Annotated in this window: 46 protein-coding genes, 1 tRNA gene and 13 pseudogenes (2 of these 60 running past the window's edge); 19 read left to right on the top strand and 41 right to left on the bottom strand. The window is 53.5% G+C overall.

The genetic code is table 11. The annotated features are described in order from the left end of the window. The 4 genes from O3W44_RS18175 to pdxB form a co-directional block, all read right to left on the bottom strand. Positions 1 to 580: the 5' portion of a DedA family protein gene (locus O3W44_RS18175; RefSeq protein WP_269294145.1), read on the bottom strand. 74 nt of this gene lie to the left of the window's left edge; the window shows 580 of its 654 coding nt (coding positions 1-580); the start codon lies at positions 578 to 580; its stop codon lies off the left edge, out of view. 32 nt (positions 581 to 612) lie between these two features. After that, positions 613 to 1,416 carry a tRNA pseudouridine(38-40) synthase TruA gene (gene truA, locus O3W44_RS18170; protein WP_269294144.1) on the bottom strand — a complete coding sequence of 268 codons (804 nt, stop codon included), beginning with the start codon at positions 1,414 to 1,416 and terminating at the stop codon, positions 613 to 615. Then, positions 1,416 to 2,426 (bottom strand): aspartate-semialdehyde dehydrogenase, encoded by a 1,011-nt coding sequence (locus O3W44_RS18165; RefSeq protein ID WP_269294143.1) that lies wholly within the window; start codon positions 2,424 to 2,426, stop codon positions 1,416 to 1,418. The genes truA and O3W44_RS18165 overlap by 1 nt, the downstream gene beginning before the upstream one ends. Before the next feature lie 183 nt (positions 2,427 to 2,609). Continuing rightward, the gene (pdxB, locus tag O3W44_RS18160; RefSeq protein WP_269294141.1) at positions 2,610 to 3,743 is read right to left on the bottom strand and encodes a 4-phosphoerythronate dehydrogenase PdxB; all 1,134 of its coding nucleotides are present in this window, start codon (positions 3,741 to 3,743) and stop codon (positions 2,610 to 2,612) included. Positions 3,744 to 3,958: 215 nt separating this feature from the next. Between pdxB and O3W44_RS18155 the strand changes: the two genes are divergently transcribed. Next, positions 3,959 to 4,858 carry a DMT family transporter gene (locus O3W44_RS18155; protein ID WP_269294140.1) on the top strand — a complete coding sequence of 300 codons (900 nt, stop codon included), beginning with the start codon at positions 3,959 to 3,961 and terminating at the stop codon, positions 4,856 to 4,858. Here the strand turns inward: O3W44_RS18155 and O3W44_RS18150 are convergent. After that, positions 4,839 to 6,226, bottom strand: a pseudogene (locus O3W44_RS18150) (sensor histidine kinase). The gene O3W44_RS18155 and the pseudogene O3W44_RS18150 sit on opposite strands and share 20 nt — an antisense overlap. Continuing rightward, on the bottom strand, positions 6,223 to 6,888 hold the full coding sequence (tctD, locus tag O3W44_RS18145) for a transcriptional regulator TctD (protein ID WP_269294139.1): 666 nt from the start codon (positions 6,886 to 6,888) through the stop codon (positions 6,223 to 6,225). Before tctD ends, O3W44_RS18150 begins: the two are co-directional and overlap by 4 nt. Before the next feature lie 108 nt (positions 6,889 to 6,996). Between tctD and O3W44_RS18140 the strand changes: the two genes are divergently transcribed. The 13 genes and pseudogenes from O3W44_RS18140 (at position 6,997) to O3W44_RS18080 (ending at position 16,966) form a co-directional block, all read left to right on the top strand. Then, complete coding sequence (locus O3W44_RS18140; RefSeq protein WP_269294138.1) at positions 6,997 to 7,983, top strand: Bug family tripartite tricarboxylate transporter substrate binding protein; 987 nt, start codon at positions 6,997 to 6,999, stop codon at positions 7,981 to 7,983. A 12-nt stretch (positions 7,984 to 7,995) separates the two neighbouring features. Then, positions 7,996 to 8,427: a tripartite tricarboxylate transporter TctB family protein gene (locus tag O3W44_RS18135; RefSeq protein ID WP_269294137.1), complete on the top strand. Its 432-nt coding sequence runs from the start codon at positions 7,996 to 7,998 to the stop codon at positions 8,425 to 8,427. Positions 8,428 to 8,437: 10 nt separating this feature from the next. Beyond that, positions 8,438 to 9,943, top strand: a complete 1,506-nt coding sequence (locus tag O3W44_RS18130) for a tripartite tricarboxylate transporter permease (RefSeq protein ID WP_269294136.1) — start codon at positions 8,438 to 8,440, stop codon at positions 9,941 to 9,943. Positions 9,944 to 10,053: 110 nt separating this feature from the next. Next, positions 10,054 to 11,088 carry a flagella biosynthesis regulator Flk gene (gene flk / locus O3W44_RS18125; RefSeq protein WP_269294135.1) on the top strand — a complete coding sequence of 345 codons (1,035 nt, stop codon included), beginning with the start codon at positions 10,054 to 10,056 and terminating at the stop codon, positions 11,086 to 11,088. Positions 11,089 to 11,496: 408 nt separating this feature from the next. Then, on the top strand, positions 11,497 to 11,877 hold the full coding sequence (locus tag O3W44_RS18120; RefSeq protein ID WP_269294134.1) for a hypothetical protein: 381 nt from the start codon (positions 11,497 to 11,499) through the stop codon (positions 11,875 to 11,877). After that, entirely contained in the window at positions 11,874 to 12,104 is a 231-nt protein-coding gene (locus O3W44_RS18115; RefSeq protein ID WP_269294133.1) for a hypothetical protein, read from the top strand. The genes O3W44_RS18120 and O3W44_RS18115 overlap by 4 nt, the downstream gene beginning before the upstream one ends. Further along, entirely contained in the window at positions 12,089 to 12,808 is a 720-nt protein-coding gene (locus tag O3W44_RS18110; protein WP_269294132.1) for a PTS sugar transporter subunit IIC, read from the top strand. The genes O3W44_RS18115 and O3W44_RS18110 overlap by 16 nt, the downstream gene beginning before the upstream one ends. Positions 12,809 to 12,820: 12 nt before the next feature. Beyond that, complete coding sequence (locus tag O3W44_RS18105; protein WP_269294130.1) at positions 12,821 to 14,365, top strand: DUF4127 family protein; 1,545 nt, start codon at positions 12,821 to 12,823, stop codon at positions 14,363 to 14,365. Positions 14,366 to 14,368: 3 nt separating this feature from the next. Next, positions 14,369 to 14,673, top strand: a pseudogene (locus tag O3W44_RS18100) (PTS sugar transporter subunit IIB). Between the two features lie 125 nt (positions 14,674 to 14,798). After that, positions 14,799 to 15,005: a PTS lactose/cellobiose transporter subunit IIA gene (locus tag O3W44_RS24690; protein WP_331283440.1), complete on the top strand. Its 207-nt coding sequence runs from the start codon at positions 14,799 to 14,801 to the stop codon at positions 15,003 to 15,005. A gap of 9 nt (positions 15,006 to 15,014) precedes the next feature. Further along, positions 15,015 to 15,860, top strand: coding sequence for a MurR/RpiR family transcriptional regulator (locus tag O3W44_RS18090; protein ID WP_269294128.1), 846 nt, complete (start codon positions 15,015 to 15,017; stop codon positions 15,858 to 15,860). 105 nt (positions 15,861 to 15,965) lie between these two features. After that, on the top strand, positions 15,966 to 16,811 hold the full coding sequence (locus O3W44_RS18085; protein ID WP_269294127.1) for a porin: 846 nt from the start codon (positions 15,966 to 15,968) through the stop codon (positions 16,809 to 16,811). A gap of 2 nt (positions 16,812 to 16,813) precedes the next feature. Further along, entirely contained in the window at positions 16,814 to 16,966 is a 153-nt protein-coding gene (locus tag O3W44_RS18080) for a hypothetical protein (protein WP_269294126.1), read from the top strand. 359 nt (positions 16,967 to 17,325) lie between these two features. Here O3W44_RS18080 and fabB read toward each other — a convergent pair. Further along, positions 17,326 to 18,545, bottom strand: a pseudogene (fabB, locus tag O3W44_RS18075) (beta-ketoacyl-ACP synthase I). 154 nt (positions 18,546 to 18,699) lie between these two features. Here fabB and mnmC point away from each other — a divergent pair. Further along, positions 18,700 to 20,711: pseudogene (gene mnmC, locus O3W44_RS18070) on the top strand (bifunctional tRNA (5-methylaminomethyl-2-thiouridine)(34)-methyltransferase MnmD/FAD-dependent 5-carboxymethylaminomethyl-2-thiouridine(34) oxidoreductase MnmC). Positions 20,712 to 20,738: 27 nt separating this feature from the next. On the opposite strand, the gene O3W44_RS18065 reads toward mnmC, so the two are convergent. The 6 genes and pseudogenes from O3W44_RS18065 to prmB form a co-directional block, all read right to left on the bottom strand. Beyond that, entirely contained in the window at positions 20,739 to 21,020 is a 282-nt protein-coding gene (locus O3W44_RS18065) for a YfcL family protein (protein ID WP_269294125.1), read from the bottom strand. Between the two features lie 31 nt (positions 21,021 to 21,051). Further along, positions 21,052 to 21,597: an elongation factor P hydroxylase gene (locus O3W44_RS18060; protein WP_269294483.1), complete on the bottom strand. Its 546-nt coding sequence runs from the start codon at positions 21,595 to 21,597 to the stop codon at positions 21,052 to 21,054. A 25-nt stretch (positions 21,598 to 21,622) separates the two neighbouring features. Beyond that, positions 21,623 to 22,426, bottom strand: coding sequence for a sulfite exporter TauE/SafE family protein (locus tag O3W44_RS18055; RefSeq protein ID WP_269294123.1), 804 nt, complete (start codon positions 22,424 to 22,426; stop codon positions 21,623 to 21,625). Positions 22,427 to 22,434: 8 nt separating this feature from the next. Next, a pseudogene (mepA, locus tag O3W44_RS18050) lies at positions 22,435 to 23,253 on the bottom strand (penicillin-insensitive murein endopeptidase). Positions 23,254 to 23,257: 4 nt separating this feature from the next. Then, the gene (aroC, locus tag O3W44_RS18045) at positions 23,258 to 24,343 is read right to left on the bottom strand and encodes a chorismate synthase (RefSeq protein WP_269294121.1); all 1,086 of its coding nucleotides are present in this window, start codon (positions 24,341 to 24,343) and stop codon (positions 23,258 to 23,260) included. A gap of 50 nt (positions 24,344 to 24,393) precedes the next feature. Beyond that, positions 24,394 to 25,320 (bottom strand): annotated as a pseudogene (prmB, locus tag O3W44_RS18040) (50S ribosomal protein L3 N(5)-glutamine methyltransferase); the annotation flags it as partial. Between the two features lie 159 nt (positions 25,321 to 25,479). Here prmB and smrB point away from each other — a divergent pair. Further along, positions 25,480 to 26,084 (top strand): annotated as a pseudogene (gene smrB, locus O3W44_RS18035) (endonuclease SmrB). Here the strand turns inward: smrB and sixA are convergent. From sixA to O3W44_RS18015, 4 genes and pseudogenes are all read right to left on the bottom strand, one after another. Beyond that, the gene (gene sixA, locus O3W44_RS18030; protein WP_269294482.1) at positions 26,061 to 26,543 is read right to left on the bottom strand and encodes a phosphohistidine phosphatase SixA; all 483 of its coding nucleotides are present in this window, start codon (positions 26,541 to 26,543) and stop codon (positions 26,061 to 26,063) included. The pseudogene smrB and the gene sixA sit on opposite strands and share 24 nt — an antisense overlap. Before the next feature lie 201 nt (positions 26,544 to 26,744). Beyond that, positions 26,745 to 28,864, bottom strand: a pseudogene (gene fadJ / locus O3W44_RS18025) (fatty acid oxidation complex subunit alpha FadJ). Further along, positions 28,864 to 30,170 (bottom strand): annotated as a pseudogene (fadI, locus tag O3W44_RS18020) (acetyl-CoA C-acyltransferase FadI). Before fadI ends, fadJ begins: the two co-directional pseudogenes overlap by 1 nt. A 158-nt stretch (positions 30,171 to 30,328) precedes the next feature. Next, positions 30,329 to 30,625: a YfcZ/YiiS family protein gene (locus O3W44_RS18015; protein WP_269294120.1), complete on the bottom strand. Its 297-nt coding sequence runs from the start codon at positions 30,623 to 30,625 to the stop codon at positions 30,329 to 30,331. 358 nt (positions 30,626 to 30,983) lie between these two features. Here O3W44_RS18015 and fadL point away from each other — a divergent pair, with 358 nt between their 5' ends. Beyond that, a complete protein-coding gene (gene fadL / locus O3W44_RS18010; protein ID WP_269294119.1) occupies positions 30,984 to 32,267 on the top strand; it encodes a long-chain fatty acid transporter FadL in 1,284 nt (427 codons plus the stop codon). 50 nt (positions 32,268 to 32,317) lie between these two features. On the opposite strand, the pseudogene mlaA reads toward fadL, so the two are convergent. The 10 genes and pseudogenes from mlaA to ccmA form a co-directional block, all read right to left on the bottom strand. Beyond that, a pseudogene (mlaA, locus tag O3W44_RS18005) lies at positions 32,318 to 33,084 on the bottom strand (phospholipid-binding lipoprotein MlaA). 162 nt (positions 33,085 to 33,246) lie between these two features. Then, positions 33,247 to 34,458 carry a c-type cytochrome biogenesis protein CcmI gene (gene ccmI, locus O3W44_RS18000; RefSeq protein WP_269294118.1) on the bottom strand — a complete coding sequence of 404 codons (1,212 nt, stop codon included), beginning with the start codon at positions 34,456 to 34,458 and terminating at the stop codon, positions 33,247 to 33,249. Beyond that, complete coding sequence (locus O3W44_RS17995) at positions 34,455 to 34,913, bottom strand: cytochrome c-type biogenesis protein (RefSeq protein WP_269294117.1); 459 nt, start codon at positions 34,911 to 34,913, stop codon at positions 34,455 to 34,457. The genes ccmI and O3W44_RS17995 overlap by 4 nt, the downstream gene beginning before the upstream one ends. Next, positions 34,910 to 35,467, bottom strand: coding sequence for a DsbE family thiol:disulfide interchange protein (locus O3W44_RS17990; RefSeq protein WP_269294116.1), 558 nt, complete (start codon positions 35,465 to 35,467; stop codon positions 34,910 to 34,912). The genes O3W44_RS17995 and O3W44_RS17990 overlap by 4 nt, the downstream gene beginning before the upstream one ends. Beyond that, a complete protein-coding gene (locus O3W44_RS17985; RefSeq protein ID WP_269294115.1) occupies positions 35,464 to 37,422 on the bottom strand; it encodes a heme lyase CcmF/NrfE family subunit in 1,959 nt (652 codons plus the stop codon). Before O3W44_RS17985 ends, O3W44_RS17990 begins: the two co-directional genes overlap by 4 nt. Beyond that, on the bottom strand, positions 37,419 to 37,904 hold the full coding sequence (ccmE, locus tag O3W44_RS17980; protein ID WP_269294114.1) for a cytochrome c maturation protein CcmE: 486 nt from the start codon (positions 37,902 to 37,904) through the stop codon (positions 37,419 to 37,421). Before ccmE ends, O3W44_RS17985 begins: the two co-directional genes overlap by 4 nt. After that, complete coding sequence (ccmD, locus tag O3W44_RS17975; protein ID WP_269294113.1) at positions 37,901 to 38,134, bottom strand: heme exporter protein CcmD; 234 nt, start codon at positions 38,132 to 38,134, stop codon at positions 37,901 to 37,903. Before ccmD ends, ccmE begins: the two co-directional genes overlap by 4 nt. Beyond that, positions 38,131 to 38,871, bottom strand: a complete 741-nt coding sequence (locus O3W44_RS17970; RefSeq protein ID WP_269294112.1) for a heme ABC transporter permease — start codon at positions 38,869 to 38,871, stop codon at positions 38,131 to 38,133. Before O3W44_RS17970 ends, ccmD begins: the two co-directional genes overlap by 4 nt. Positions 38,872 to 38,929: 58 nt before the next feature. Next, on the bottom strand, positions 38,930 to 39,589 hold the full coding sequence (gene ccmB, locus O3W44_RS17965; RefSeq protein ID WP_269294111.1) for a heme exporter protein CcmB: 660 nt from the start codon (positions 39,587 to 39,589) through the stop codon (positions 38,930 to 38,932). Next, positions 39,589 to 40,205, bottom strand: a pseudogene (gene ccmA / locus O3W44_RS17960) (cytochrome c biogenesis heme-transporting ATPase CcmA). The gene ccmB and the pseudogene ccmA overlap by 1 nt, the downstream one beginning before the upstream one ends. 242 nt (positions 40,206 to 40,447) lie before the next feature. Between ccmA and O3W44_RS17955 the strand changes: the two are divergent. After that, positions 40,448 to 41,377: a formate/nitrite transporter family protein gene (locus O3W44_RS17955; RefSeq protein ID WP_269294110.1), complete on the top strand. Its 930-nt coding sequence runs from the start codon at positions 40,448 to 40,450 to the stop codon at positions 41,375 to 41,377. A gap of 74 nt (positions 41,378 to 41,451) precedes the next feature. Next, positions 41,452 to 41,526, top strand: a tRNA-Arg gene (locus O3W44_RS17950). 291 nt (positions 41,527 to 41,817) lie between these two features. Here the strand turns inward: O3W44_RS17950 and O3W44_RS17945 are convergent. The 14 genes and pseudogenes from O3W44_RS17945 to O3W44_RS17880 form a co-directional block, all read right to left on the bottom strand. Then, a complete protein-coding gene (locus O3W44_RS17945; protein ID WP_269294109.1) occupies positions 41,818 to 43,242 on the bottom strand; it encodes a VasL domain-containing protein in 1,425 nt (474 codons plus the stop codon). Between the two features lie 203 nt (positions 43,243 to 43,445). Then, complete coding sequence (locus O3W44_RS17940) at positions 43,446 to 43,808, bottom strand: hypothetical protein (protein WP_269294108.1); 363 nt, start codon at positions 43,806 to 43,808, stop codon at positions 43,446 to 43,448. Positions 43,809 to 43,822: 14 nt separating this feature from the next. Next, complete coding sequence (tssE, locus tag O3W44_RS17935) at positions 43,823 to 44,278, bottom strand: type VI secretion system baseplate subunit TssE (RefSeq protein WP_269294107.1); 456 nt, start codon at positions 44,276 to 44,278, stop codon at positions 43,823 to 43,825. Next, positions 44,278 to 44,823: a type VI secretion system lipoprotein TssJ gene (gene tssJ / locus O3W44_RS17930; RefSeq protein WP_269294106.1), complete on the bottom strand. Its 546-nt coding sequence runs from the start codon at positions 44,821 to 44,823 to the stop codon at positions 44,278 to 44,280. The genes tssE and tssJ overlap by 1 nt, the downstream gene beginning before the upstream one ends. Further along, a complete protein-coding gene (gene tssG, locus O3W44_RS17925; RefSeq protein WP_269294105.1) occupies positions 44,801 to 45,886 on the bottom strand; it encodes a type VI secretion system baseplate subunit TssG in 1,086 nt (361 codons plus the stop codon). The genes tssJ and tssG overlap by 23 nt, the downstream gene beginning before the upstream one ends. Continuing rightward, positions 45,850 to 47,604: a type VI secretion system baseplate subunit TssF gene (tssF, locus tag O3W44_RS17920; RefSeq protein WP_269294104.1), complete on the bottom strand. Its 1,755-nt coding sequence runs from the start codon at positions 47,602 to 47,604 to the stop codon at positions 45,850 to 45,852. The genes tssG and tssF overlap by 37 nt, the downstream gene beginning before the upstream one ends. A 90-nt stretch (positions 47,605 to 47,694) precedes the next feature. Further along, on the bottom strand, positions 47,695 to 47,973 hold the full coding sequence (locus tag O3W44_RS17915; RefSeq protein ID WP_269294103.1) for a hypothetical protein: 279 nt from the start codon (positions 47,971 to 47,973) through the stop codon (positions 47,695 to 47,697). A gap of 150 nt (positions 47,974 to 48,123) precedes the next feature. Then, positions 48,124 to 48,423, bottom strand: coding sequence for a hypothetical protein (locus O3W44_RS17910; protein WP_269294102.1), 300 nt, complete (start codon positions 48,421 to 48,423; stop codon positions 48,124 to 48,126). An 856-nt stretch (positions 48,424 to 49,279) separates the two neighbouring features. Continuing rightward, positions 49,280 to 49,528: a DUF1240 domain-containing protein gene (locus O3W44_RS17905; RefSeq protein WP_269294481.1), complete on the bottom strand. Its 249-nt coding sequence runs from the start codon at positions 49,526 to 49,528 to the stop codon at positions 49,280 to 49,282. 185 nt (positions 49,529 to 49,713) lie between these two features. Beyond that, entirely contained in the window at positions 49,714 to 50,988 is a 1,275-nt protein-coding gene (locus O3W44_RS17900; RefSeq protein WP_269294101.1) for a PAAR domain-containing protein, read from the bottom strand. 31 nt (positions 50,989 to 51,019) lie between these two features. Beyond that, a pseudogene (tssA, locus tag O3W44_RS17895) lies at positions 51,020 to 52,620 on the bottom strand (type VI secretion system protein TssA). After that, positions 52,620 to 56,101, bottom strand: a pseudogene (locus O3W44_RS17890) (ImcF-related family protein). Before O3W44_RS17890 ends, tssA begins: the two co-directional pseudogenes overlap by 1 nt. Further along, a complete protein-coding gene (locus O3W44_RS17885) occupies positions 56,098 to 57,306 on the bottom strand; it encodes a hypothetical protein (RefSeq protein ID WP_269294100.1) in 1,209 nt (402 codons plus the stop codon). The pseudogene O3W44_RS17890 and the gene O3W44_RS17885 overlap by 4 nt, the downstream one beginning before the upstream one ends. Positions 57,307 to 57,382: 76 nt before the next feature. After that, positions 57,383 to 57,671, bottom strand: partial view of a hypothetical protein gene (locus tag O3W44_RS17880; protein ID WP_269294099.1) — the 3' portion only. The gene runs 65 nt beyond the window's last position; 289 of the gene's 354 nt are visible here — the last part of the coding sequence; the start codon falls outside the window, past its right edge; it ends in the stop codon at positions 57,383 to 57,385.

Below are 57,671 nucleotides of genomic sequence, written 5' to 3'. Positions count from 1 at the left end.
CGACAATCAGCAGTTTGAGGTTTTCCTGCACCACAGGCAAGTCACCAAACAGGTAACCCGCATAGGAGAACAGCAGCACCCATGCTAATGCGCCGGTAACGTTGAACAGCGCAAAATGACGATAGGACATGTGCCCCATTCCGGCAACAAAGGGGGCGAACGTGCGCACAATTGGCACGAAACGCGCAAGAATAATGGTTTTTCCGCCGTGACGAGCGTAAAACGCATGCGTTTTATCGAGATAGCTACGGCGAAAAATTTTGGAGTTCGGGTTACTGAACAGACGCTCGCCAAACAGACGACCAATAGTGTAGTTGACGGCATCGCCCAGAATCGCCGCAATCACCAGCAGCGTGACCATCAGATGAACGTTGAGATCGTTACCTGGCAATGCCGCCAGCGCACCCGCAACGAACAGCAGTGAATCACCCGGTAAAAATGGCGTGACCACTAACCCCGTTTCGCAGAACAGGATCAGGAACAAAATGGCGTAAATCCAGATACCGTACTGCGCCACCAGCTCGGCTAAATGCACATCAATGTGCAAAATAAAATCGACCAAAAAATGGATAAACTCCATAACGCTCCCTTATCCGTCATGCTTTAAGTGAATTAATCCGCGAGGAACAAGGGTCCCATCGACGGCTGTGGTAACGCAAAGTGGGATGGATAATCCACCGCCACCAGATACAGCCCTTCAGCTTTCGCCGTTGCCGCTGCCAGCGTGCGATCTTTCGCAGCCAGTAAGGTTGCCATCCACGTTTCGGGCTGATTGCCGCAACCAATTTCCATCAGGCTACCCACAATATTGCGCACCATATGATGTACAAAGGCGTTAGCCTTGATATCAACAATCACATATGGCCCCTGGCGCGTCACATTCACATGCATGACGTTACGCCATGGCGTTCGTGACTGGCACTGCACGGCACGGAACGACGTGAAGTCGTTTTCGCCTAACAAACACTGAGCTGCGCGCTGCATTTTTTCCGCATCCAGGGGATGATAAAAATGCGTCACGCCGCTGCCTAAAATCGCCGGGCGCAGGCGCTGGTTGTAAATCACATAGCGATAGCGTCGTGCCGTGGCGCTAAAGCGCGCATGGAATTCATCGGGCACGGCTTTAACCCAGCGCACAGCAATATCAGCGGGCAAATTGGCATTTACACCCAGTGTCCAGGCACCGTCAGCGCGGCGTGAGGTGGTTTCAAAATGCACCACCTGTCCGGTACCGTGTACGCCTGCATCGGTACGTCCGGCACAAAAGACACTCACCGGATGATCCGCGACTTTTGACAGCGCCCGCTCCAGCTTTTCCTGTACGCTGCGCACTTCCTGCTGACGCTGCCAGCCGTAATAGCGGCTGCCGTCATACTCAATGCCGAGCGCCAGTTTCTGCATCTGACTATCGGACATTAATAGAAGTACTCCTGAACCAGTTTTTCAGCTGTTTTCACTGCCATCAGCGCGCCACCGAAGCGGACGTTATCGGCTACAGACCAGAATTGCAGCAATTCCGGCATACCGTAGTCATTACGCACGCCACCAATACTCAGCTCGCCATGACCAGAGGCATCCGTCACGGGCGTCGGGACATCACTCTCTTCGCTCAGGTTAATATCCGCGGTCAGGGCCAGTTCTGCACGCGCCTCTTCTGCCGACAGCGGACGCAAATTCTCAACGTGAACAATTTGCGCATTACCGTAAAACACAGGTGCCTGCACGCTGGTGACCGCGATGGGCAAACCGTCGTCCTGTAGCACTTTACGCACCTGATCAACCAGGCGACGCTCGCTCTCAACGCTGCCTTCCGCATCAGCCTGCTGTGGCAGCAGGTTAAACGCCAGCTGGCGGCCATAGAAATGCTCATCCGCAGGCACGCCGTTGAGTAAACGTGCGCTCTCACCCGCCAGCGCATCAACTGCGCGTTTGCCGTGATTAGAGACGGCAATCAGGTTGGTGACCTGTAAACGCCCTAAACCTGCCGCATCGGTGAGAGGTTTGAGTGCAGTGAGCAGTTGACTGACCAGGCTGTCAGCCACGCTGATGATATTGCGATTACGGTAATCTGCCAGTACATGTGCGTTAACGTCCGGCACCACCAGCGGTACATCCGGCGACAGAGCAAACAGTTCGCTGCTGTCGATCACCAGACAACCTGAATTAGCGGCTTCTTCAGCATAACGGGCCGATGCGTCACGTCCGGCAACAAAAAATGCCAGCTGCGCGTGTGACCAGTCAAACTCCGCTGCGTTTTGTACCTGAACGGAACGTCCCTCATAACGCTTGGTTTCACCGGCGCTGTTTTCACTCGCCAGCAAATACAACTCACCAACCGGGAACTGGCGTTCAGCCAGCAGCTCCAGTACAGCGTTCCCTACTGCGCCTGTCGCGCCAAGTAGCGCAATATTCCAGCCGTCAGACATGTTGGTTTACTCCAGACAATGACATAAAAACAGAAGGCGGTGATGTCACCGCCCAGGAATTCAGATTTATTCCCCCTTTATACCCCACGCCGCAGAGGCGTTTGCTGCGTGTGTTCACCGCCGGTCACTTACTGAAGTAAGCGCCTGGAGATTCACACGCTTGCCGCCCTGCTGCAACGCGGATTATTTTGGGGAAAATATTGCGTTAAAACCAAGTTGATTCAGCAAATCAGCCGTTGCGCGCTCATCACAAACCACCTGTAATGAGGACCATTCGCGTCGCTCTTCATACTGCTTACGCAGGCGATCAAATTCACCGGGAATGGCAGCCACTTTTCGCAAGGGGGCATCATCGCGGCGCACATCATACACCAGATGCGCCAGTCGTTTCAGTGTTGGCTGATCGAGTGGGCCATGCAGGGTAATGTGGCTAAATTCCGGTGTAGGTAGCAGCTCACTTAGCGGCACCTGCTGCGGCTGTCCGATAAAGGCACTCCAGGCTTCAAACACCTGCGTTGTGCCGCGCGCCTTGCCTTCCAGCGTGTAGCCCGCAATGTGCGCAGTCGCGATATCAACGCTGTCGAGCAGTTCCAGCGACAGCTCCGGTTCTGGCTCCCAGACATCCAGCACTACGCTGAGATCTGAACGCATTTTCAACACTTCCAGCAGCGCGGCATTATCAACCACCGGGCCGCGACAGGCGTTAATTAAAATGGTGTTGGGCTTCAGCGCCATTAACAGCGCCGCGTCAGCCAGATGCCAGCTTTTATAGGGGCCATCTTTAAACAGTGGCGTATGGAAGGTGAGAATATCCGCTTGTTTAACCAACTCTTCCAGCGAATGAAAATCCTCTTCGTCCCCGCGATCGGCACGTGGCGGATCGCATAACAACGTTTTCACGCCCCAGGCTTCAAGGCGCTTTTGCAAGCGGCCACCCACATTGCCAACGCCCACAATGCCCACGGTACGATCGCGAAGTTCGAAGCTATCGCGCTCCGCCAGTAAAAGCAGAGCAGAAAATACGTATTCCACTACGGCGATGGCGTTACAGCCCGGCGCGGCAGAAAAAGCAATGCCCGCCTGTTGCAGCCAGGCTTCGTCAATATGATCGGTACCCGCCGTTGCGGTGCCGACAAATTTAACCGGCTTACCGGCTAATAACGCTTCGTTTACCTGGGTTACTGACCGCACCATCAGGCCATCAGTATCAGCCAGTTCGGCTTCCGGTAACGGACGTCCCGGCACCGCCAGTACATCGCCGGTACGGCTGAACAGTTCACGGGCATAGGGCATATTTTCATCGACGAGAATCTTCACCACGGCTTTCCTGTCTGTTGCTTTTGAGGCGGTTATTTTGGCACAAAGCCATGCGTTAGCCTAACCGTGCACGATATCCATCGAGGCGATGCCTTGCGCTGGTGTCGTTCACCGGTTAGCGACGGTTCAGGGAAGATAAGTGACATGAAAAAGTTATCGAAGAATAAAACCTGACAGGCGTACACTGCGCGCATATTACTGTCTGGAGAACACTTATGGTTTTTTATTTTCCGCTGGTTGCCGTGTTGATCTGGTCGATCAACTCAATTGTCAGCAAATTATCAGCAGGGGCCATTGATCCAGCGGCGATCTCTTTTTATCGCTGGCTGCTGGCGTTGCTGGTGCTGACACCATTTGTGCTGCCCGGCGTATGGCGCCAACGTCAACAAATCACGCCGCATCTGTGGCGCTTACTGCTTCTCGGCCTGCTGGGAATGGTGCTTTATCAAAGCCTGGCCTATTACGCCGCACACAGCGTAAGCGCCCTGTTTATGGGGATTATTGGCGCGTTAATTCCGCTGCTTACCGTGTTGCTGAGCGTCCTGATCCTGCGCCTCGCGCCTACTGTCGGCATCCTGCTGGGCAGCATTATCTCTTTCGCCGGGCTGGTGTGGCTGGTCAGTGAGGGAGATCTGCCGCAGTTGCTGAGTCACGGCCTCGGCAAAGGTGAGCTGATGATGTTTGCCGCTTCCGTTTCTTATGCGCTGTATGGCGTGCTGACGAAACGCTGGTCGATTCCATTGCCCACCTGGCGCAGCCTGTATGTGCAGATTTTATTTGGCGTGCTGCTGTTGCTGCCCGGCTTTCTGTCTGCGCCCGACGTCTCGCTAAACCTGCACAATCTGCCGCTAGTGGCCTTTGCTGGCTTGTTTGCCTCCATTATTGCGCCCTTTTTGTGGATCCAGGGCGTACAGCGTTTGGGAGCCAGCACTACCAGCATTTTCATGAATCTGACGCCCCTCTTTACCGCAGTTATCGCGGTGCTGTTCCTGCATGAACATCTGCACAGTTATCACTGGATTGGCGGGGGCCTGACCCTGGCTGGCGTCATCCTGGCGCAGCGATTAAAAACACCACTGACAAGCCGCAAACCGGTTAGCGTTGATCGGGTTTGAAATTGATCGTTACCCGTAGTCCGCCGAGCAGCGGGCTGCGATCCAGCGTCATCGTCGCACTGTGCCAGACGCAGATATCCTGCACTAATGCCAGACCAATTCCCGCGCCAGGCTGCAAACTACCGTGATCGAGTCGGGAAAAAGGCTGTAACGCTTTTTCCTGATCCCTGTCTGAAATGCCTGGCCCGCTGTCTTCTATCTCAACGATCCCCGCCTGTAACCGGGCCGTCACGGTTCCGTTTACAGGCGTATATTTAATGGCGTTATCCAGCAAATTAGCGCATAGCTCGCCGAGCAATACGCCATCGCCATAAACGTCTCCCTTTTCATCACCCTCGTAACCGAGATCGATATGTTTGTTTCTTGCTGCCGTATAGCTGCTGAAGCAGGCATCGCGCAAAATAGCCGCCAAATCGACGCGCGCCAGCGGCTCTTCTTCACCGTGTCGCGCTTTGATACGCGCTAACTGCAATAAGCGATCCGTCAGTAAAATCGTGTCATCTAACGTGTGACGCATACCCAGCAGGCTCTCCTGCCACTGTTCAGGACGGGGCTGCTCAGCGCCACGCCTACCTGCGTTTTCAGGATCGCCAGCGGCGTGCGCAGCTGATGCGCCGCATCCGCACTGAAGCGATCTTGTCGCGCCAGCAATCCGCGCAGTCGCTCAAGATAACGATTAAAAGCAATAATAAGCGGCTGCAGTTCAGACCAGGGCAGCGAAGGAAGCGGTGTTAATTCACTGCCGTCTCGTTTTAGCACAATGCGGGATAAACGGCGCAGCGGCCGCAGAACGCGACGCAGCATCAACCCTGCCAGCAGCAGCGTGATTAACACCAGAAAGCTTTGACTGAGCAGCGCCGTGCGCAGTAACCCTTCGGCAAAGGCCTGACGTGAATTGAGGGTTTCCGCGACCAGCACCAGCGCCATGCCGTTCACTCCCGCCTCACTCACTGGCTGCCACAGCGCGGCGACGCGAATACGTTGCTGGTGGTAGCGGGCATCATAAAAATGCACCAGCGCGGGATAAATATCAGAAAGCTGGCTGGCGGGCGGAATGGGCGGCAGATCATCATAGCCGGAAAGTGTTTTACCTTCTGGCGAAAGCACCTGATAAAAAAGCTGGTCGTTCATGTTGCGCTCAAAGCTGTCGAGCACCACCCACGGCACATCAACTTCAAGCTGCTGATGACGCACGACCAGCCGCTCGGCAACGGTACGCGCCGACGCCAGCAGCGAGCGATCGTAAGCCTGATTGGCGGCATGGAGTGCGCTTTGATAATGGGTATAAACCGATAATCCCCACAGCAACATCAGCGGGATGCCAAGCCAGACCAGCAGTTCGCCGCGTAACGAGTGGATAAACCTCACGCGAGCGTTTCCAGGCTATAGCCGAGGCCGCGCAGCGTCACAATGGCCACATCGCTTCCCGCCAGTTTTTTGCGTACCCGATGAATATAAAGTTCGATGCTTTCCGGGCTGGCATCGTCGGTAAGAGTAAAGGTTTGTTCATACAAATGCTGACGCGAAACCGGCCGGCCGCGTCGTTGCATCAACGTCGTCAGGATGCTGGATTCGCGAGGCGTCAACGCCAGCGGTTTCTCAGCCAGTAAGAAATAGCCTTCACTGTCGAGCACCAGTTGCCCCAGCGCCTGGCTTTGCGACGACTGACTCTGGCTGCGCCGCAGCAGCGCACGTAAACGCGCTTCCAGCTCATCCAGTTCAAACGGTTTGGTAAGGTAATCATCCGCGCCCTGATTAAGACCGCGCACCCGATCGTCGAGGGCACTTCGCGCGGTAAGTAATAATACCGGCACATTTTGCCCCCGCCGCCGCAGTCGCGACAGCACTTCCAGGCCATCCATCCGTGGCAGTGAGACATCTAATACCACCAGCGCATATTCCTCGCTCTGCAACATATGGTCCGCCGCTACACCATCAGCGACCCAGTCTACTGCAAATCCTTTTTGCGTCAGCGCCTTCTGTAACCAGCGCGCCAGTTCAACCGTATCTTCAACCAGTAAGAGACGCATATCACATCCTGTCATTTTTTCCGGGCAGTGAAAGGTAAATGAAAGGTTACTGTTTTAACAATTCAACAACGCCGAATATTCGGTGGCAATCACACTCTGGAAGAAAGAATGGAGCGAAAGATGAAAATTATAACCGCCCTGGCCTCTACCCTACTGGCCTTTTCAGTTTCAACGGCAATGGCAGCAGACGCCCCTTCACGTACCGAATGTATCGCACCGGCTAAACCGGGCGGCGGCTTTGACCTGACCTGTAAGCTGCTACAGGTTTCACTACAGGAAACCAAACAGATTGAATCGCCAATGCGCGTGACTTACATGCCTGGCGGCGTGGGTGCGGTAGCCTATAACGCAGTCATCGCCCAACGCCCAGCCGAAGCGGGCACGGTAGTGGCGTTTTCCGGCGGTTCACTGCTCAATTTGTCGCAGGGTAAGTTTGGTCGCTACTCCGTAGATGACGTGAAGTGGCTGGCTGCGGTCGGTACCGATTACGGCATGGTTGCGGTACGTGCCGATGCGCCGTGGAAAAACCTTAGCGAACTCATGGAAGCGATGAAGAAAGATCCGACCAAAGTGGTGGTGGGTGCAGGCGCGTCGATTGGCAGTCAGGACTGGATGAAAACCGCCCTGTTAGCGCGTGAAGCAGGCATCGATCCGCGCAAGATGCGCTACGTGGCCTTTGAAGGCGGTGGTGAACCGGTTACCGCGCTGCTCGGCAATCATATTCAGGTTGTTTCCGGTGACATGAGTGAAATGGTGCCGCATCTGCAGGCCGGTAAGTTGCGCGTGCTGGCGGTGATGTCAGATAAGCGTTTGCCTGGTCAGCTGGCAGATGTCCCGACGGCGAAAGAGCAAGGTTTTAACGTCGAATGGCCGATTATCCGCGGTTTTTACCTTGGCCCGAAGGTCAGCGATGCTGATTACAAATGGTGGGAAGAGGCTTTTAAAAAGATGGTCAACACGTCTGAGTTTCAGAAACAGCGCGATATGCGTGGTCTGTTTGAGTTCAACATGTTTGGTGCAGAACTCGACAGCTACGTGAAAAAACAGGTTGCTGATTACCGTGAACAGGCAAAATCTTTCGGCCTCGCAAAATAACCGGAGCAGAACATGAGCGATCGTATTTTTGCTGTCATCTGGCTGGCACTCTGCCTTGGCGGCATGGTGGTAGCCTGGCAAATCCAGAGCGAATACAGCTATGAGCCGGTTGGCCCGCGCCCGTTTCCCATGGCAATTCTTGGCCTGATGGCAATTTGCGCCTTGCTGATGCTGTTTCGCAAACCTGATCCCATTCACTGGCCAACTAACGGCACGCTGAAGCGTTTAGTTGCGCTGGCGGCCATGATGATGCTGTACGGCTGGCTGTTTGAAACGCTCGGCTTCGCCGTCTGTACCACGCTGTTGACCTTTGGCATTGGCCTGTTATTTGGCGCTCGCTGGTGGGCTGCGGCAATATCCGGCGTAGTAATGGGCCTGACGCTGTTTTACGCCTTTGATCGTCTGCTGGAAGTCACCCTTCCGGTTGGCAGCTGGCTGAGTTGAGGAGAGAATCATGGATACCTGGTCTTTTTTGATGCAGGGTTTTGCCGTCGCCATGACGCCAGAAAACCTGATGATCGCCCTGATCGGCTGCTTTATCGGCACCATTGTCGGGCTGTTGCCCGGGTTGGGGCCGATCAATGGCGTGGCGATTTTAATGCCGCTGGCGTTTGCATTGCATCTGCCTGCAGAATCGGCGCTGATCCTGCTGGCAACCGTCTATATCGGCTGTGAATACGGAGGGCGTATTTCGTCAATACTGCTTAACGTGCCGGGCGATGCGGGGGCGATCATGACCGCGCTGGATGGTTACCCGATGGCGAAACAGGGCAAAGCGGGCATTGCGCTGTCGATTTCTGCTGTCAGTTCGTTTATCGGTTCAACTATCGCCATTATCGGCATTATTCTGTTTGCCCCAATGCTGGCCAACTGGTCACTGGCGTTTGGCCCGGCGGAATATTTCGCGCTGATGGTGTTCGCCATTGCCTGTCTCGGCAGCATGATGAGCCACAATCCACTGAAATCCTTCCTCGCCGCGCTGATTGGTCTGGGCATGGCAACAGTGGGTGTTGACGCGAATACCGGCGTTTACCGCTTTACCTTTGACAGCGTCCACCTTTCCGACGGCATTCAGTTTGTGGTGGTGGTTATTGGTCTGTTCTCGGTCAGTGAAATTCTGTTAATGCTGGAATCCACCAGCACCGGTCAGAAAGCGGTGCGTGCCAGTGGTCGCATGTTGTTCAACATGAAAGAGGCATCAATGGCGACGGGTGCCACATTGCGCTCAGCCTTTATTGGCTTCTTTGTTGGTGTGCTGCCGGGCGCAGGGGCGACTATCGCCAGTGCCATTGCTTATATGACCGAGAAAAAAATCAGCGGCAGCGATCAGTTTGGTAAAGGTGATATTCGCGGCGTGGCTGCGCCTGAAGCGGCTAATAACGCTTCGGCCTGCGGATCCTTTATTCCCATGCTGACGTTAGGTATTCCGGGTTCCGGCACCACGGCGGTGATGGTAGGGGCATTAACGCTGTATAACATCACGCCTGGGCCAGCGATGTTTGTTGAACAACCCGATATTGTCTGGGGCCTGATCGCTGCGCTGTTGATTGGTAATGTGATGTTGTTGATCATGAATATTCCCATGATCAACGTATTTGCCCGTATGCTGACGATTCCGCTGTGGTTCCTGGTTCCAACGATTGCCGCGATTTCTGCCGTTGGCGTCTATGCGGTGCACAGCACCACCTTTGACCTGTTGCTGATGGTTGGGTTAGGTATCTTTGGCTATATCCTGCGTAAGATGGATTTCCCGATGTCGCCGCTGATCCTTGGCTTTGTTCTTGGGGAAATGCTGGAGCAGAATCTGCGACGTGCGCTGTCGATCAGTAACGGCAACCTGCCGATTCTGTGGGAAAGCCTGATTTGTAAAGTGTTGCTGATACTGGCGATTGCGGTATTAGTGGTTCCGCCTTTATGGAAACGCTGGCGGCGTAAACGCATGAAGCTGGTCGCGCAGTAATTCACACTGAAATAAAAAGCCCCCGTGGGATTTCCCGGGGGCTTTTGTTATCATAGCGCCTTCTGTTCCCGGCGCACCCCACGCTGTTCTGTTTTCCCAAGGATTCCGCCATGCAACCTGTTAGCGGCCCCGGTGTGCCGGTCGGCGATCGTTCATCTGTCAATCCGCAAACGGGCGCGTCTCGTCCGGGTTCAGCTCCCGGTGAGCAGCCGCTCTCCCCTGCCCAGCGCACCACGATGGAACGACTGATTGTTCGCATTCTGTCACTCAGTAATCTCAAAGCGCCTGAGTTGTGGGCAGGCGTGCGGCATGAAGTGAATGTGAAGAGCGATGCGGAACTGCAGTCGCGCCACTTTCCTGCCGCCGAACGCTATCTCAATACCCGTTTGACCCAGGCGCAAAATGGTCACGCGACGCGCCAGTTGATGACGCAGCTCACTGAACTTTTGCCAAAGGGTAATAACCGCCAGGCGGTGAGTGATTTTATCCGCCAGCAGTTTGGGCAAACGGTACTGAGCGCGCTGAGCCAGGATCAGCTGCGTCAGGTATTGACCATGTTGCAAAATGGCCAAATGGCGATTCCACAGCCGCAACAAACACGCGTCAGCGATCGCTCCTTGCTGCCAGCCGAACATCAGACGTTAAATCAGCAGGTGATTCGTCTGGCGGCGGCGACAGGCGAACCGAGTGGGAAACTGTGGGCGGCGGCGCTCAAACTGGTGAATCTCACCAGCGGCGATCCGATTCCGTCGCGCCATTATCCCCTGCTGACGCAATATCTTCAGGTACGCCAGACCCTGAGCCAGCACAGCGCCCCGACGTTGCAATTGCTGGAGGCGTCGTTAAAACAGCCGCTGGCACAGGATGAACAGCGCGTGCTGGAAGATTACAGCCAGCAACGTTTTCAGGCTGCGCCGCAGACGGTGCTGACCGCAGCGCAAACCCAGGATTTGCTCAATTTTCTGTTTTCACGTCGTGCGGAGAAGATGCATGAGCAGCCGCTGGCGGCCAGTGAAATCATACCTCAGCCGATATGGGCACCGTTTGCCACCTCGCCGCTACTGCAACCCCTGACGCAGCGCCCGGTACTTGGTGCGCTCCTCGCCTTGCTGGCTGTCGCTTTCCTGCTGTGGCTGTTCCTGTAAATTAACCGCCACAAGACGCGGCTGCGGCCGCGCCTGACGCATCGCCTCATCACACCGGATGTCTCTCCCGCTGTCAGAAATCTCACCCGCCAATCCGTTCTTTGACCTGAAAACCAAGCGTTGCCCGCTTCCAGGCCGCTTTTGTTGCACCGTTACTCCATACCACGCAGTAGATCACCCTTGTTCTGCTGTGGTGCCACTTTTCGTTCATGTGCGATGCGGAAAACTGAGCGCGCAGCGCCTGAATGGTACTAAAAACTAACGCGAATCATTAACTCCAATAAAAATAATAAATTGGAGTTTTAGTTTCATTGCGTGATCAATCTCTCTTTCTTCTTCGCTGCTGTTTCTCATAATGCCTGGCACCAGACTTATTACACGCCAAAAATTATCTTTCAGGAGAGAATAATGATGAAGGGACTGAACGCCAGCGGTGCGCTTGACCGCCTGGCCTGTTGGGCGGGAAAGCTTGCTGCTCAACGCCATTTAGCGGCGATACGTGAAAGCTTTATTTTTCTGATGCCGTTAATCATTGCCGCGTCTTTCTTTGTTTTGATCAATAACGTCGTACTCAATGAAAAAGCGGGCCTGCTGGGGCTGCTTGGTATCACCGGGGAGTGGATAGTTCCCGCCAAAGAAGTGGGCATACGTATCTACAACGGCACGCTGAACGTATTAACGCTGCTTGCCACCGTGATGATTGCCTGGCGTCTGGCACCTGCACGTGAAGAAACGGGCTGTATTCATGCGGTTTTTGCCCTGGCCTGCCTGATTATCTTTTTCCTTTGACCCATACCTTTAACGTTGCCGAAGAAACGGTAACGGTTTCCGGCATGATCGCTTCATCAGAAACTGCCGCCAACGGCCTGTTTGTCGGCATTTTTGTCGCGCTGCTCAGTAGCGAGCTGCTGACCCTGGCCCAACGCAGCCGCTACCTGGTGATCCGCATGCCTGACAGTGTCCCCCCGCTGTCGCCAGTTCGTTTAATGTCATTCTGCCCATGCTTACGCTGTTAACGCTGTTTGGGATCCTGGCGGTGCTGATCGAAACCTGCTTTGGCAGCAGTTTGCATCAGCTGGTGAACCAGCTGCTTCAGGCGCCGCTGCAACATGCCCTGCAAAGCCTGCATGGCATTTTAGGTTTGCTGTTCAGTATGAATATCCTGTGGTTTTTCGGTATTCATGGCGTGTCAGTTATGATGCCGATCACCGAGCCGACGCTGTTAGTCGCGATTCAGGAGAATGCAGCGGCGCTCCAGCAGGGCACGATACCGCCACATATCGTTACCAAGCCCTTTATCGACGCGTTCGGTTTTATGGGGGGCGGCGGTCAAACCATTGGTTTAGTTATCGCCATGCTGATCGCATCACGCCGCGAAGATCATCGCGCCATCACGCGCCTTTCTGGCGCACCGTCACTGTTTAACATCAATGAACCGATGATTTTCGGCATTCCGATTATTTTCAACCCGTTACTGCTGGTGCCTTTTATCCTGGTGCCAATGATTAGCGTGGGCATCGCCTGGTTTGCGACCGCGATGGAAATGATTGATAAAACCACCGTCTTGATCCCGTGGACCACGCCTCCGGTTATTTCAGCCTTCCTCGCCACCGGTGGCGACTGGCGTGCGGCCCTGCTGGCACTGCTGCTGTTGCTGCTGTCAGTGGTGATCTATTTGCCTTTTGTGCTGGCGCTCAACCGTCAAAAAACACCGGTGTAGGAGGCACACCCGATGAAAATAGTCTGCTTACCCCTGGATGCACGCCCGTATAACTATGATTTTCTGGCGTCGCTGGCAGCAATGGATAGCCGGTTAAACCTGATCATGCCGCCACGCGAGCTGCTCGGCTTTCGCAAAACGCCAGCCTGCTTTGACACGCTGACTCAGTTTATTGAGTCAAACATCGCCGATGCCGATGCGCTTATCCTGTCACTGGATATGCTGATTTATGGCGGCCTGATGCCAGCGCGCACGCATCACTTAACGCAGCACACGCTTCTGGCACGCCTTGACTGGCTGCGTGAGTTACAGCAGCGTTATCCTGATGTTGAGCTTTCCGCCTCTTCGCTGATTCTTCGCACACCAGCTTATGATTCTGCTGAAGAGGAGCCTGACTACTATGCGCACTGTGGTCGTGCGCTCTGGCAATATGGCATCTATTGCGATCGCGACGCACAGGGATTGCTTTCCGACGAAGAGAAAACGGCGCGCGATCGGCTGTATGCTGCGCTTGATAAAACGGCACTGGGCGATTTCGAACAGCGTCGCCAGTGCAACGCAACACTGTTGCTGGCAGCACTCGATCTGGTCCACGCTGGCGTACTGGCGCGGCTGATCGTGCCACAAGATGACGCCTCCCGCTTTGGCTATACCGCTATTGACCAGCAGCAGATTTATAAACGTATTGCAGATTTACGTTTACAGGATCGCGTCTGGCTTCATCCCGGCACCGATGAATCGGGCTGTACGTTACTGACCCGCGCCTGGCTGTCACGCCAGCCCGCACCGCTTAAGCTTGCTCCAGTCTGGTCAAATCAACGCTTCCGCGCCTTCGTGCCTAACTATGAAGATCGTCCTTTTGAGGAGAGTTTGCTGTCACACAGTCGCGCCTGCGGCATTGTACTCTGTGATGATCCTGCACAGGCCGATGCGTTACTGGCAATCAACGGCTGCGGTGAAGTGATGCAAGAAGCCTGGCAAGCGGGCAGCCGAAACGCGCAAACCCATAAGGCGCTTCCCTACTTTCGCAGCCGCAGTCTGGTCGCCTTTTGCGATGCGCTGCAACCCTGGATCACAACAAAGCCGGTCGGCATCGCGGATGTTGCTTTCAGTAACGGCGGTGAACGAGAACTGATTGAAGTGCTGGATCAGCATCGTCTGTTAGACAAACTCAGCGCCTATGCCGGCTGGAACACCGCCTGTAATTCACTGGGTACTGTGCTTGCCAGCCTTGCCTTCGCCAGCCGGGGCAATCGTCCTGAACGGGTACACAATTTTATGCTGGAGCGCATAGTGGCGGACTGGGCTTATCAGACTGAAGTGCGCTTTACCCTTCAGGACACGTTATTACCAAAGCTGGGTGCCCGCTACGCTGACTTTAACGGGCATGAAGATCGCATTCTCTCTGAGATCGCTGCAGCTATACAGCAGCGTTGGCAACAAACAATTCAACACAGCTTTCAGGGCCAGTCTTTAGTAATCAATCAGATACGCGCACCGTTTAAGCGGATGAGCGGTCTGGCTTTTACCGTCTCTTTACAGCAAGAAAAGGAATAACAGATGAAAAAGATTTTACTGGTTTGTGCCGCAGGGATGTCGACCTCCATGCTGGTGAATAAGATGCGTCAGGCAGCGGCACAACAGGAGATTGCCGCGACGATTGAGGCCGTCGGCATCGACAAACTGAATGAAAAGCTCGCGGAATATGACTGTGTATTGCTTGGCCCACAGATTCGCTTTCGACTGGAAGAGAGCCAGGCATTAGCCACGGCGCAGGGAAAGCGGGCTGACGTTATCGCCATAAAGATTACGGCACCATGAACGGCGCGGGCGTCCTGGCGCAGGCATTACAACTCATCGGTTAAGGTAAAAACATGGAATATGCAGATCTTGAAGAAGAAATTATGGCGCTGATTATTGCTGCTGGCGAGGGCAAAAGTGCCGCTTTTATGGCTTTAGCTGCGGCAAAAAAGGCGATGGTGCGCAGGCGCTGACGCTGCTGGATCAGGCGAATCAGCATCTTCACGATGCACATGAAGTCCAGACGCGCCTGATTGGGCTGGATGAAGGCTGCGGCAAACTGCCGGTTACGCTGGTCATGGTCCATGCTCAGGATCATTTAATGACGGCAATGCTGGCACGCGATCTGATTAGCGAGATGGTGGCGCTCTACTCCTTTCCCCGTCACGCTGCCTGAGGAAAATGTATGCCGGTTAGCGCCTTAATCAAAATGCACCATAATCAGCTCACCCAGACTGAAAAGCGGCTGGCTGATTTTATTCTGCAAAACCAACAGCAAACTGTAATGAGCAACATTGCGAGTCTGGCCAGTGCTACGCAGTTAGGAGAAGCCACCATTGTGCGGTTTTGCCGTAAGCTGGGTTTTTCCGGCTTTGCAGAGCTAAAAAGGCAACTCACGGCGGAACAGTTACAGTCTCTGCAACCTCTTACGCCGCCGCCGCACAATCCCACAGAAAAGTATTCCCTGCTGGATGTTGCACGTCGGCTTCATCAACTTAATCAGGCCTCGCTGGATGAAACCCTGGCACTTCAGAACAATGAAGGCCTTGAGCAAGCGGCAACGCTGCTGCTGAACGCCAGTCAGGTTAGCGTTTATGGCATCGGTATGTCAGGCATCAGTGCGCGCGAAGCGAAGTATCGCTTTATGCGTATCGGTATGCGCATTGATGCCCACACCGATAACCATACGCTGCTGCTCAACTCTTCTTTAGTGAATCAGCAGGATTTAGTCATTGCGATTAGCCATTCAGGCGATACGCGTGATGTGGTTAAGGCGTTGCAAAATGCCAAACAAAACGGTGCCTGCACGCTGGCGATTACGCGCTATTTGCACTCTCCGCTAACGGCATTCGCTGATGTGACGCTGCTCACTGGCGGCAGTCAAAACCGTTATGAAAGTGACGCCTCCATGATCAAGTCATCCCAAACCTATTTAATTGATCTGCTGTTTAACATGACGCTGTTTATTAATCAGGGACGATCACTGGATAATTTCCTGGAGGTAATGAAACAGATAGAAAAAGAGAATTAAATAAAAGATGACTTCTTCCCGCCAGCTGCATGCTGGCGGGCTAATACGCTATAAAAAAATAAATAAAGGAAAAGGAATGATTCCCTTAAAATACCTCGCTCCCGCGTGGGGCTGCTCACGCTTGTTTCGTTTTCAGCAAATGCAATAAAAATAACCGGAGGTGAAAAATATGACCTTGAAGTATATGGCATATTAGCCATCTCTTCCTATTTCAGCGCGGCGCAGGAAAAAGCTTCTGACTATACTTTCGATAATGAAAGTTATATTGGTTTTCGCGGTAATAAAGATCTGAATGACAATATTAATGTCATATTCCAGATTGAAAGCGGCTATGTCGGTTATGAAGGTAAACAGAGCGGGCTAGGGACATTTGATACTTTTATTGGCTTGCGTGGTGACTGGGGAACAGTACGTGCTGGCCGAATGAAAACCCCGATGTATGAAATTGTCGACTGGCCTTATACCAACCCTGGATTAGGACGGGTATTCGACTGGGGTGGCGACGTCCCTTATCACTACAGCCATCGACTCAGTAACACGCTACGCTATGACAGTCCTGACTGGCAGCCCGGCAATTTTGCCCTCAGCGTCAGCCGTGGCGATACGCGTCAATCAGGATCGACAATTTTGAGCGGGCGCGTTACCGTGAATTTGCCCGCCGCGATCAAACTGCATTTAGGGGCGGAGCAGACGCGCAATCGCATTATTGATGAAAGCCAGACCTTTGCTTTCGCAACTGCGGATACACTGGGTTATATTGCGGGCCTGGACGTCACGTTTCCCAGCAGTACCCGTTTCTATGGTGCCTTCAAAAGCGGCTACAGCCGTCACAACCAGACCGGTTTAAAATCATCTCAACGTAGCTGGTCACTGATCGTCGAACACTGGTATAAAAACTGGGGGCAAAACTGGGTTATGCCGCCAATACTGATGCCTTGCTTGATGGGCTAAAAATGCCTGATACCGCAGACAGCGTGGTGGCCTTACAGATTATGACTTTAATCGATGACACTTTTCTGCCGTATATGCGTGTAGGCTATACCGACGCCTATAACGCAGATAAAAGCGATCCGTTTCTACGCCTGGGGATTGAATTTTCGTTCTGAACCTCACAAGGTGAGATGCCACGCCCGCACCTCACCTTTAATGGGTCACACAGCAGCGAAATAAACCAGGGGCTGCCTTCACACCGTGCCGAACGGCTTCTTATCCGGCGAAACCGCACGTCACCAGGATAACAAAAACTGAATCCCCATCGCGATCCTGATCTTATTCAGGAACAAGCGAGTTACTTGACTGACGGGTGCTGAAGCGCGGCAAAGAAAAGGACCGACGAATCGGTCCTTTTTTTACCCTGTATAAATCCAGTTGCAGCAAGGCGGTAAGCGCGTAAATCCCCGGCAACAGACATCAGTATGTCACTGGGGTAAGCGAGCGCAGCTGCGGTTCGAACCAGGGGATAAGCTTATGCCTGGTATTTACGCAGCGTCAGGGTGGCGTTAGTGCCACCAAAACCGAAGCTGTTAGACATCACAGTGGTCAACGCTTTTTCAGTCGGCTTAGTCACAATGTTCATGCCTTCTGCCGCTGCATCCAGCGATTCAATGTTAATGCTTGGCGCAATGAAGCCGTGCTCCAGCATCAGCAAGGTGTAAATTGCTTCCTGCACGCCCGCTGCACCCAAAGAGTGACCGGTCATGGCTTTTGTTGCAGAGATAGATGGCGTATTGTCGCCAAAGACTTCGCGAATCGCACCCAACTCTTTTACATCGCCCACTGGCGTTGACGTTCCGTGGCTGTTCAGATAGTCGATTGGGGTATCAACGCCCTGCATCGCCATCTTCATGCAGCGCACTGCGCCTTCGCCTGATGGAGCAACCATGTCTGCGCCATCTGACGTTGCACCATAGCCGACGATTTCAGCGTAGATATGCGCGCCACGTGCCAGAGCATGTTCCAGCTCTTCAACCACCACCATGCCGCCGCCGCCTGCGATAACGAAACCATCACGCTCGTTGTCGTAAGTACGTGACGCTTTTTCTGGCGTTTCGTTATATCTGGTTGAGAGCGCGCCCATTGCGTCAAATTCACACGCCATTTCCCAGCACAGCTCTTCGCCGCCGCCAGCAAACACGATGTCCTGTTTACCCAGCTGAATTTGCTCAACTGCGTTACCGATACAGTGCGCTGAGGTCGCACAGGCAGAGCTGATTGAGTAGTTTACGCCATGAATTTTGAACGGCGTCGCCAGGCAGGCTGAAACGCCTGATGCCATCGCTTTAGTAACAACGTAGGGACCAACCGCTTTCAGGCCGCGTGGGCTACGCATGGCGTCGGCACCAAACACCTGATAACGCGGCGAGCCGCCACCTGAACCTGCAATCAGACCCACACGCGGGTTGTTCTGATAGGCTTCATCGCTCAGGCCGGAATCTTTGATCGCTTCTTCCATGGAAAGGTAAGCATAGATGGACGCATCACTCATGAAACGCACAATTTTGCGGTCGATGAGGCCTGTGGTATCCAGCTTAACGTTACCCCAGACGTGACTACGCATGCCGGAATCTTTCATCTCTTGAGAAAATGTGATGCCTGAACGGCCTTCACGCAGAGATGCCAGCACCTCTTGCTGGTTATTACCAATGCTGGAAACGATACCAGGCCAGTAATCACTGCACGTTTCATTCAATAGTCCTCTTCCACTTCTTTTGGATTGACGTGCACTTTAGCTTACACTTGTACGCCGAACAAGTCCGATCAGCCATTTCCTTTTGTAAATTTGCGTCATGTCACGCTGACCGTTAAAATCGCGCCACTGCCTGAAAAACGAGCCTTTGTCGTGAAATTAACCCCGGTTGAACACGCCCAGCTAAGCTGGAATGAACAGGGTACACCTGTTTCCCGAGCTTTTGACGATGTCTATTTCTCTAATGACAATGGGCTGGAAGAGACGCGCTATGTCTTTCTTGGAGGCAACGATTTTCCACAGCGTTTTGCCCAACACGAACGCGATTTACTGATTGTTGCTGAAAGCGGTTTTGGCACGGGGCTCAATTTTCTGACGCTGTGGCAAGCCTTTGAGGCTTTCCGTCACGCACACCCGACTGCCAGCATGCAGCGCCTGCACTTTATAAGCTTTGAGAAGTATCCGTTAACCCGGACCGATCTCATTGCGGCTCATCAACGCTGGCCTGAACTTGCACCCTGGGCAGAACAGTTGCAGCAGCAATGGCCCATCGCCCTGCCCGGCTGTCAGCGGTTGCTGTTTGACGGTGGACGCATCACGCTCGATCTGTGGTTAGGTGATATTAATACGCTAATCGATACCTTTGATGACAGCCTCAACCGTCAGGTTGATGCCTGGTTCCTTGATGGTTTTGCGCCTGCCAAAAATCCCGATATGTGGACGCCTGCGTTATTTAACACCATGGCAAAGCTGGCACGTCCCGGCGCCACCTTTGCCACTTTCACCGCGGCAGGCTTTGTTCGCCGCGGTTTACAGGAAGCGGGTTTTACCGTTACCCGGCGCAAAGGATTTGCTCATAAGCGCGAAATGCTGTGCGGTCAGCTTACTGTTGCTCCCACACTGTCCCGGCAGCAGCCCTGGTATGCGCGTCCGGCGGCAGCGCAGCCTGAAATTGCCTTAATCGGTGGCGGCATTGCCAGTGCCACCCTTGCGCTGGCGCTGCTGCGCCGTGGCTGGCGCGTTACGCTCTATTGTGCTGATGACGCGCCCGCGCTGGGGGCATCCGGCAACCGTCAGGGGGCGCTTTATCCTCTACTCAATCAGCACGATCCTGCGCTCGCCACCTTTTTCCCTGCGGCGTTTAGCTTTGCACGTCGCCTGTACGATCAGCTTGCGTTACCGTATGAACATCAATGGAGCGGTGTATTGCAGTTAGGCTGGGATGAAAAAAGCGCGGCAAAAGTTGAGCAGATGCTGATGATGGATTTACCCGGCGAGTTAGCGCACGGCGTCGATCAACAGCAGGCAGAAGCGTTAGCCGGGGTGCCGCTTGGCTGTGGCGGGATTTTTTATCCGCAAGGCGGCTGGTTATCTCCGGCAGAGTTAACCGCTGCGCTACTGGCCCATGGCGAAGCGCAGGGCATGCGTATTCACTGGCTGCATCGCGTTACGCAGCTGGAATATCGCAGCGATCACTGGTCGCTACAGTTTGCCGATCGCCCGGCCGTTAAGCATCAGACGGTGGTGCTGGCCAGCGGGCACGCCCTGACTGATTTTCCCCAGGCAGCGCCGCTTCCGGTCTATCCGGTGGCTGGACAGGTGAGTCACGTACCTTCTACGCCCGGACTGGATGCGCTGCAAACGGTGCTCTGTTATGACGGCTATCTGACACCGGTCAGCCCGCAGTTTGCTACACACTGTATCGGTGCCAGCTATCATCGCGGCGAGACCACAACGGCTTACCGTGCAGAAGATCAGCAGGAAAACCGCACGCGCTTAATACATTCCCTGCCTGATACCGGCTGGCCTGAGCAGGTTGACGTTAGCGCCGGTGAAGCGCGTATGGGTGTGCGCTGCGCCACCCGCGATCATCTGCCGATGGCAGGAAGCGTGCCGGATTATCTGGCCACGCTAAGTCAGTATGAAGATTTGCCTGCACAGCGCCTGCAGGGGGCTGAGATTGCGGATGCGCCAGCGTATCCGCAGCTTTATCTGTTCGGTGCGTTGGGTTCGCGCGGCTTATGCAGTGCGCCTTTAGCGGCAGAAGTGCTGGCTGCACAACTCACGGGGAGCCCCAGCCGTTTGATGCAGCCACACTGGCGGCGCTTAATCCAAACCGTTACTGGATCAGAAAACTGCTGAAAGGGAAAAAGGCAGGAAAATAATTCAGGGCGGCACGCCGCCCTTTCTACTCAGGCAGACTGACGCGCCTGTACAAACAGGTTGTCCCACATGCCAATCACCAGCGCCTGGTCGCGTGGCGATAATTCACCGGCGGCAATCGCATTTTGCAAACTTCGTGTTACCTGAATCTGTAAAGCTTCTGGCGTGTGATCGCCCAGTTTTTCCACTTCAGCTACCGCTAACGTCAGGTGTCCGCGGAGATAACCGCTGGCAAACAGCTCATCGTCACTGGCATGCTCTACCATATCGTCAATCAGGGCCAGAATACGCGCTTCAAATTCTGCGATCATCTCAATTCCTCTTTTTGATGTCCTTCACGTCTCACAGATCGTCCGGCCAGGGAAACTGTGATGCCGTCAGTGAAGGCCTGCCATAAAATTCAGCTAATGCTGCAATAAAACGCGCGGGCCGTGCGGGAATACCCTGCTCCAGATACGTCATGACCTGAGCATGGACCTTACGTTGAAACGCAATGCGATCCGGCTCACAATCTCCGTCGAGATTGTCACAACTGACGTTGAAGGGAAAGCCTGCTGCGACACAAAACATCCATTCCAGCGCCTGTGGCTTCACTTCTACTGCTTCAAACTGACCCTGGGTCTGCGCATCACGGCCATCGGGACAGTACCAGTAACCGAAATCAACCAGCTTACGTCGGGCTTCACCAGCAATACACCAGTGTGAAATTTCATGCAGTGCGCTGGCATAGAAACCGTGGGCGAAGACCACACGGTTCCACGGTGACTCCGCGTCTGCCGGAAGATAAATGGGTTCGTCATCGCCTTTAATTAGACGGGTCTGAAAGTCGTCGCTGAAACAGCGATCAAACAGCGTAATGAGCTGTGAGTAATGGTGAGTTGGGGTCATGTTGTTATTACTAATCATCAATAAATTACGCGTTCAGCGTGGCAAACCACGCCATAAGGGCGCTGCCGTGGCTGTCCCACAGAAGTTTGATGCTCATCACTGCTGAGACAATCACGACCATAGGACGGATCAGTTTTTGCCCGCGCGTCAATACCAGCCGGGCACCGAGACGTGCACCGCAAAACGCACCCAGCATCATAATCAAACCGGTGCCCCATACCACTTTGCCGCCAAACATAAAGAACATCAGGCTACCGAAGTTAGAGGTGAAGTTGAGAATTTTGGCGTGTGCAGTGGCTTTCGCCAGGTTGTAACCACACAGCGTGACAAAAGCGAGTGCATAAAACGATCCTGCGCCCGGCCCGAAGAAGCCGTCATAAAAGCCGATACAGCCCCCGCCAACCAGTGCATAAGGTAAACCATGCAGGCGACGAGCGCGATCCTCTTCGCCAATTCGGGGCATCAACAGAAACCAGAGACCAATGGCGATCAACAGCAGCGGCAATACCTGACGTAGCATGTCGGCCTGCAGGCGCTGGATCAGCACCGCACCGATAACTGACCCCAGCAACGTCATGACAATGTTTAACCACTGCTCGTTGAGGTTAACCGCACCACGACGAACGAAATAGAGGCTGGCAGAAAAGGAGCCGCCAACAGATTGCAGCTTGTTCGTCGCCAGCGCCTGCGCCGGTGAAAGGCCAGCCGCCAGCAGTGACGGAACGGTCAACAACCCCCCACCGCCAGCAATCGAATCGATAAAGCCCGCCAGCATTGCCACAAAAAACAGCAGTCCAACCAACACCGGACTGATGACAAACCAATCCATGGGATCCCTTACAGTAAATGTTTATCCAGCAGTGCCTGGCAAGAGGCAGGTAATGGCGGCGGCTCGCGCTTAACCGGCGCAGAGCCTGGCTGCTTCGGCAGGAACCAGCTTTGCAGTTCCGCCCCACAGCCATCACCCGGCGGCGGCGGCGCCTGATCGATACATTCGCTGCTGCCTTGCGGGCAGCGCAGACGCACATGCATATGCGCGCGGTGTGCAAACCACGGCCGGACTTTATGTAGCCAGTCACGATCGGCACCGGCATCTGCGCAAAGCTGTTTTTTAATCGCCGGATTAACGAAAATACGCGCAACTTCGCTGTCTTTGGCTGCCAGTTTGATCAGGCTGTCGATCTCAGGCTGCCAGTGACGCGCCACGACATTTTTATCGCCGGGCGCGACCAGATTAAGCGGCTGTGGCTTCAACAGTTGTTGCGCCGTCCAGCGGTTTTTTGGCAGTTGCAGCCAGATATCAACGTCTAAACCGGTTTGATGACTGGCATGTCCGCTACTGAAACGTCCGCCTGCCGCCATACCCATATCGCCGATCAGCACATTGCCCAGTTGCAGGTTATGCACCTGGGTACTCAGGCGCTGAATAAACAGAATCAGATCGGGATGACCAAAATAGCGGCGTTGATCGGGTCGCATCACCTGATAATTTGGCGAATGAAGCGGTAGCGCCTCAGCACCGACAACACAGCCATTGGCGAACCCCCACCGATTGCGGCACACCGGCAATCGGATGTTGATCCGCTGCCAGGGCGTTGCCGCCAGGCTGGATGCGCTGATCAAAAGCGCGGAAAGGGTGAGCAAAAGACGTTTCATGCGGTTACCAACGTGGCACGGTGGAATTAACGTCAGCACACTGCGCACGCTGACGCAGCAGATGATCCATCAGCACAATTGCCATCATCGCTTCGGCGATCGGCACCGCACGGATACCGACGCAGGGATCGTGACGCCCTTTGGTGATCATCTCCACTTCTTCACCGTCGCGAGTGATGGTTTTGCCGGGCACGGTGATACTGGAGGTTGGTTTCATCGCCAGGTTGGCGCTGATGGTTTGTCCACTGCTGATCCCACCGAGAATGCCACCGGCATGATTGCTCTGGAATCCGTTGGCGCGAATTTCATCACGATGCTGGCTGCCACGCTGATTAACCACCGCGAAGCCGTCACCTATTTCCACGCCTTTCACCGCATTGATGCTCATCAACGCATGCGCTAAGTCAGCGTCAAGGCGATCAAAAACCGGCTCGCCCAAACCTGGCGGCACATTTTCAGCCATCACCGTGACTTTGGCACCGATAGAGTCGCCCTCTTTTTTCAGGCCGCGCATCAATTCATCTAACGCTTCCAGTTTTTCAGCGTCCGGGCAGAAAAACGGATTTTCTTCAACGATGCTCCAGTCTTTAAGCTCGCAGGCAACATCGCCAATCTGCGCCAGATAGCCGCGAACCACGATGCCGTGTTTCATCTGCAGATATTTCTTTGCAATGGCACCAGCAGCAACGCGCATCGCGGTTTCACGGGCAGAAGAGCGTCCGCCACCGCGATAGTCGCGCAGACCATATTTTTGCTCATAGGTATAATCGGCGTGGCCAGGGCGGAACAGATCTTTGATTGCACCGTAATCTTGTGAACGCTGGTCGGTATTTTCAATGAGCAGACCAATTGATGTGCCGGTGGTCACACCGTCAAACACACCGGACAAAATTTTCACCTGATCCGGTTCGCGACGCTGCGTGGTATAGCGCGAAGTGCCGGGACGACGACGATCAAGATCGTGCTGAATATCCGCTTCCGTAAGAGGAATGCCTGGCGGCACGCCATCAACAATGCAGCCCAACGCAATTCCGTGGGACTCGCCAAAGGTGGTTACTCGAAAAAATTGTCCGATGCTGTTTCCGGCCATTCTGATTCCTTGTTACGGTTCGATGGGCGAGCACTCGCCCCGCTTTCAGTCTTTGAAAAAGAAAAATGATGTTGTGCGTCAACAATCTGCTGACGCGTCAGCATAAATACGCCGTCGCCGCCGTTGTCAAATTCCAGCCAGGTGAACGGCACGTCAGGATACTGCTCAATCATGTGCACCATGCTGTTGCCCACTTCGCAAATCAGTACGCCCTGCTCGCTGAGATAATTCGGCGCGCAGGCAAGAATACGACGCACCAGCTTCAGGCCATCGCTGCCAGCTGCCAGCCCCAACTCCGGCTCATGGTGATACTCGCCTGGCAGATCGTCCATATCTTCTGCATCAACGTAAGGGGGATTAGTTACGATTAAATCGTATTTAACCGCAGGCAGACCACGGAACAGATCGGAGCGAATCGGCGTGACGTGATGAATCAGCCCATGCTCTTCAATGTTCTGCTCGGCAACCGCCAGCGCGTCAGTGGAGATGTCCACGGCATCCACTTCCGCTTCCGGGAAGGCGTAAGCGCAGGCAATGGCAATACAGCCGCTGCCGGTACACATATCAAGGATATGATGCGGCTTTTCGCTGACCAAACCGGCAAAGCGGTTTTCAATCAGTTCGCCAATCGGTGAACGCGGCACTAATACCCGCTCATCAACATAAAATTCGTGGCCACAGAACCAGGCTTTGTTGGTCAGGTAAGCAACCGGAATACGCTCGTTAACGCGGCGGATCACACGCTCAACGATCAGGTGACGCTCGCTGGCTGTCAGGCGCGCATTGCGCATTTCTTCAGGAATATCGAGCGGCAACCAAAGAGATGGCAGGACCAGTTGAACGGCTTCGTCCCAGGGATTATCTGTGCCATGTCCGTACCAAATTCCGGCAGCGGAAAAGCGGCTTACCGCCCAGCGCAGCATATCCTGAATGGTGTGCAGTTCGTTCACTGCCTCATCGACGAAAATTTTGTCCACGTAGCCCTCCGCAGGCCTTTTACTAAATCGGCCGATAGTGTGCCATGAAGCCGGGGAGAATTCAGCGCAGCGAGGTGAAAAAGCTGACATTTAATGACACTTAACGGTAAGGTATTACTCTCCGCTGTTTATCAGCTTTTCTGACATGATTTCCCCACCATGAGTAAAAAAACGCCCCTCAGCCAGGACGATAAAATGCTGTTTCGCCAGTTGATGAGCGGAACGCGTAAGTTAAAACAGGACACTATCGTGCATAAACCGGTAGTGAAAACTCGTGAAGTTCCGGTAAAACGTCTGCTTTCTGAACAGGCTGATAACAGCCACTATTTTTCGGATGAATTTCAGCCGCTGCTGTCGACCGAAGGAGCAACGCGCTATGTACGTGCTGATGTCAGCCATTTCGAGTTAAAAAATTACGGCGCGGCGATTACACACCCGAAATTTTCCTGGATTTGCATGGTTTAACCCAGCAGCAGGCCAAGCAGGAGTTGGGCGCCTTGATTGCGGCGTGTCGCCGTGAGCATCTGTTTTGTGCCAGCGTGATGACCGGACATGGTAGGCATATTTTGAAACAGCAAACACCGTTATGGCTGGCGCAACATCCATGGGTCATGGCTTTTCATCAGGCACCGAAAATGTTCGGCGGCGACGCAGCATTGCTGGTGTTGATTGAAGTTGAGGAGTGGCAACCCCTGAGCTGCCCTGAGAAGGGATGGGGCCGACTGTTCGGCCCACAGATGTTAAATGGCTTTTGCCAGTTTTGAAGGACTAACCTGCCACATCAATTTGCCTTCGCTCTGCGCAGCATCAAAGTCTACACAGGCAATAGCAGAGGTAGCGAACATCGGCGGCGCTTCCTGCGGGCAGAGTTCAGAAACTAAATAACCCACCAGTGGCAGATGAGAAATCACCAGTGCTGATTTCACGCCTTCGTTCGCCAGCGTCTGCAGATAGCAGGCCACCAGTCCCGGATCGCCGCCTGGCGTCAGTTCAGGTAAGACTTCTTGCCCGTCGGGCAGAGATAATGCTTCACGTACTGCTGCGAGGGTTTGCTCGGCACGCAGATACGGACTAACCAGTACACGTTCAATGTCCAGCGCCTGACCGTTCAGCCAGCTCGCCATCTGGCGTGATTCATCACATCCACAAAGCGTTAAAGGTCTGACCGAATCACTTGCTGCTTCCAGAGCCGCATCGCCGTGACGCATGATAAAAACTTGCATAAAGCACCGCTGTAGTTTGTCGACATCGCCCGACGCCTGAGCGCCTGACTCTTCATTCTGCGAATGAACGCTGTGTTGTACCGCAATGGCTTCAGTATAGTCAACCGGTTGTTTATTAAATAAGCACATCTCAGAATCGTGCCGCGGCGCATGCTTTTACGGCACATTTCTAACCCGCTGAATCGATGCGGTTATTCATCTTTATGGAGAAGTGTAAAATTTCTTCTGTTCTTGTGTCGCGTTTTCCAGTGCCTGACAGGGAGTAAAACGTTCGCCATATTGCTGCTTAAGCCGGTTTAATGTGTTTACCGCCTGCGCCGCCCCAAATTGATCAAGATAGCGGAACGGGCCGCCTAAAAACGGAGGAAAACCTATACCAAAAACCGCGCCGATGTCACCATCGCGTGGCTGACGAATAACCTGTTCATCCAGGCAGCGCACCGCTTCATTCAACATCATCATGACGCAGCGTTCCGCTATTTGCGCTTCACTCTGCTTCGCCAGTGGCTTGATACCCAACAGCGCGTAAAGCGACGGATCGGCTTTTTTCTGCTGGCGGTGACGAGAACCATATAAATAGAAACCTTTGCCGTTTTTGCGCCCTTTCCGTCCGTCGTTTAAGACCGCCGCGAAGGCATCAGGTGCAGCAAAACGCTCGCCGTAAGCCTGCTGTAAAACAGGGGTAATTTTACTGCCCACATCAATGCCTACTTCATCGAGCAACTGAATCGGACCAACGGGAAACCCAAATTTCACCAAAGCGCGGTCAATATGTTCAACCGGCTCACCATCAAGCAGACAACGCATCGCTTCATTTATATAGGGCGCAAGAATGCGGTTAACGTAAAAACCAGGCTTATCCGCTACCACAATCGGTGTTTTGCCTTGCTTACGCGCCAGCGCCACGATGTTCACCACCGTCTGATCGGAAGTTGCACGATGTGGGATCACTTCAACCAGTGGCATTTTTTCTACCGGGCTAAAGTAATGCAGGCCAATGATATTTTCGGGCCGTTGTGCCTGCGCAGCAATATCCGCAATCGGCAGTGAAGAGGTATTGGAGGCAAAAATAGTGTTCGGCTGGCAGTAACTTTCAACCTCGTTAACCATTTGCTGTTTCAGCGCAAGATCTTCGAATACGGCTTCAATGACGACATCACGCCGGGAAAACCCCTGATAGTCGATACCGCCAGTAATGCGCGCCATCTGTTGCTGACGCTGTGCCGCGCTCAAATGGCGACGTTTTACCTTTTACTGAGCACATCCCAACTGGTTTGCAGCGCATGGTTGACCCCGTCGAAGGTGATATCTTTAATGCGCACCGGCAAACCGGCATTAAGGGCGCTGACGCTGGCGATCCCGCCGCCCATTAAGCCGCCGCCTAATACGCCAATACGCCGGATCGCTTGCGGTTCGGCTTCGCCACCGGCTTCTTTTTTCATTGCGGTCGAGGCGAAGAACAAACTGCGCAGTGCAGCCGATTCCTTACTCATCGCCAGCTCACCAAAAGCCTGGGCTTCGGCATCGTAACCGGCGCGGCTGCCCTGCTCCAGTCCAATGCGAATCACCTCAATGATGCGTTTTACTGCTGGATAATTGCCCTGCGTTTTGCGCTCTGCCTGGCGTTTAGCCAGCGCAAACAACGCATGGCGCGCAATCGGACCTTGTAATAAACGATCGCGCATCGCCAGAGGTGCCCGACTGCTTTTGCCCTTTTTTACCCGTGCGACAGCCGTTTCCAGCAGGATAGCCTGTGGAACCGCATCATCCACCACACCGAGCTTACGCGCTTGCTTAGCGCGCAGCGTTCTGCCTGTGAGAATCAGCGTTAACGCCTGCTGAACGCCAATCAGACGTGGTAATCGCTGCGTTCCACCTGAGCCGGGCAGTAATCCCAACTGGACTTCAGGTAATCCAAGCCGCGTTTTATCATCCAGCGAACAGATACGAGCATCACAGGCAAGGGCAAGCTCCAGCCCGCCGCCCAGACACGCACCGTGAATCGCCGCCACTACAGGGAACGGCAGCGAGGCAATCGACGCCATCACTTCCTGCCCCTGGCGAGCCAGTGCTTCGGCTGCTTGTGCGGAGTGGCAGCGATCAATCATGCTGATATCTGCGCCTGCGATAAAATTGTCTGGCTTAGCGGATATCAGCACTAATCCGGCTAACGCTGGATCGCGGCGTGCTTCAGCAATCACGGCGGCAATTTGCCCGGCAAACTCCGCTTTGAGCGTATTCATTTTTTCGCCCGGCACGTCAATCGTGATAACGCCAACGCTGTCGGGGCGCATCTGTAAATGAAAAACGTTATGCGCCATTATTCGACCTCCAGAACCATTGCCGCACCCAGGCCGCCTGCTGCACAGGCAGTCACCAGGCCTAAACCGCCACCGCGCCGCCGCAACTCATGCAGCGTTTGGGTGATCATACGTGCGCCAGTGGCGGCAAAAGGATGTCCATACGCAATAGAACCGCCCAGTACATTAAAACGCTCTTCACTGACCTCGCCCAACGCATGGGGACGATGTAACACCTCGCGGGCGAAGCGTTCATCGCGAAACAGTTGCAGGTTAACCAGCGTTTGCGCTGCAAAAGCCTCGTGCATATCGATCAGGGTTAACTCATTCAGTGTGATACCAGCCCGATCCAGCGCCAGCGGCGAGGCATAAGCGGGGCCAAGTAACATATCCTGCTGAACATCAATGGCGCTAAAGGCGTAGCTGCGCACATAGCCGAGTGGCTGAAGCCCTAACTCACGCGCACGTCCTTCGCGCATTAGAATGACTGCCGCTGCGCCGTCGGTCAGTGGCGTACTGTTTGCCGCCGTTACCGTGCCATGTTGACGATCAAAGGCGGGACGCAGGCGTGCATAATCTTCCGCTTTTGCATCCATGCGTAACGTGTTGTCTTGCTCAATCGGCGCTTTAAAGGGGGAACAAACGTCGTCATGACTTCCTGCTTCAGCACACCCGATTGCCACGCTTTCGCTGCGCGCTGATGAGAGCGCAGCGCCAGCGCGTCTTGCGCGTCTCGCGTAATGCCGTAACTTTTTGCCATTTGTTCCGCGGTATCGCCCATACGTAAACCGGTTGAATATTCCGCCACCGCAGGCGGCACGGGCAGCAGGTCACGCGGACGCAAGCGGCGCAGGCACTGTAACTTTTGCGAGAAACTGCGCGCTTTGTTCATATCCACCAGCGCACGAGCCAGCGTTTTACTGACGCCGATCGGCAGGACTGAAGCGGAATCAGCCCCACCCGCAATACCGGCTGACAGGGTGCCCGCCAGCAGGCTTTCGCAGACATTCGCCACAGCCTGAAAACTGGTCGCACAGGCACGACTGACGCTGTAAGCATCGGTATTAACGCTTAACCCGCTGCTCAGGACAATTTCGCGAGCAATATTAGGCGCTTCGGGCATTTGTACCACCTGGCCAAATACCACCTGCTCAATCACTTCGACCGGCAGTTCGCTACGGGCCATCAATTCGCTGATGAGCATCCGGCCAAGCTCAACCGCCGGGATACCATGAAAACCAGTAGCCTGGCGCAAAAAAGGTGTTCGTAATCCGTGCGTTATGGCGATGCGTTCACCATGACGCGTTAGCAGCGACTGCGCTTTCATTGTTTCACCTGTGAATCGGGACCAGGGCATCATTGCCGAAAGAGGTCTGACCTGATCCACAGTGTTAACCACAAGCGGTTAAGTCGCCAATATCAAAAGGGATAAATTGCGAAGAGAGACACGAAATTAACGCCGCCAGAATAGCGGCGTAAGAGAGATTAACGCAGGCCGAGCTGAAAAATCATGGTTTCAGCCTGGCATGAGAAGGTGAAATCGATCTCCAGCCTGACGCCTTCCGCCTCTTCACTGAAGCGAGCGTTGATGTCGCACGGTTCAGATTCGACCTGGCGCGCCTTTTCAGTCAGGCGCTGCAGTTTGGCCTCAGCATCGGCACGCTGCGAAAACCACTCTGACCAGCTTGCTGTACAATCACTGTTATCCATAACGGTGCCGACATCGACACAACAGCAGGCAGCGGTTTCGTTGGCGCTGCACTTTCTAATGGCATCAGTCATCTTTCTCTCCTGACGAATAAGTCGACGAGTTGCGTATTTTTCCAGCCAAAATCTTACGCTTTCAGTATACTCTGCGCCATGACAGCCTCGCTAAGTGACGAATATCACAATAAAATTTGATCCAAAACAAATTTGAGCCGTTATGCTGTGCGTGTCGTTTCAGGTTTTGTTAAGCAGATCGACTTTTCACCGATCAGTTTGGAAATATTTTAAAAACAATATTGCAACACACACACAGGTCAGACCTATACTTGCCGCACTGGTCTGATATGTCCGTTTTACATCAGTCCTTACAATCCGCCGTCCCTTGTTACGCGATGTAACAGCGTTAAATAATAATTCACATGAGGTTGTGGTCATGAACCATAAAAACCTGTTTGCAAAGTCAGCCGTGGCGGCTGCTGTGGCGCTTGTTTCTTCACACGTTTATGCAGCTGGCTTTCAGTTGAATGAATTCTCTTCTATAGGATTAGGACGTGCCTACTCCGGCGAAGGCGCAATGGGGGATACCGCAGCCTCTGCCAGCCGTAACCCTGCAACCATGGCGCTGATGGATCGTCCTTCTTTCTCGATTGGCGCGGTATATATCGATCCTGATGTCAATATCAATGGCAACAGCCCAAGCGGGCGCAGCCTTGACGCGAAAAACATTGCGCCAAGTGAATGGGTGCCAAATATTCATTATGTCCATCCCATTAATGATCAGTGGTGGGTGGGCGCCTCTGTCACCTCGAATTATGGTCTGGCTACCGAGTTCAATAACAACTACACCGCAGGTGGCTACGGCGGTAAAACTGACCTGATAACGGGTAACTTCAACCTCAGCACAGCGTACCGCCTGAACGAGCATTTCAGCTTTGGCGTCGGCTTTGATGCTGTTTATGCTAAAGCCAAAATTGAACGCTACGCAGGCGAATCGGGTGCGGCGCTGCGCCTTCCTGCTGATACGCAGATTGCGCATCTGAAAGGCGATGAGTGGGGCTACGGCTGGAATGCCGGCATTTTGTATGAAGTGGATAAAAATAACCGCTTCGGCTTCAGTTACCGTTCAGAAGTCAAAATCGACTTCGACGGGGATTACAAAAGTAACCTGCCTGTTTCGGTCAACGCGATTAATCAGGCTGGTAATTTAGGTCTGCCTTATGCAACGGGCGGCACCACCATTCCAGGGGCACTAACCCTGAATCTGCCGGAGATGTGGGAGCTGTCGGGCTGGCACAAAGTGGCACCGCAATGGGCCGTGCATTACAGCCTGGCGTATACCAGCTGGAGTCAGTTCCAGGAGCTGAAAGCGACCGGATCCAATGGCCAGACGCTGTTCTATAAAGATGAAAGCTTCCGCGATGCCTATCGTCTGGCGCTCGGGACCACTTACTTCTACGACCAAAACTGGACCTTCCGTACTGGTATCGCCTTCGATGACAGCCCGGTTCCTGCCGATAAACGTTCTATCTCCATCCCGGATCAGGATCGTCTGTGGCTGAGTGCGGGGGCGTCTTATGCGTTTAATGAGGACGCTTCAGTGGATATGGGCATCTCTTATATGCACGGTCAGCACGTCACGGTAAAAGAAGGCCCATACACGTTTGAATCAGCCGGTAAAGCCTGGCTGTACGGGGCAAACTTTAACTATAAGTTCTGATAAGCAGGCACGATCAAAAAGGCGACTCTGGAGTCGCCTTTTTGCGCCGATTATTGCGCATCAATTTCGCTTAAATCACCCTGAATCGCTGCGGCGTTCGGGTTCTCTTGCGGTTTCAGCCTGCCCCCACTGGCCAGGAAGTCGTGACGCTGGAAATAAGCGTTACGAATAAAGGCATAGGGATCGCTCTGCTGCTTCAAAATCGCATCGGAATCCAGCAGTTGTGCACGCGTTTCCACGCCTTCAATTGCCCATTTACCGGCAGACATCCAGAAGGTTAACCAGCTCAGTGCCGGATAGAGTTTATCGACAAACTGACCACCGTCTTCACGCACGGTAAAACTGCCATACGCCGGCAATTCAACATACGGGCCGTAACCGACGCCATAATGTCCGAGTGTGCTACCAAAACGACGCGGCTCTTCACGCGCCATCTCAGGATTCGCTTTACCCGCCACGTCGATAAAGCCGGCCAGGCCAAGCGTTGAGTTCAGAAAGAAGCGCGTAAAGTGTATTGCAGCCTGGCGCGGTTCCCCATCAGCAGGGAGTTAACCATGCTGGCAGGCTCATCAAGATTGCCGAGAAAATTGCTCATGCCTGTACGTGCGGGCATTGGCACATAATCGCGCCAGGCTACCGCAACAGGACGTACCACGTAAGGGTCCAACACGTTGTAGTTGAAGTTAAACATCGTGCGGTTAAAACCTTCTAATGGATCGCTGCGCTGTTCAGGCGCGTCAGCGTTGTCAGGTTTTGAACTGGCACATCCCACCAGAAGTACACTGGCCAAAACCATACTGGTCAGGCGGTAAACCATTCTAATCTCCCTGTGCGGTTGAATTGTGTATCCCCTTGATAATCCACGCTGCAGGAAGTTGGATAGACCTGCCTCTCCTTAACAGCATAGACAAACTACGCCTGCGGGACAGACAGATAATGCCACTCTTCATGCAGCGTGAAGTATGACGGGTATATCGCTTCAGGGCTGCTGCTGATTGATCTCTACAGCCATGTGCTGATGACCATCCCAGGGCGTGACTGCGCTCAGACCAAACCAGTCACCCGATTGCGGACTGGCACTGCCGTCACGGGAAATTCGCACCCGGACCTGCACCTGATGCTGCGCCGAAAGCAGGCGATCTTGCATCATGGCATTGCTGTCATCCAGCGTCAGCGATAACGGAAAGCGGCTTAGCGGCATACGCTTAACAGCCACAGGCACCGGTGAAACACCGTCAGAAACAGAAATATACATGACTCCGCCTTGCGGTAACATTTTTTCTGCCTGTGGAGACAAACTGATTGTCACTGCCAGCTGACTATTTTGCTGTCCTGCATCCGTTTTTGCTTGTTCAATACTGCGCGCAATCATCTGACGACGATGATCGTCAGCCGGTAACAATGCCAGCATGGTTTGCCAGGCACCGATAGCCTGATCATACTGCTGCTGTTCAAATGCATTAAAGGCCAGCAGGCTCAGGGTGCGCACATTGCTGTGATCCTCTTTCAACAGATCGCGCAGGATCAGGCTCGCCTGGCGGTTATCCTGCGGATCGCTGGAACGGGTTAACACCTCGGCATAATCCTGTTTTAACGCAAGATTATGTGGCGCTAACTGGAGTGCATGCCCGAACGCCTGGCTGGCGGTGGTGGCATTATTTAATACCATGCCGAGACGGCCCAGCATTGCCCAGTCATTTAAATTATTGGGTTCTGACTGTAGCGCGGTGCGCAGCCCCAGTTGCAGACGCGCCAGCTCTTCCATGCTTAACGGTTTCGCCTGTGGATCCATGACGCGCGCGCGCAGGGCGGGATAATCATGTTGCACCTGCATCCATCCACTCATCTGCACCAGCCCGCCGGTTTTCAGATAAGTGCCAAGCGACACCGCCAGCAGTAAAAACACGCCGGGCAACAGCACCCAACGGCTGCTGCTGTGGGACCGGGCTGCACCGTTTGGCGGAATATCGTTCAATAAGGTTTGCTGTAACTCACGCTCCATAACGGGCCGCTCAGCGACAACACCTTGCGCTTCATCCTGCGCCAGTTCATTCAGACGTTGCTGATAAAACGCCTTATTCAGCCGATCGCGATCGCCATCGCTGGCCTGACGTTGACGCCATCCGGCGCAGACAAACAACGCACACGCTGCCAGCAGCAATGCTAAAAGGGTAAACCAAAATGCACTCATTGCGGCTTCCTGTCTGACTTCAGTATCGCGTCAAGTCGCTGTTGTTCGCTGCTGTCCAGTTCACTGCGCGTTTTACGCTGACGACTGCGCAAGATGATGATCAGTCCGCCCAGCAGCACGAATAACGCAGGCCCGGCCCAGAGAATAATGGTCGACGGTGTGACAGGCGGTTCGTAGGTCACGAAGTTGCCGTAACGCGCTACCATATAATCAATAATTTGCTGGCGATTTTGCCCCTGTTTCATCAGTTCATACACTTTCATGCGCATGTCTGCCGCAATCATGGCGTTTGAATCAGCGATACTGTTGTTCTGGCATTTCGGACAGCGTAGCGAGGCGGTTAAGTTGCGATACTGCTCTTCCTGCGCCACTGAATCGAATTGATAGGTATCGATCGCGGCCCACAGGCTAACGCTAAACAGCATGCCGCAAATCAGGAGAAGAAGAGATTTCACGCGCCCGCCTCCTTACTGTATTTGATCCACAGTGGCTTCACTTCCTGCAACCAGACGCGATCGTTCATATCACCGGCATGGCGATAACGAATGATGCCTTTACCGTCAATCAGGAAAGTTTCGGGTGCGCCATACACGCCAAGATCGAGCCCCAGCATACCGTTGCCGTCGTAGAGACTGAGCGCATAAGGGTTGCCGAGCGTATTAAGCCACGTCACGGCTTTACTGCGGTCATCTTTATAATTCAGTCCAACCACACGGATACCCTGCTCCGCCAGCGTATTCAGGTATTGATGTTCTGCGCGGCAGGTCGGACACCAGGTCGCCCAGACATTTAACAGAATCGGCTTACCGTCTGTCAGCACCCGCTGATCGTAGATTTTGCCTGGTTGATCCAGGGCTTCGAGCTTAAACAGCGGCACTGGCTTGCCGATCAGCGCCGATTCGAGCCGGGTTGGATCGTCGCCCTGTGCATTTCGCGACAGTTGCCATAACAGCGCAGCTGCCAGCAGCAAAAACAGCACGAGTGGAATAAACAGGATTTTTTTATTCATGCCAGTTCCTCGCGTTGGGCTTTTTTACGCGAGCGATAGCGTGGATCAAACAAGCAGAACAGGCCGCCCACCGCCATAAAGATGCCGCCAAACCAGATCCAACGTACAAAAGGTTTGTAATAGATACGCACCGCCCACGAACCGTCATCCAGCTGTTCGCCCAGTGCTGCATAAAGATCGCGCGTGAAGCCGCCATCAATCGCCGCTTCAGTCATCATGGTACGTGCCGCGGTGTAAAACCGTTTTTCTGCCTGCAATACAGCTTCAGGCTTACCGTTGCGCGAGACATCAATAATGCCAACGCCGCCGCTATAGTTCGGGCCTTGCAGATTTTGCACGTCGCGGAACACAAAGTGATAGTTGTGAATATCAACGCTGTCACCCGCTTTCATGCGCACATCACGCTCAACGCTGTATTGCGTACTGAACGCGATACCGATCACTGTCACACCAACACCAAGATGGCCGAGCACCATGCCCCAGTGGCTGCGCGACAGGTGGCGCAAACCGCTGAAGAAAGCGTGACGGTGCGTGGCCCGTTCATGCAGCTCCATCAATGTCAGAACAATAATCCATACTGACATCAGCAGACCAACAACCGTCATCGCTTCGATACGATCCTGTAGCCAGAATGGCATAACGATGGAACAGGCCAGGGTGACGATGAGCGCCAGTGCCAGACGTTTCGCCAGCTTCTGTGGTTCATCGCGTCGCCAGCGCACCAGCGGCCCAATGCCCAGCATTAGCGCAAACGGCGCCATCAGCCAGCTAAACATCGTATTGAAAAACGGTTCGCCGACGGAAATACTGCCCAGACCGAGCTGCTTATGCACTAGCGGCAACAGCGTACCTAACAGCACCACTAACATCGCCGCAATCAGCAAGACGTTATTGCCTAACAGAAAAGATTCCCGTGACCAGGCTTCGTTCTGTACACGGCTGCGCACCTGTCCGCCTTTTACGGCGTAGAGCAGCAGCGAGCTGCCAATAACGATCACCAGGAAGGCGAGGATGAACATGCCGCGCGCCGGATCGGAAGCAAACGAGTGAACCGACACCAGCACACCCGATCGCACCAAAAATGTGCCCAGCAGGCTGAGAGAAAAGGCGGTGATCGCCAGCAGTACCGTCCAGGCTTTAAAGGTGCCGCGTTTTTCCGTCACCGCCAGTGAATGCATCAAGGCCGTACCCGCCAGCCACGGCATAAACGAAGCGTTTTCTACCGGGTCCCAGAACCACCAGCCGCCCCAGCCAAGTTCGTAATAAGCCCAGGCCGAGCCGAGCACGATACCGATGGTCAGAAATACCCAGGCTGCGGTGGTCCACGGACGTGACCAGCGCGCCCAGGCAGTGTCTAACCGTCCTGCCATCAGTGAGGCAATGGCAAAGGCAAAGGCTACTGAGAAGCCTACATAACCCATGTAAAGCAGCGGCGGATGGAAGATCAGGCCGATATCCTGCAGCATCGGATTGAGGTCACGACCATCAATCGGAAAATCGGGCAAGGTGCGGGTAAAGGGATTTGACGTCAGGATAATAAACAGCAAAAAACCAAAGTTAATCATCCCCATCACGGCTAATACGCGCGCCAGGGCATCCTGTGGCATACCGCGGCTAAACAGGGCAACGGCTAACGTCCAGGTGCTGAGCAGCAACACCCAGAGTAGCAGCGATCCCTCATGCGCCCCCCAGGTTGCCGCGATGCGGTAATAAACCGGCAGCAGCGAGTTAGAATTCGTTGCCACGTAACCGACGGTGAAATCGTTAACGACAAAGGCGTAAACCAGCGCCATAAACGCAGCCGCGATACAGGCAAATAATCCGTAAGAGAGCGGACGCGCCAGCGCCATTAACCGGCCATCCTGGCGTAATGCGCCCCACAGCGGGTAGAGACTCAGCAGCAGCGACATTGCCAACCCCAGGCAGAGCAGAAAACTTCCAATCTCTGGCATCATGACTGTTTATCCGGTTGTTGATACATCGACTGCGGACCGTTGTGATTCTTCTTCATCGCGTTTTCAATTTCGGGCGGCGTATATTTTTCATCATGCTTCGCCAGAACTTCTTTGGCATTAACCAGGTTGCCCTTTTCCAGCACGCCCTGCGCCACCACGCCCTGCCCCTCACGGAACAGATCTGGCAGGATCCCTTCAAAGCTGACGCTGACCACGCCGTTGGCGTCGTAGAGTTTAAACGAGACGGCGAGCGTTTTTGCATCACGCTTAACGCTGCCTGGCATCACCATGCCGCCAACGCGCAGGCGCTGGCCGGGTTCCGGCTTCTGATGCGTCTCGCCTTTGCCGTAAAGAATTTCGCTCGGGGTATAAAACAGGTCGATGTTTGAACGCAGCGCATACATCACCAGTGCGGTGGCAACGCCAAGCCCGACAAGAACCGCCATCACAACAATCAGGCGGTTACGACGACGAATATTCACATCACTTCTCCTGCCGCTTCACCGGCGGCTTTTTTGCTCTGTGCCGCACGGATACGGCGCTCCCTGGACTGACGCTGGCGAATTTCTGCCAGCAAACGGCGACGTAACAGCAGCGTATGCAACACTAAACCGCCTAAGGGAATGACGGTGAAGGCAACAGACAGCCAGACGTAAAAGGCATAGCCGCCCATTGCGAAGAAGTCGTGCCATGAGGCAAAAGCAGGGATCATGCGTTGCGTCCTCCGTTTGCAACACCGACCGCCCAGGGACGATGGCGTTCGGTTAGCAAAATCAGGTTACGCAAACGCATCAGCGTTAAAGTGGCGAACACCAGCAGATAACCGATAATGGCCCAGCGCAACGGCGTGCGCATCGCAGGGGCAATAGCCTGCTGGAGCATGCCCGATGAACCCTGATGCAGCGTGTTCCACCATTGCACAGAGAAATGAATAATCGGCAGGTTAACCACACCGACCAGAATCAGAATGCCGGCTGCACGTCCGGCGGTACGGCGATCGTCAAAAGCGTGATAGAGCGCAATCACCCCCATATACAGAAACAGCAGCACCAGTTCAGAGGTGAGACGAGCATCCCAAATCCACCAGGTTCCCCACATCGGTTTTCCCCAGGCGGAGCCGGTCACCAGGGCAATAAAAGTGAAAACCGCCCCAACCGGTGCCATCGCCGCTGAAACTAAATCAGCCATTTTCATCTGCCACACCAAACCGATAAAAGCGGCGATAGCCATTGAGGCATAAACCCCCATTGACCACATGGCGGCCGGAACATGGATATACATGATGCGGAAACTGTTGCCCTGCTGATAATCTGCCGGTGCATATCCGAATCCCCAAACCCAACCGAGCAGCAGTGTGGCTATTGCCGCCACGGCAAACCAGGGTATTAAGCGCCCGCATAACTGATACAGCCGCTCGGGCTTAGCCAGCTGATGTAACCATTTCCACATGATCAATTGCTCATATTAAAGATAAATGTGTTATCGACACGTCTGAAGCGTGTGCGATTTAATGCAGCGTAATGCGCAATGCAGCAGCGGTAGCAAACGGTGCCAGCGTGGCGCTTGCCACCAGCATGGCCCCGAGGATCGCCAGGTAGCCGCTAATCGGTAATCCCTGCCCTGCCGCATCAATCGCGGCGCTGGCAAAAATCAGTACCGGAATCGCCAGCGGTAACACCAACAGGCTGAGCAATACGCCTCCGCGACGTAATCCCACCGTCAGTCCCACACCGATCGCACCAAGAAAACTGAGGGTTGGTGTGCCAAGAAGCAGGGTTAACGCCATGGCAGACCAGCCTTCAAAATCGAGTGATAACAGCAGCGCCGCCAGCGGAGACAGCACGATTAACGGCAGACCGGTTACCAGCCAATGCGCAATCACTTTGCCGATCACCGTCAGCGGTAACGGCGTCGGTAGCAGCAGGAGTTGTTCCAGCGATCCATCTGTAAAGTCGTCGCGGAAGAGTCGCTCCAGGGCCAAAAGAGAGGCCAGCAGAGCCGCAACCCAGGCCACGCCCGGCGCGATTCGCGCCAGCTGCTGCGGATCGGGACCGATGCCCAACGGAAACAGCGTAATAACAATGAGGAAGAACCACAGCGGATTAATCACTTCTGCGCCGCTGCGAAAGGCAATGCGCAGCTCGCGCTGAATCAAACGGATCAACATCAGCGCAACTCCGCACCGCTCAAACGAATTTTGCGCACCCGCGCATGGCTCTCGGGTAAATCCTGATGCGTGGTAAGGATCACCGCACCGCCGTTATCGGCATGTTTGGCGAATTTCATCATTAATTTTTCAACGCCTGCTTTATCAATAGCGGTTAATGGCTCATCCAAAATCCACAGCGAAGCACGGCTCAGCCACAATCTTGCCAGTGCCACGCGTCGCTGTTGTCCTGCTGAAAGCTGCGCTACCGGCACCTCTTCATAACCAAGCAGGTCAACGCTTTCCAGCGCATCAAAGATCTGATTGTCATCGCAGCAGTGATGGTAAAAACGCAGATTTTCCAGCGGAGAAAGCACGGCTTTCACACCCGCCTGGTGGCCCAGATAGAGCATCGCCTGATGCCAGATATCGCGCTGCTGCTGAATGGGCTGCGATTGCCATCGCACCTCGCCCTCGTCAGCCCGGCTTAGCCCTGCCAGCAAACGCAACAGCGAGGTTTTACCTGCGCCATTAGGTCCTTCGATTTGCACAATATCGCCCGCCGCCACGCTGAACGTGAGCCCATGAAAAGGGTGCGCTCATCGCGAACACAAGAAAGATTAATCACTTCCAACATGAAGGGGGAATCGCACTAAATAAATGAGGCCGGGATAATACCACAATGAAGCAGTGGGCCGAAGTCTGAGCAGCGCGCCTGACTTACCTCAAAGGGCGTATTCGTGCGCATCAGATCAACAATTGCGCAAAAAAGGAACAGGGTTAAGATATTGTTACTCTTATACGCAAATATGGTTACATTTTGCCGAGATGAAAACCGACTACGCTTATAACGCAACAGCATTGTCACCAGGAGAAAATATGAAGGGTTCATCAGGCATTAATCAGGGCCACAATGATGTGGACAGCGACGAAAAAGAAGAGGGTACGGACATTGAAGTAGATGAAGAAGCCCTTCCCTCGCGTGCGGCCGCGATTCATGAAGAGATCCGTCAGGATGGCGAGAAAGAGCTGGAGCGCGACGCGATGGCCCTGTTGTGGTCGGCGATTGCCGCTGGGCTGTCAATGGGCGCTTCGCTGATGGCAAAAGGGATTTTTCAGGTTCACCTTGATGGCGTACCCGGCGCATTTTTGCTGGAGAATCTGGGTTACACCTTTGGTTTCGTCATTGTCATTATGGCGCGCCAACAGCTCTTTACTGAGAACACCGTGACCGCCGTCTTGCCGGTAATGCATAAACCCACGCTGAGTAATGCAAGTTTGCTGCTGCGATTGTGGGGCGTTGTGCTGCTCGGTAACCTGATCGGCACCGCATTAGCCGCGCTGGCTTTTGCAGAAATGCCAATCTTTGACGACGCAACGCGCCAGGCCTTTACCGCCATCAGCCAAAAAGTGATGGAAAAAACGCCAGGCGAGATGTTTGCTAATGCAGTTATTTCCGGCTGGATCATCGCCACTATGGTGTGGATGTTCCCCTATGCTGGCTCGGCTAAGCTGTTTGTTATCATCATGATGACCTGGCTGGTGGCGCTCGGCGATCTGGCGCATATCGTGGTCGGCTCCGTTGAAACGCTTTATTTGGTCTTCAGCGGCGCTATTCCCTGGCAGGAGTTTTTCTGGCCTTTCGCGCTGCCGACTCTGTTGGGCAACATTACCGGTGGCACGCTGATATTTGCGTTGATCAGTCATGCACAGATTCGCAATGATATGAGCGAAGCGGCAACCGCCAAGGCCAAAGCTGAGCAGAAGAAAGCAGAGAAAAAGCGTCAGAAAGAGCAGCAGGAAAGCTAAACTGTTGACATAATAAGCAAACGCACGGCGGCAGGGTTAAATTGGCGTATAACTGCGCTATACTGCGCGCCGACGTCCCCTTAGTTAAATGGATATAACGAGCCCCTCCTAAGGGCTAGTTGCAGGTTCGATTCCTGCAGGGGACGCCATATCTCTCCTTGTACCTGTCATCCCCTTATAATCAGCAACAGTGCCACACTGTTGACCTTTGTCATATACCCACTCTCATATGGCGGCGGCAACATCATCACATGTCAGGAGTACATTATCCGCCGCGTTGCTCCAGAGATGATATTCAGCACAACCTGTCTGACATTTTGCCATGCCACTCACTGATGATCGGATAAGTTCCGGATGTTTCCCTGTTTTCGCGACAACGCCGTTCCGTAGCCACGGTTCATGCAGTTTTGCTCTTTTTGTTATCTGCTTTATCCCTTGCTTTATTCATTTGGGATCCCGGTTCTATCAGTGATACGTTGCATTTCAGGCTGGGTCAGTAACGCATACCGGGCGATTAGCTGCTTTAGGTGCATCTTCAGTTGAGCCTGTGCGGCTGCAGGCAGAGGCTGTTCAGGCGGTACCAGCGACAAGACCCGCAATTGCTCATCAGTGGGTACTGAACGGTTAAATGACTCGATGGCGGAAAATACCGAGGTTTTCAGTTCGCTGACCGTCATGTATTTCCCTTTCTGTTCATCCAGTCCGTTCAGCCGGTTACTCAGTTGCTTTAACTTAGTCATCCCCTGATGCCAGCCGTCCATCGCCTCAAGCGGTAGGGCTGAGGCATTAAGCTGCCTTTGCCACTCCAGCACCAGTGTGGTTGTCTGCTCCGGCCATAACGACTGGGCCTGTTCTGTGAGTTTTCGGCTGTAAGTAATATTCCAGTCAGGAGGCAATTTATTGAGTCGGGCAAGCTGCTGCTGTGTTTGTGTGGTCCCCGTTTGGGGTAAGGAGGATTGCTGACGCAACATATCCAGTTGTTCAGGCGTGAGAGGTGCAGGCAAGGGTGCCAGTGAGGCGACAAGCTGAGTCTGTAGCGGGTCAGGCCGGTGAACATAGTGCCAGCTCCCTACTGCGACTGTGCTTATCACCAGCATGGTACACATCCCGGCAATGAAGAATTTCCACTTTTTTACCGGATCGGGCATTGCCGACAGCACCTCCACCTTCGGCTGCTGTTCTGGCTGAGCAACGTACACCCACTTTACTGCGCTGTCTGGCGCTCGGGTATCTTCTGTCAGACTACCAACATGGCAGCCTGTTGATATTCCCGCTCCATTCATCACGGTGGAAGAAAATACGATACCAGACTGAATGGCTGGCCCGGTGCTGGCTGTGTCATCGCTGTTTTCCAGCCGCACAGCACAGTTGTGCATCAGGATGCGCAAGATATCAAACTGGCTCAGGTGTTTAAGCTCCAGGCGCTGTAGCACCGCCCCAATGTTGTTAAGCAGTTGCTCTGCCCGATACAGCTGACCGAGGTCACTGTAATTCAGCGGGAGCGAGCGCATTCGTTGCTGCAATCGCTGGCTCAGAGTACTGAGAATTTCCATGCGGGCATGCACAGGCTGCGGCCACAGCGCGCCCCACTGATGGCTTATCAGCGCCTCCAGTATCGCCAGTCCTTCATTCAGGCCGCACAATCCGGCCAGTTGCGCACGGGCAAGCGTATACCAGGCCGCCGTCTGCAACTCCACACCGTTGTGCTCAAACAGTGAGAGACAGCGTTTTTCCACATAATGCCAGCTCACATCCGGGCGCGCCGGATGCGTCAGTTTACTCAGTTCATCACGCAGGACAGCATAATCAGGTAGCGTGCGCGGATCGCTACCTGTTTTTATTTTACGGCAGGAAATGTCATTCATGACCAGTTGTCCATAAAACGGGATGACGCAGCGCCGGAGGGTGAGTGCTTATGCGGCTTCGCTTTCTGCGTATTTAAGGAGGGACTGATACTGCAATGCTACCGGCTATGGCAGGATCGCTAAAATCAGGCCAAAAAATGTGCTTTCATCAAAACTCTGCCCCGGCCGGGATAACGCACCTGGCAGAGTAAAGGTCCTGTCGTTCACAGCATGAATAAACGCCCCAGTGAAGTCACGTGCCCTCCCTTATGAAAGGTCGCTTCCACACACCCGGTCACACCCTGGCCGTACAAAAATACCGGCACAAACTTTACGACCCGATCGTCATAATGCAGAACAAGAGCGAAAATCTTATAAGCCCCGCCCTCTACCAGCAGGTCCGTGACGGATGCAGTAAACGACTCTACATTCAGTCCGGTACCCACCAGCCACGCATCCATCTGCTCCTGAAGCTGCGTTATTCGCAGACGAAACGCTGCAATATCATCCTGACTCTTACTGACAGATGAAGCCGGAGCGGGCTGTCTGGTCTGCAGTTTTTTGAGAGACTGTGATTTAACTGACATGGTGTTATCTGGCCTTACATACGGGTTGTGGTGTCGAGATACTGCTGTTGCTTCAGGTGTCTCAACAGCACTCGTCCTTCGGGCATAAACTCTGTGCCATAGCGTACAAGGCCAACATCTTTGAGTTCTGCATCAATGGCATAGTGCAGTTCGCCGGGGACGTTCTGTTCCAGCAGGACAACGGTTATTTTTTTCAGGCGCGGTTCATATTTGAGCAGTACTGCAGACAGTGTAGACATCAGTTTGTGTGCGGTTCCTGGCAGGCCCTGCAAAATGGTGGTCATATCCGGCAACCCGTAATCGGGTAAATGCGCCAGCGTGCCGGCGCGACAGTTAAGAATGCGCTGCATGTTGTCTAGTACCGAGAGGATGACCTGGTTTTCTTCAGTGACCTGATTGAGACCAAGGCCACCGGTAAAATGACCAGTAAGCATTTCATACAGCGAAGGCGTTTGATATTCCTGGAGCATTAGTCGTCCTTGAGCGGTTGCAGCGTCAGATGATTATTACCGGCTTCCAGAATGCGCGGCTTATCCGCATCGAGGTCTTCGCGCCCTATCACCAGCTTCCAGATGTTGTTGACCATATCCGGATGACGGAACAGTCCCGCCACCGCCACAAACTGTGCATCGGTCTCCATCGGCATATTCAGGTTCGCATCTCCGCCCGGCTTCACCACCACATCACGGCTCGCCAGCAGGTCAGCTTTCAGAATGGTCTCCCCGTCTTTCAGCAACTGCTGGTAGACCGTTTTGTCGAAGGTTTTGCGGTCTTTCAGCTGATAGACACGGATAACCACTGGCTCGGACAGTGAGTTACTCTCGCGGGAATCGGTGTTTAACGCTTCACGGGCGGTGAAATCCAAGTGCAGTACCTTAATTTTTTTATAGAACACGGCGTCAAAGGCCGATTTGGTGCCGTCGGTGATGCCCTGTGTCACCCCGCAGCCGGCCAGGCTGAAAGCAAGCAGGAGTAACAGCCAGCGCGCAGCTTTAGTTAAACTTATACGTAACACGTCGGTTTCCTTGTTGTGGTATCGCAGGCTCCAGCCCAGTGTAGTAACCCAGTTCGGTCGTAAAGGAGTGAGGGATATCCTCCGGGAGGTCATCCCCCTTCACACCCAGTACGCCGTTCATGCCCAACCAGAAAGGGCCGTCGCCAAGCGGCGGAGCGGCCAGCAGGCGGGCCCGGGTAGTCAGGGTGATTTTTGCCTTAAAGCGCCAGCCGAGATAGACCCGCAGCATCACCAGAAAGTCCTGATACAGCAGGCCATCCGGTTTCCAGCCCTGCGATTCCTGTTCGTTATCGGTGGTAAGTGCAATCAGCAGCTGGCTGTTGGCATCCATCGCCTCGTCGCCAAGCGGCGTATTACCGTCCAGCAGAAAGTCGTCATCACCGTAAAAGCCCAGTGGCTGACTGACCTCGACAGGCCGCAGGCAGTATGGGTTCACCTGCACTGTGGTATCGGGAGCCAGCAGGTTCACCAGTGCCTGCATACCCTCCTGGGTTTTACCAGGCTGTTGCAGTACGCCAAGCAGCGACAGAAAACGGGATACCGGGGTGGCGATGTGTTCTGCGGTGCCCGGTATGCCCAGTCCCACCAGACCCAGCAGCGACTGTGAAATGCTGTCGGTTCCACCAGGCTCAAACGTGGCCGGATAAGAATATTTCCGCCAGATGCGGTAAAACTGCGTCAGGATGCGGTGACTGAAAATATCCAGAAAATCCTGAAGCACCTCATGCCCTTCCCGCCGCTGAGTAATGTCGTCGAGATACGCTGTCGGCAAGGGAGAATCGACACCGTACATCCCCATAAACGTGGCACGAATAACTGGCGGTTTGCTGTCATCATCCTCGTCATACTCAACGGCCTTCATTTCACTGACCGGAAACCCCATTCCCGGATGTGGGGCAAAACGTACCGGATCGTCGGCGGGATGGCTGGTTGACCCCATCAGCGGTCTGCCTGGATTCTGCTTCTCCAGCAACTGACAGAAACGATAAAAATTAATGCGGAGAAGGTCGGCTTCCAGCCGCGGGGTCAGCCGGGAATACGGCGGTTGTGCTTTTCTTCCCATTCCAGGCGCTCTCCGGTCGGTTGCAGAATAATAATCAGGCGGTTAAACAGATAGATGTCGGTGTAGAGCGCAAAGAAGCGACTCAGCATCTCGCCGAAAAGGCAGATGTCGCCGCGCCCGGCAAAGCCGCGACTGTCCAGCGTTACTTCAATCTGCACGCCACGGACCAGGTAGCCCTGTCGAAATTGCTCCGTTTCACTGTGTTTCACGTCGAGGATGGCTTCCAGGCGACGGCGGTTCATCTCGCTGTCGGTCCATTCATACAGCGCCAGGGTACCGCGCAGCACGTCGGCGTTATCCATCATCGACAGGAATCCGCTGCCGAGGTGGCTCAGCACGCGCCAGTGAAAACGGTCCTGTGCCGGCGGGTAACAGGGCAGCGTCGGCGCACACAGATTACGTACGGCGATGCTGGTCGAGGTAGTTTTCATCACCGTATCAAGCACGGTACTCTGCAGCGCACGACGGGGAAGCTGCCCATTGGTGCCGGTGAGCGTCAGAGACAGGCTTTCAACTTCCGGGACAGTATGATTATCAAACGCTTCACCGCCGAGGATAAGCCAGGTGTTATGCAGCCCGGACGGGCCGCGACGCACGCGGGTGTGGTAGTAATATTCAGGTGCTTCGTGACGCATCATCCCGCCTTTGTGGCGGAAGCTCGAAAACGGCACGTAGGTGTGCTGGCTCGATGACATCACCGAATCTACTGCGTAAATTTCGGTATGGCCATCCTGCACGCGCATCGGGCGTAGCATGTATTCGGTCTGCAGAGAATTGAGCGTCAGCGGATCGGATTCCAGCGGGAACAGGTTAATCACCGGCACGCAGTTCAGCCGCATATGCTTTTCGGTAAAGCTGAAGTCATGCTCCCACCGTTCCGCCAGTATCACGTCGATTTCAAACCAAGAGAGCTCAGCCGGAAAGACCACGGTCTCCAGCCCACGCAGGCCCGTGAACATGAATTTCTCGCGGAAGGTGAAGTACTCCAGCAGCAGTTGATATCCGCTAAAACTGCTGCTTCCCTTCGGCCACAGGTCATCGTCATCGCCAAAACCCAGCGCGGTGAAATACCCGTCGAGCGATCTTCTGTCCATGTCACCCGGCATCCGCAACCAGAGGCGCGCAGTGTTCATGCTAAAGGCTTCATGCATGGCGCAGGCCAGCGGTGCATCGGCGTTAAAATAGAACGGGATCTGACTCAGATCGACACGGCTCCAGTCGGCAAGATGACTGCAGTTGAAGCGCAGGTTAATGACCGAACGCCCGTCAGGGTCAGTCGACAGGCGGGCGTGCTCCAGCGACAACGGCTGAAGGATTATCTCTTTAGTGGTGGTGTACCGGCAGCGCGTGCCCTTTTCGCCGATCGGCCGCGAGGTCACCTCGAAGCCTTTGACGATACGCATCTGCTCTTTCATCTCGCGCCAGTCAGGGTGGAACTCCACCACTGACATCGACGGAAGGGTGCGCAGGTAGTGCGGCCACAGCAGGCTGACCAGTCCTTCGGTCAGTTCCGGCAGGTCATCATCAAGCTTCTCACGCAGCCGGCCCATCAGGAAGGCAAAGCCTTCGAACAGGCGTTCCACGTACGGATCGCGCGCCCCCGCTTTATCGAGATTGAGCATTGCCGCCTGCTCAGGGTGAGCACGGGCAAACTCTTCGCCGGCTTCCAGCAGGTAGCGCATTTCAGCGTCGTAATAACGCAGGGTCAAATCATCCATATTTATTTCTGCTTAGTAAATTGCTGCGTGTTAAACACTGAAGCAGACTCCGGGAGTCTGGCAGGAGTAATCAAATAGAAAAGAGAAGCATCAATGCCGAGTGCAAAGGGAAGGTTCTATGGCATATTTCTTTGCCATGCCAGGCATCCAGCCCGAAGGGAACCCCTGGCATTCTGTGTAACCTTTATCCATTAAAGATGTCGTGTATCTTTCTGAAAAAATCAACATTCCCGGGACAGTCACTCCTAAGATGATAAACATGGTTTTGAGTAATTTTTTACCTGAAGTAACGGTTATCTGTTTCCCGGTAAAAATAACAGGGAAGATCATCGCCAATAACGGTAAGAAAAAAGAAAAATGCAGCAGCAAAAACCATCCAAAATGAGAAATTAACGACATCGGGGTAGGAAAGGTATTCGTGCAACTTAAAAATACCGAGATATAAAATCCCGACGGAAACCACCAGGAAGAATACCATCCCGAAAAATGCAATTACTCGTTGTTTAAAAGGATACATTATCAGTATTTCATTGGAATAATTTCTTGTAGCGTTTCACGCAGGTATTTTCTGGTTTCAGCAATCACAAACTCTCTCCCGGTCCATAGCATCCCATCCAGATACATAGCTCCAGGGTCCCAGAACCCGTCCTCGATCTTGCGAGCTTTATCGACAAATTCCTGCTGCGCATTCTCAATTAATTCAACAAGCTTATCAGTGATTTTAAAGCGATCGTCCAGTACGTTCAATGCGACGCTTGCCCCGAGACCAACAAGTACGACAGCCACGAGTGGGCCAATAACAAATGGAGTCATTGTCAATAAAGCACCGGCCCCCAACTGATAGTGGAGGCAATACCGATTTTTACGAGATCTGTTGCCAGTGAGCCTATAAATTCAGCCAGACTGGTATCATCATTCATTATAAAATCAATGGTATGGTACGCGAGAGCGAAATAAAACGTTATAACCGTGCCCTCTACAATGGTACTTTTAACACCAAACTTCCCAAGCCTCAGGCTGACAATCTTGGGGTTTTTAAAAGCATATACAGGTGCGTTCAATATTTTTCGCACCCCTGAATATCCAGTAATTTTTATAAACTCCGTCCCGTTTTTATTTCACCAAAGAGGTTTATGCTGGCAGTGAAAATAATTAATTATTACCCCCACCATATAAAGTTGGCGAAAGGACATACTCGGTAGCCATTTCAGCCAGCCATTAGGGCGACCAGCAAATTTAACATAACCTTTATTCAAAAGAGTCGAATTATACGCACAGGAAAATATGATAGAACTTACGATAAAAATACCAACCAGACCTATAAATTCCCTATTTGCTTTTTTGCATTTGATAATTACCTGTTCCTCTCGGTGCCGCATAGCCAAATACCAGTATATACATGAGGAGGAGAAGAATTATCGGGATCATTAGCAGAGCGGAAACGGTTGGTGAAAAAACAATATGACTCCCAAATCCAAACAGTTCACTAAACGCATCGTTTGCAAACCACAAAAAACCGAACAATGAAACACACCAAATAATAAGTGTTCCAATAAATATGCGTTTTGGACTCATAAGTAAATTACCTGTAGGATCAGGCCAAAAAATATTTTCAACATATTGAGTCATCTAATATTCGATGTTTCATCGATATTTTCTGGGCATCTTCTGGCATTTACTGACTGCAACGCTGGGGATCTTTTACATATCTTGTTGCCATGCCAGGCATCCAGGCTTTAGGGGTCCCAGGACAGACAACATATCCTTTGTCTTCAAGCTTATTTGAAAAATAAACCTTAAATCCAATCTGAAAGGCGACAGTAGCAATGAACACTGTAATCATATAGTTATTTACATACTTTTGTATCTTAACCGAAACTCTGCGCCCTAAAAAAATAGGCCATAAGGAAAAAAAATACGACAGGGGTCAAGATAAATACAGCAGAAAACCCATAAACAAAAAAAGATGAGAATGATAATTCAGATGGAAATGCAAAATACTCTTTAAGAGTAGTTAAGGAAAGCACCCCTCCCCCAAGATCAAAGGTACATAAAGACACAGCATACCAAAAAACATTCCAACCCTGCGTTTAAATGAAAAACTCTCCATTAGAACCACTCCTTTTCAAAACTGTCTAATGATTGTCTTAAATATTTTTTCACTTCATATTCAACAACCACTTTTCCTCGGGAAAGCATACCATCAACATACATTGCGCCCAAATCCCACAAGCCTTTCTCCATTTCTTTTGCTTTCTCAACAAACTCCTGCTGCGCCGATTCAATGAGAGAAACGACTTTGTCTGTAATTTTAAACTCATCATCTAATTTATTGAGTGCCCATGCGGATAATGCACCAGCAACCAGCACTACAACTAATGGTGCTGCAATTGTTGAGAATACCCCTACAGCGTAAACACCAGCCCCCCAGGTTATTGCTGACGAAATGCCGACTTTAACCACATCTACAGCCCACTTCCCTATGAATTTCGCTAACGTAGTCTCATCATTAAAGATAAAATCAACGGAATCAGCCACAGATACATAAATCAGACCGAAAAGAAAACCTTCTTTTATAGCGTTATTCAGTCCGTACTTTCCTATTCCATACTTGATGATCTGAGGGTTTTTTGCGGCAAACAGAGGTGCATTTAATATTTTCCGGATCCCCGCATAACCACTTATTTTTATTAACTCTGTCCCCTTGTGGTTAACATATACTGTTGCAGTTATGCCAAGGCTACCTAGCTGATATAATACCTTCGAAGTGGAGTATGCGTCTTTTATACTCGTACCGTAGTTAACAACAAACTCACCGGGCTTGCTTTGGGAAACGAAGGACCACCCTGATTTATAGAATCCCATAGATGTCAAATACTCAAAAACTTCCCCAAGTGTAAGTAGCATGACGTTATGGTTATTGGCATTCAACATTACCCTCAAATTACCATCGGGAAAATCATGAGTATTTCGTAAAACTGGATAATCAGGTACAAACCCTGTCGGCTTTTGCTCACCAGTCAGGTAACCTGGCAGTTCAGGAGAAATCTGCGTCGGGGCGGCCGTAAAGCCCGCTGATGATTCTGCAGCTGAAGCCCCACTGCTCTTCTCGTACATATCATCCATCATTGACGGAATAAACTTCGCCTTACAGGGGCAGGTACTGTAGCTGTCGAGGGTTCCGGCCATTCGCCGGTCATGAATGGTATCGTTGTCGATGCCCCCGGCTATTTTGAAAAGCCCGGCATGTTTACCGCAGGTCACACTGTCCTGCTCCCGGGCAACAGGTTTATCAAACAGCGTGTGATCCTCTGCACCCGTGGTAATTTTCCCGCCACAGGTCGTTTTGTCGCCCTGCACCAGATAAAAGCCTTCTGCTGCCATATTTTTTCCCTTTAGCTGAATTTTGTCCTGGTTAACTGCAAAGCACTGCACTACTTGCCGGATCGAGTGCAATCAGACCCGCCAAAAGCTGGTCCATCTCTGGCTGTAACCGCGATTTATCGGTTTCACTGCGGGTGGCTTTCATGCGCAGCAGTCTGAGGCGACGGGATTTCACTTCAAACAACAGCGCCGGTGTCCACTGCGTGAGGGTGATGGACTGCGCAGCCCCGTCGAGTTCACCCAGCAGATGCAGCGCCAGCTCATTCCTGCCCTTCTGCTCGGCCACGCGGGCCATCAGCAGGCGCAGCAGCCATCTGTCTTTGTGGCGTCGTTGCCCGGGCGTGTCTGCAGCCAGTGGAGTGTGGCGTCCAGACCGTCACTGTCCGCTTTCTCCAGCGCCTCCGGCTCGAGGGCCAGAATATCGTTGTCACCCGTGCTGGCGGCACTGACCGGCTCATCTCGCCAGCCGGACATATCATCCAGCACGTTCTGATTTATCCAGTTCAGCGTGACCTCATCGGCAAATGGCGTACCGTCATTAAAGGCCAGGGTTTCAAGCCCGGTAAGGCGGCGCAGCAGCCCTTTCAGGTCTGCAGTGATGATGTCGGCCAGTACATCCTGCCCCGACTTAATCAGTGCCTGGTGGATATACCACTGCAAATCCAGCCAGAGGTGATTGGCACCACGCGAAAATGTGCTGTCCGCCTGCTCCAATATTTCCAGCCAGCTCTGTTGCAGGTACAGGCGTTTAAGCATGGCCCGCTGGTCAGTCCGCGGCGGTTCAATGCGCGTTTTCCCTTCGGCATCCGGTGCCGGGATAGCGATCAGCGTGTCATGGCGCAGACTTTTCATCAACCGATGAGCCGCAAGCCAGCCATCGGGTTGTTCACGCAAATACCCCGTCAGGGTGCGGGCCTGGGCCAGTAAATCCTGACCGGAGGTGATGCGGCTGAGCATCGGCGTATCAGACTCCGCTGTGTGAGAGGAAGACGACGCGCGCGTCTGGCTGCTGGCATTCTGCGGAACCACCGCATCCATGCCCCCGCCTTTCATCAGGCGGGACTCCAGAGCACTGTATAGCGCATTGAGCTCCGGCCGTGACGCCTCCGGCTCTGTCTCCAGACTGTCACAGATGAGCAGCAGCGCCCCGGCGGTACGCTGTACATCCTCGCGTACGACCTCCGGATACAGTGACAGACTGTTCAGGACACGGGTACCGGCGAGCCATTCCAGCGCGGCTTTGCGGCTGCGGTCCCGCTGTGGGTGAAGCTGCATGCCGTAGCGCCGCAGTAATCCCGCCAGCAGTTCAAGCCCTTCGGCGAAGCCGGCTTCGCCATCCTGATGCAGGCGCGCCCAGCAGTAATAAGTCGCAACCCGGATATCTTTGGCCGCAGTGGTCAGCAGCTTTTCTGCAAGCGTGCAAATCAGCCCGGTATCAATGCCCGAGAGTTTATTGACCTCCTCCCGGATACGCTGAAAATCATCATCATAGCTGGGGTCTTCTCCGGTCGGACTGGTATCATTTACCGGGGCAAGCCAAGGCTGCCAGCTTTCCGTGCGGGGCTGCGCTTGTTTTCTGAGCAGGGATTGATCCGCCTGACAGGCGGTAACCAGATTCTGCAAAATGCTCATTATTCGGTCCCGTCCATGCCACTGTTTCCGGTGTTGGCCATTAATGCCTGCGCCGTGGCCACTCTGTCGACGCTGAAAATCTGTTCCGGCAGCGTGAAGCCTCGCAGTGCCAGTAACGCCAGTGGACCGCTTCCCAGCTGTGAGCGCAGTACCCACTGCAGGGTGCGACCATCCGGAGCGGTGAAGCTCATCATCCACTGGCTGCGATCAAGCTGCTGGCGCTTGCCCTGGTCCAGCCAGCGAATGAAGCCCCAGGTTCCGCTGTAATCCCCGAACAGGCGCGCACCGGCGTTGACTGTGGTCCAGGTCAGCATCGTCCCCGGCTTGTAAGTGTCTCCCGGCCAGCGGAAGCTCTGCCAGTCGGTCATCTGATTGAAGTAGTGCAGCGGCTGGCCATCAATGGTCAGCTGGGTTTCTACCACCTGCGGTACAGGACGCGCCTGCAGCTCAAAGCTGATGCCCTGACTGCCATCGGTAAACAGGATGTCCGACAGCTGGCTCAGCTGGTTAATGGCCCGCAGGAAGGCCGGGTTAAAGGTCAGCCCCTGGCTGTTGGCCTTATCTGGTACCCACTGGCTGCCCTCTTTATGCAGCACACCGCTGAGTTCAGTAGCCAGGAAGCGTTCAGTACGCCCGCTGTCCTTACGTATAAATTCGGCCAGCATTGGCAAGGAGGCATCACTCTTGCTCGCAGCAAACGGGAAGCGCCCGTCAAATGCTGTGTGCCAGTCCGCCACAACTGAGCGGCTCCATTTGTCATTCAGACTTGCTGCCGACGGCTGAAGCACGGTCTCCCAGGCCTGTGTTAATGGCTGCACAAACATCGTGCTGCCAAAACCGCTCCACTCTTCGCCAAGGCTTGCCGAAATGAGGCTACCGTACTGCTGGGTGTCGGTCAGGTCCAGACTTTTGCCCTGAAATACGGTCTGCGCCAGGGTCTGCATCATCTCCTGCGGATCGGAGGCGCTGGCCACCTGTTGCAGGCGCAGACGCACACGGGTGATACGGGTCAGATACGTCTGCAGGCTCAGGGAGTTATCCGCCGACATGACGTTGCTGCCTTTGTTTTTACCCAGAAGTTGAAGCAGCGGACCAAAGGTTTCATCCAGTGGCCCCTGCGGGCCGGAGGCAGACTGGTCAATCGCAGGTTTGTCCTGTCCGCCTACAAGGTCTTTAGCCGATTTGATGAGGGAATCCGAAAGACTTTCGCTTTGCTGGCCGGTCTGTCCCTGCCAGGCAAGGCTATTCATCAGGGCAATCAGTGGCGACTGTCGGACATCGCTCATCAGTGTCAGTTGGTCGGTAACGTCCGCAATGTTGTTCGCAGGATTCCAGTGCAGACTGTTAAGGAAGCTCAGCCAACTACCGGCAAAGTCGGTGAAATAACGCTGGGTGAGGCGTGCTTTGAGCGATTCCGGCGACAGGTCGGCTGATACTGCTTTGTGAGAATCGCTCAGCACCCAGTCAATTTCATCCCGGCGGAAGTTTGCGGCCCTTTCGATAGCCTGCTGAATGCCGCCTTCCCAGGCCTGACGGGTGAACATGCCCGGCACCACCTCCTCAGTGGTAAACAGGCGGCGCGCATCAGTACCGCTGATCATGTCTTCCAGAGACACATCGGCAAAGTTACGACGCACGGATTTGAGCATGTTCTCATACAGGGTGCTTTCAGCGTTCCGCCGCCCAATTTGCTGCAACAGCACCTGGCGGCTCAGGCTGACCAGCTGCGCATCCTGGGTGATTTTCCACTGTGGCTGCTTTTGCAGCTCTGTGATATAGAAGGCCCACAGATCCGGTGACAGGCTTTCCCACAGGCCGGTGGAAATACCCATCCGCGTCGGCTGCACGGTTTTCATGGTCTGCGCGTAATACGTGCCGTCGGCTTTATCCGGACGAGCCATCATCAGCCAGGCTTTCAGCTGGTCATAGCCCGTCTTAGCCAGTTGTATCCGCTGGTCGCTGGCGGGTGCGGAGGCTACCAGCGCGCTGAGTTTCTGTATCAGGGCGGCATTCGCCGGGTCGCGTATCAGGCGGTTGTTTGCCGCGCCGTACCAGGGCTGCATCGCATCGAGCAGTTGCTGGTTATGGTTCAGACCAAAACGCTGATACCAGGGCGCGCCTTCCTGGATACGGTGCTGCAGTCGACCGGCATCATTACGCAGAGTATGCAGGGCCGTCAGCTGGTAATCCGATACGGAAGGACGCTTCACCAGGGCATGAGCATGCTGTGCAACAGAGACAATCTGCATGCGGTTGACCACAAACGACAGCAGCGTTCCCGCCCCCAGACACCAATAATGGCTATCAGTGTCCAGGCAAGCGTCTGTTCCCACGCCATACCGACACGGCGGCCACGCACGCGGGTACAGTCATCAACGATCCCCTGCCACGTCACCGGCAGCGTCAGCGCATGGCGTTGTGATTCCGGGATATATTTCTCAGCGTCGGCAGGTGCAGCACCGGCCGTCCCTCCTGTAATAGCGGCGGGTTTATTCTCCGGCAGGCTGAACATCAGACCACGCAGCGGAACGCGCTGCTGGGAGGCAGCCAGCCATGGCACCAGTTGCTGAGTCCAGCGGGCGATACCGCTGTCTATGAGGTGCTGGCCCAGGCGCAGCAGGAAGTCGTGGCTATTGTTCTCGGCGACCTGACTCACCCCCTGCGCCCGCAGGGCCGGCAGCATCAGCTCAAGCTGACGGATAATATCATCTTCTTTAGCACGCAGTGGAAAGCTTGCCCCCACCGACTGCTCAGGACGTGTGGCCTGCGACCACCTGCTGTCGCACAGCTGCCATAGCCAGACCGGGGCGGAATAACGGAGCAGTTCGCTGATTTTTTCCAGCCCGCGTAAATCGTTGTCACTGGTTCGTGGGGTCAGATTAAGCGACTGTGGCATGACGCGAACAATGCCGTCCAGTGGACGCCCGCGGCGCAGTTTACGCAGCGCGATATATTTTTCCTTATCGGGTTCAACAGTCAGACTGCCGCCGTAAATCAGAACGGTACGGTTGCCTTCAAGCCACTGGCTTTCCTGCAGGCCGGGTACCAGTAGTTCGATTGCCGCCTCATCGCCAGCGATTAACAACAGACGGGTTTTACGACGCCAGTAAAGACCAATACGGGAGCGGAGATGCCCCCGTATCTTGTCACACATGGCCACCGCAGGGTGAACAGGTGCTTTATCATTTTCCCGTTTCTTTTTCTCATCATCACCGTTTGTATTGTCGAGAAGCGCATCAAACTCCTGCTTACCGGCATTACGTACCGCCGCCAGGAGCACCACTGATACGATAAGGGCACATCCTGAAATACATCCGCCGGCGATAAGCCAGTAAATTTGTTGCTGGCTACCGTCTTGAATTCCGGCAAAATCCGGATGCTCCCAGACCATGAACGTCATAACGGCTAACAGCAAAAAGAAAATCAATGCGACAGCAAGATAGCGGCCTTCCGTAGTCTTCGGTGCTAAAGGTAGCTTCACGGATCCATCTCCTGTCGGGAAGCAATCGGGGTAATGAGCGTGCTCCACAGCACATTCTGTGTGGTATCACCGCAGATAATCATCTGTGGTAACTGTGTTTGTCGGGCGATTTCAGTGGCGGCAGCGATAGCAAGCCAGGGAGCTGCGGCTCCAGCATGCCCCATGGATGTATCGAGCGAAATGACGGCTTCGTCCTCTACAGACTGCGCAGGATGTGAATTCTGACACGCGATCACTTCTGCGCGCTGCTCACCCGTCAACCCGGCAAGCCATAAATTTTTCACGATATTTTCTTTGAGCGGGACGTTATAGGCAGCCATGTTCATTCCCTCAATCAGTTCACCTGATGGAGCAGCATCTGGCCGGTGCAGCAACGCGAGAGGTTCGAACGCCTCCTGTGTCAGGCGGTTGCCAAGAAGCAGAGCAACGGCAGCTTCAGCAGTATTGTTTGAAACAACCGGATCAATCTGTAGACCAACAATCAATAACATCGCTTCATCTTTAATGCGGTGATCCAGCCAGTGGTTGACTATCGCCGGCCCATCGCTGTCTATATACTCAACAGCGCAGGTTATGCCACTCTCCTGCCAGGCTTCCCGCCAGATATCCCAAACAGCAGGGATTGACAGAGATGACGAGACATCGAGGATGACAGCAAGCGAGGCGTTGTCCGGAAACTGGTCAACTGGCAGATCAGCAATGAGTTCTGAGAACAGATGTGAGGCGAACAATTCAGGAGTATCTTCTGGCTCTGCCGTGATGCGGCTCAGCCTCCTGCTTTTTTCGTCTTTCCAGTCCGACTGCGAAACGATAATGCTGTGGTTATTGAGCATTTCAACTGCAACAGAAGATTGTTCATCTTCCAGATGGGCAGTAATAAATGTCGTATTCAATACCTGAAGCGCACGGCGTGCTTTACGGGTTTCACTTAAGATCCAATGCTCCCGACGCCGATCAAAACCATTCGCTTTACTGTCCTGTAATGACCAGGCCCACATGCGAATAATGAAACTCACAATCCATACAACGACAGGCGTGCCAATGGCAATTAACCAAAAGTGCCTGGTATCAATGTAGCGTCCGAATATACGCATGAGGATCACGCTAATGATCAACATTGCCGCCAAGACAGCAAACCAACGCGAGGTTTTTAGTGGTACTTGCCGTGGATAACATTTAGGAAGATCTTTCAGGGAATAGGACATTCACACTCTCATGCTTCAAAATTTCCAAATATTAACTAAGGCTAGTTATTATCAAATGAAATACACTCAAGCAATTTCAATGCTTCTTTAGATAGTTCTTCACCTTTATCACCCGAAGAATTAGCACCAGAACCACATAGCACATTATTTTATGTATCAAACAGAAATAAATGATCTGGCCTGGTGTTTCATCTTTAAGTTTCGCCATGGCATTAACAGCCATAAAACCAGATGCATCTTTACTTTTCACCTGCAATAGAGATAGAGGTTTAGCCTTCCCATTTCTCACATATGTAGTATCTGAAATGGATTTCCACACTTTATTCTTATAATCATAAACAATCTTATTATCAGCTCCGCTAACA

Origin of the sequence: Pantoea sp. LMR881, assembly GCF_027157825.1 — a bacterium.
Lineage (GTDB): Bacteria > Pseudomonadota > Gammaproteobacteria > Enterobacterales > Enterobacteriaceae > Pantoea > Pantoea haifensis.
Note: the sequence above shows the minus strand (reverse complement) of the source record. Positions and strands in the feature narration are given on the sequence as shown.

Bases quoted from the DNA above. Each gene is read 5' to 3' on its own strand.
- truA (WP_269294144.1), bottom strand. From the start codon at position 1,416: ATGTCCGATAGTCAGATGCAGAAACTGGCGCTCGGCATTGAGTATGAC.
- O3W44_RS18165 (WP_269294143.1), bottom strand. From the start codon at position 2,426: ATGTCTGACGGCTGGAATATTGCGCTACTTGGCGCGACAGGCGCAGTA.
- O3W44_RS18155 (WP_269294140.1), top strand. From the start codon at position 3,959: ATGGTTTTTTATTTTCCGCTGGTTGCCGTGTTGATCTGGTCGATCAAC.
- tctD (WP_269294139.1), bottom strand. From the start codon at position 6,888: ATGCGTCTCTTACTGGTTGAAGATACGGTTGAACTGGCGCGCTGGTTA.
- O3W44_RS18140 (WP_269294138.1), top strand. From the start codon at position 6,997: ATGGAGCGAAAGATGAAAATTATAACCGCCCTGGCCTCTACCCTACTG.
- O3W44_RS18135 (WP_269294137.1), top strand. From the start codon at position 7,996: ATGAGCGATCGTATTTTTGCTGTCATCTGGCTGGCACTCTGCCTTGGC.
- O3W44_RS18130 (WP_269294136.1), top strand. From the start codon at position 8,438: ATGGATACCTGGTCTTTTTTGATGCAGGGTTTTGCCGTCGCCATGACG.
- flk (WP_269294135.1), top strand. From the start codon at position 10,054: ATGCAACCTGTTAGCGGCCCCGGTGTGCCGGTCGGCGATCGTTCATCT.
- O3W44_RS18120 (WP_269294134.1), top strand. From the start codon at position 11,497: ATGATGAAGGGACTGAACGCCAGCGGTGCGCTTGACCGCCTGGCCTGT.
- O3W44_RS18110 (WP_269294132.1), top strand. From the start codon at position 12,089: ATGCTTACGCTGTTAACGCTGTTTGGGATCCTGGCGGTGCTGATCGAA.
- O3W44_RS18105 (WP_269294130.1), top strand. From the start codon at position 12,821: ATGAAAATAGTCTGCTTACCCCTGGATGCACGCCCGTATAACTATGAT.
- O3W44_RS18090 (WP_269294128.1), top strand. From the start codon at position 15,015: ATGCCGGTTAGCGCCTTAATCAAAATGCACCATAATCAGCTCACCCAG.
- O3W44_RS18080 (WP_269294126.1), top strand. From the start codon at position 16,814: ATGCCTGATACCGCAGACAGCGTGGTGGCCTTACAGATTATGACTTTA.
- O3W44_RS18065 (WP_269294125.1), bottom strand. From the start codon at position 21,020: ATGATCGCAGAATTTGAAGCGCGTATTCTGGCCCTGATTGACGATATG.
- O3W44_RS18060 (WP_269294483.1), bottom strand. From the start codon at position 21,597: ATGACCCCAACTCACCATTACTCACAGCTCATTACGCTGTTTGATCGC.
- O3W44_RS18055 (WP_269294123.1), bottom strand. From the start codon at position 22,426: ATGGATTGGTTTGTCATCAGTCCGGTGTTGGTTGGACTGCTGTTTTTT.
- aroC (WP_269294121.1), bottom strand. From the start codon at position 24,343: ATGGCCGGAAACAGCATCGGACAATTTTTTCGAGTAACCACCTTTGGC.
- sixA (WP_269294482.1), bottom strand. From the start codon at position 26,543: ATGCAAGTTTTTATCATGCGTCACGGCGATGCGGCTCTGGAAGCAGCA.
- O3W44_RS18015 (WP_269294120.1), bottom strand. From the start codon at position 30,625: ATGACTGATGCCATTAGAAAGTGCAGCGCCAACGAAACCGCTGCCTGC.
- fadL (WP_269294119.1), top strand. From the start codon at position 30,984: ATGAACCATAAAAACCTGTTTGCAAAGTCAGCCGTGGCGGCTGCTGTG.
- ccmI (WP_269294118.1), bottom strand. From the start codon at position 34,458: ATGAGTGCATTTTGGTTTACCCTTTTAGCATTGCTGCTGGCAGCGTGT.
- O3W44_RS17990 (WP_269294116.1), bottom strand. From the start codon at position 35,467: ATGAATAAAAAAATCCTGTTTATTCCACTCGTGCTGTTTTTGCTGCTG.
- O3W44_RS17985 (WP_269294115.1), bottom strand. From the start codon at position 37,422: ATGATGCCAGAGATTGGAAGTTTTCTGCTCTGCCTGGGGTTGGCAATG.
- ccmD (WP_269294113.1), bottom strand. From the start codon at position 38,134: ATGATCCCTGCTTTTGCCTCATGGCACGACTTCTTCGCAATGGGCGGC.
- O3W44_RS17970 (WP_269294112.1), bottom strand. From the start codon at position 38,871: ATGTGGAAATGGTTACATCAGCTGGCTAAGCCCGAGCGGCTGTATCAG.
- ccmB (WP_269294111.1), bottom strand. From the start codon at position 39,589: ATGTTGATCCGTTTGATTCAGCGCGAGCTGCGCATTGCCTTTCGCAGC.
- O3W44_RS17955 (WP_269294110.1), top strand. From the start codon at position 40,448: ATGAAGGGTTCATCAGGCATTAATCAGGGCCACAATGATGTGGACAGC.
- O3W44_RS17945 (WP_269294109.1), bottom strand. From the start codon at position 43,242: ATGAATGACATTTCCTGCCGTAAAATAAAAACAGGTAGCGATCCGCGC.
- O3W44_RS17940 (WP_269294108.1), bottom strand. From the start codon at position 43,808: ATGTCAGTTAAATCACAGTCTCTCAAAAAACTGCAGACCAGACAGCCC.
- tssE (WP_269294107.1), bottom strand. From the start codon at position 44,278: ATGCTCCAGGAATATCAAACGCCTTCGCTGTATGAAATGCTTACTGGT.
- tssG (WP_269294105.1), bottom strand. From the start codon at position 45,886: ATGGGAAGAAAAGCACAACCGCCGTATTCCCGGCTGACCCCGCGGCTG.
- tssF (WP_269294104.1), bottom strand. From the start codon at position 47,604: ATGGATGATTTGACCCTGCGTTATTACGACGCTGAAATGCGCTACCTG.
- O3W44_RS17900 (WP_269294101.1), bottom strand. From the start codon at position 50,988: ATGGCAGCAGAAGGCTTTTATCTGGTGCAGGGCGACAAAACGACCTGT.
- O3W44_RS17885 (WP_269294100.1), bottom strand. From the start codon at position 57,306: ATGTCCTATTCCCTGAAAGATCTTCCTAAATGTTATCCACGGCAAGTA.